Consider the following 56,218-nt stretch of genomic DNA (forward strand, 5'->3'; position numbering starts at 1 on the left):
GCGGCCCGGCGAACAGCAGTGCGGCGATGATGATGATGTCGGCCAGCACGAACTTGATCGCGAAGATCTCGGTGAGGCTGTAATCCCGTCCCCCGTCGTCGCTGCCCATATTCGTGTGTCCGTGTCGGCCGGAATAACTGTACGGGTACGACTGCGCTGAGTCGGAACGACGCTGTGCCGATCGACAATCCCACTGCGATGCGCCGGAACCCTACTGCAACACATCGAACAGCCACCGTGTACGTCGTCACCGAACAGTACGCAGGACGACCGATGGTATTTACCTGCCAGCGGCCCGAGCATCTCCCATGACACTCGAGGTCGACACGCCAGCACCGCCGACACTCGACTTCGTCGATCCGAACGAGTACGAGGATGCAACGATCAGCGCGAGTGGCACAGAAGAGATCGACTATCGCCGGGAAGAGCTACAGGAGTTCCTCGAAACCGGCGCGTGGGAGGAAGCCTTCGACGAGTGGCGGGCCGACACTGATCTCGACGAGCGTGAGTTCAGTATCGCTCGCGACCTCGATCTCTTCGCTGACTTTGACTTCTTCTGGGACGACTTCGCAGACCGCGTTGGGTATCACGCACCCGGAATCTCGGAGGACTGGCAGGAGCGCGAGTACCACCCCGAACTCGACACGTGGGGGACGGTCTCGGCGATCAACGCCGAACTGACGGAGTTTGGCCAGGTCGTCTCGGTCATTCTAAAAGAGGAGTACATCGACTGGGAAGCGGAGTACGAACCGCCGGAGGATCTGCCGGATTTCGACTAAAAGTAGAGGAGTCGGCACAAACTGACTTAGCCTGCCCACTCACCTGCCACGTCGTCGCTGATATTCTCGCGCCAGAACTCGAACTCCGCTTCGCAGGTCGCGCTCTCGTGGATGTGGTCGACGAACCCAGCGCCAGGAGAGGCGAGTTCGTCGCCGCAGAACGGACACGCAATGGGATCGGTCCAATCGGCCGTGGTCACTGCCATGTGTGTCACCAAATATAATGAACTTTCATATAAAACCTGCCTGCTAGGGCACCAAACTGGTCGCAAGAATACTAGTCCCTTATACGGATTTCTCAAACTCGGTCCCGCTCGCTGCCGCGACCGGTGCATTCTCGTCACCAGCCGAACCTACAGCGAGTACACACTGTATGTCGGTCACGAAGCGGGTCCAGCAGTTCGCACACTTCGACGTGCTTCTGGTGACCGCCGGGATCTGGTTTCTGGCGAAGTTCCTTCGCTATGTCTTTCCACCTCTCTTTGGCTCGTTTCAGGAAACCTACGCGGTCTCGAACGCCGCCCTCGGCGCTGCGTTCACCGGCTTCATGCTCGTCTACGCCGCGATGCAGTTCCCCTCCGGCATGCTCGCCGACCGCCTCGGCTCGGTCACCGTTATCATAGCGGGCGTCACCATCGCCGCCGTCGCCGCGTTCGCACTCGTCGTCGACTCGCCCTTTGCGATACTCGTGGTTGCCATGCTCGTCATGGGCGCGGGGACCGGCGCGCACAAGACCGTCGCAGTCCGGCTGCTTGCTCACGCCTATCCTGCACGAACAGGGCGGGCACTCGGTATTCTCGACACCTTCGGGACCTTCGGCGGCGTCGTCGCCCCCTGGGCCGTCGTGCTCGCGGCGGGAATCCCGTTCGCACTCGGTGCGAGCTGGCGCGTGATCTTCCTCGCCGCCGGTGTCGTCGGCCTCGCACTCGCTGTCCTGTTCTGGGTTCGCGTGCCACAACGAGTCCCAACCGAGACGGAGGGCGACGGAACTAGCGGCGTCGAAGTAAACGAACTCCGCCGGTACGCCGCACTCTTTCGTGACTGGCGATTTTCGGCGTTCGCGCTTCTGACTGTCCTGTTCGCGTTCACCTACAACGGACTCGTCGCGTTCGCGCCGCTGTACCTCACCGACGAGGCTGGGCTCACGGCGGCGACCGCCAGCGTGCTCTACAGCGGACTCTTCCTCGCGAGTCTGGTTCAACTGGTCACCGGCGACCTGAGCGACCGGGTCGGTCGACTCCCCATCATCACCGCGACGCTCGGCCTCGCAGCCCTCTCGCTCGGTGCGTTCGTCGCGCTGACCGATGTCGCTGGCCCGGTCGTGCTCGGCATCGCCCTCATCGCGGCCGGCATCGGCTCCCACGGCTTCCGTCCCGTCAGGGGCGCATACCTCATGTCCGCGATCCCCAACGACCTGGCCGCCGGCGGGCTCGGCGTCGTTCGAACGCTCCTGATGGGTGCGGGGGCAATCGCACCCGCGATCATCGGCGCGATGTCCGAAACCGTCGGCTTCCGTCCCGCGTTCTGGCTGCTCACCGCCGCCGTGTTCGGTGCAACGCTCCTCGCAACCATCCTCTGGGTTACCGACGAAGACGGAGCGTGATCGCCATCACCATATCGTGGCAAGAGGTAACACACATACACACACCGATTCGTAGGCCAGCCATGGAACTCGCCGAACCACTCGAGTACGTGTGCGTCCAGTGTCGTCGTCACGAGGCGGTCGACGACGCGCTTGTGAGTACCTGCCGGCAGTGCGGGGACGAGATGCGAAACGTCGACTTAGTGACCGACTGATCCCGCGTGGCGGCGGTACTCGTCGGATTGTATGCGGACGGGAAGCGATTGCTGTCACGGCCGCCAGTGGACAGCCTTCGGTAGCCGACATCGATACCCAGCGATCAAAACCGATACGAGGGACAGCCAATGGCATCGCCGGCCACAGCTTTTTGCGCGCAATCGTTGGACACCCTCGCATGTCGCTGTACTCGCTGGCCGACCTCGACTCGATCGAGCCGCGAGAGATCGAAAGCATCGCGCCGACACTGCTCCCGATCGGACCCGCACTCGAGTCCGAACAGTTGCGTCCGAGCGTCTGGCACTACGAGCGCGGCGAGGAGAACACGTACCACCGCCAGGACCAACAGGAGGAGTTCTACCTCGTTCTCGAGGGCACCGTCGACGTGACCGTCGAGCGCGACGACGAACGCGACGTCGTCACGCTCACGAGACACGAGTGTATGGTCGTACCACCGGAATCCTGGCGACAGATCGAGGCGGTCGAGGAGAGTCGCGTGCTCGTCGTCGGCGCGCCGAACGTCGCGGACGACGCCGTGCTGAAGGATGCGTCAGAGCAGCGGAGTTGAGCGGCGTTGAGCGGCGTTGTTGCGCTGTTGCGTTGATCCGTCTGTGTGTTAGCGGGTGAGCGCCACCGCCGCGCCAACCAGCACGAGGCCGAGTACCGCGATCACCGCGCCGATCGTTCCTGCGCCGGCAACTGAGAGGGCGACGGTCGCACCCGCGACGATGCCGGCACCGCCACCGCCGGCGAGCAACGGACCAAGAAGAGTGGCCGACGAGCGGCCCGTTTCTTCATCTTGCCCGCCAGTCTCAGTCGTTTCGTCAGCTGTTTTCAGCTCTTCAGTTACGTCGGCAACCTCGTCTACCTCACGCTGCAGTTCCGACCGCAGCGACTCCAACTCGTCCGCCGTCACCAGCGGCTCCAGTTCTTCCTGGGTCACCCCACTCCCACCCTGCTCGCCCTCGAGTTCCGCAACCCGCTCCGCCAGCTGTTCGTGGTCGGGCTCGAGTACAGTCTGCTCAGACGCAACGGAAGTCACGCGCTCGTCGAGTTCGTCGAGGCGCTGGTCAAGGTTCGCAACTGCCTCGGACTCCGCGAGGTTGTCGATCCGCTCCGAAAGCGAGTCGACCTCCGCAGCCAGCGACGAGACAGTTTCGTCGTCCGGCACGTCTTCGGAGTCCGGCACATCTTCGAGGGCATCGGAGAGGGACTCGAGTTCGGTGTCGAGCCTGTCTACCTCGTCCGAGACGCTCGCTGTGTCGTCGGCGAGCGCCTCGATTTCTGCTGCCTGTTCGTTGATCGTCGCTGCCTGCTCGTCGATGGTTGCCGCCTGCTCGTCGACGGTCGCCGTCTGCTCGTCGATCGTCGACTCCTGTGCAGTGAGGCGCGTCTCGAGTTCGGCCGTGGTGTCGTCGACTGCAGTGACATCGGATTCGACGCTTGTGAGCGTGTCCTCGAGTTCGTCTACGTCAGCACTCGTCGTCTCAGCAGTTTCCTCGACATCCGCAGTGTGGCTCTCGACGGCGGTAACGTCGGCAGCGACGGCATCCAGTCGGTCGCCAGCGTCACCGATCTGGTCGTCGAGCGCGTCGATGCTGGCACGCAGGTCGTCACTCTCGTTCTCGAGTGTCGCCTCGGTTTCGTCGAGTTGCTCCTCGAGCGACGTTTCTGTTTCAGCGAGCTGTTCTTCCAGTCCCGTTTCTGCCTCCTCGAGTTGTGTTTCGAGATCAGACTCTACAGAGCCGATCTGCGTTTCGAGCTCCGCTTCCGTTGACTGGAGCTGCGTTTCGAACTCCGATTCCGCCGACTCAATCCGCGAGCCGAGGTTCGACTCCGTTTCATCGAGCCGGCTCTCGAGTGCATCGACGTCCTCGGCCTGCGTCGACACGGCTGCCTCCGTTTCGTCGAGTCGTGACGCGAGTGCCTCCTCGGTCGACTCGAGTGCATCCTCGATCGAGTTGACTGTCTCGGCGATCTCCGCAGCGTGTGCATCGAGATCAGCTTCCACGTCCGCGACGGCTGACTCGGCAGATCCGACGCGCTCGCTGACCGACTCGAGTTCGTCGTCGATCGTCTCGTCGACGGCATCGACGCGGGACTCGAGTGCGTCCACTTCGGCCGTCGTCGCGGACTCGTCTGCCAGGTCGGCGACGGTGTCCTCGAGATCCGCAAGTGTTTCCCGGTCGGTCTCGAGTTCGGCCACCGTCTCGTCGAGGTCGGATGCGAGGTCCTCGAGCGTCGTCCCGAGCTCCGACATCTCGTCGTCGACCTCGTCGAATCGGGCGGTCGTGTGTGTCGAGTGTTCCTCGAGTCGGCCTGCAAGTCCGTCGAGTCGAGTGGCTTGCGTCTCGAGTTGGGGTTCGAGTTCGTCGACTCGTGCGTCGGTCTCCGCAACAGTGGTCATCGCGTCCGCGCGGGCCGAAACCGTCTCCGAAAGGTCGGCAAGCCTGGCTTCGGCCTGCTCGAGTTCCTGTGCTACGCTCGCGAGGTCGTCCGTCCGAGCGGTCTCCTCGCGGACCGTGTCGAGGGCGGACTCGAGTGCGTCGAGGTCGTCGGCGAGCGCCTGAATTTCCTCGTCGCGGTTGGCGAGGCGGTCGAACAGGTGGTCGATGGCGTCGTTCGCACGGTCGTCCGTGGTTGGCTGTATCTGTGCGTCGAGGTCGGCGGCGATGGCTGCGGCACTGTCACCGCCATCGTTGCCACTCGGACTGCTGGCGTCGCCGGTCGCTGGCTTCGATGCCGTCGCCGAACCACCGTCGAGGTCGCCGTCGAACGAAAGCGTGTCCACGTCTTCGCTGCCCGTGCCTGACACAGTGGTTCCCCAGACGATCTCGTCGTAAGCATCGACATCGTCTTCGGAAGCAGCGAGCGCGCCTCTCGCGGCGCTCGCTTCCGGATCCGCTGCGAGTCGAACACCCCGAATCGAGATGGGGAGTCCCGCCGAATCGAATCGGCCGCCAAGGAGGTACTCGAGTCCCTCGACTGCGCCCGAACCAGCGACGGCGATCGGGACGGCGACGCCGCGCTGGAGGTCGGCGGCCGCGGCCTGGTCGCCGAGGGCGTCGGCCAGTTCGGCGACGAGGTCGTCGTACGCTGCAGCGAGGGCGCGTTCGATCGGTCCCGTTGCGGCATCGGGGTCGAGTTCGAAGTCTGCGAGAACGTTTCGGACCTGTGTGTGCTCGTGGCCGGTCTCGCCGGCCGCCTGGGCGACGATCCAGTCGGTGCCGCGGGTGATGGAAAACGCAAGAACCGGGACGCCGTAGTAGGCGAGCGCAACGCTCGTGGTCTGTGCGCCGAGGCAGATTCCGACGCCGGTGTAGTTGTCGCCGGCGAACTGATCGTAAATGACGGCGAAGCCCTGGCTGACTGGTGTTGGGGATTGCGAGTCGCCATCGTCGGTTTTTCCGGCAGCCGTCAACTCGTCGAGCACCGAGGCAACCGTCTCGCGATGTGCGCCAGTCGGCGCGTCGGCGTCGACCACCGTCCCAGGCGTCGTGTAGGAGAGCGCCGTCGGCGAAACGTCGTCAGGGAGGACGAGGTCGACGAGCGCCGAAAACACTGCCTCGTCGTATTCTGCGGCGTCGAAGACGCCCTGCTGAAACGGCGTCTCGTGTTCGGAGACAGTCACGTCGTCACCGACCTCCGCTGCGATGGTCGTCGCTTCTGGACCGACGAGCAGCATCTCATCGTCAGTCTCGACGAGCGCGACCGCATCGGTGTCGGCCGCAGTGATCGCGTCCTCGAGTGCATCGTTCGTTGCACTCGCTTCGTTCTCAGTGTCTGTCTCCGTCTCCCCTGCTGTCGACACCGAGACAACCCGCGTCGGTGTCGAACGAAGCGCGACCTCCCCCGAGCGGTCGCTCGCGAGCCGAATCGCATTCGCCCCAATATCGAGACCGTATGCCATGCCGAGGAGAACCGAGAGCCACCCCTTGGTACTTCGCCCGTGAGTACCAGATGTGAAAATTACCGGGGTGGAGGCTGTGCTGCTGTGCCGGTGTGCCGCTGTGACGGTGTACCGGTGTGCCGATGCACCAATGTGCCGCTGTGACGGTGTACCGGTGTGCCGATGCACCAATGTGCCGCTGTGTCGGTGTACCGGTGTGCCGATGCACCAATGTGCCGCTGTGTCGGTGTGACGGTGTGCCGGTGTGCCGCTGTGTCGGTGTACCGGTGTGACGGTGTGCCGGTGTGACGGTGTGCCGGTGTGCCGCTGTACCGGTGTGCCGATGCACCAATGTGCCGATGTGCCGGTGATCTCCCTGCCTACTGTGCGAGTTCGTACGCCTCGCCGACCGAAACTGCCGCTCCCGCCTCGAGCGTCTCGCCCCACGACGACTTGGGGACCTTCGTATTCACCATCAGGCGGAAGTAGTGGTCGAACCATGCCTCACTGGCCCACTCCGGAAGCGTCCGTTCACGTTGCTCGACGAACGTCTCTTGAAAGCCGTCGGTCTCCTCACCAGTGTCCGGATCGCGCGTCGGCACGACACAGCGCTGACACGGATTGATCCCCGACAGCGCTATTGTGCCGATGTCGAACGCGACGGCGTGGCCCGGCCGCTCGTAGAGACGGTCCTCCCAGAACGCGGGCGCATCGCTGAGCACGAGATTCGGACGAAGCCGCCGACACATCTCGACCGCGTCGATCTCGGGGTACCAGTCGGCGACGGACTCGAGTGTCGCCTGTGAGATGACGGTCGGCCCGGAGGCGTCGGTGTCGTCCGGGAAGCCGCCAGCGTCGTTGCGCACGAGTTCGACGGGGTAGCCGAAGTACTCGGAGAGCCACTCAGAGAGGTGCTCGCGGTCGAGTTCGAGGTGGAAGGTCTGACCGTCGGTGGTCGAGTCGGTTTCAGACTGGTCGGATTGGAGTGAGCCAGACCCGTTGTGCTGGGCTGAGCCGGTATCGCTGAGCGTCACGGTTTCGCGTTCGAGATCGTAGGTTGCGCGTAACTGGTAAATCGCGGGTTCTCGTTTGCCGTTGACGTAGCTGCCGACTGTTTCTGGCGTCCCGTGTGGCCGACCTGTGGCGTTCGTACTGGCTGTGTCAGCCCCGTCGGCCCCATCACTCGACGACGCAGCCGTTCCTTCGACGATCGCGTACCGACGATCCCAGGAGAGACCACCGTTCCGTTCGATCGCCGCCGTCTGTACCGCCGTCGCGTCGAGAGATTTGATCGGGTGAACGAGGATACGATCCAGCGAGACCATCGATATTTCCGACGTGGTGCTGGTGCTTATGTGTGCTTATTCGACACATGACACGAGTACGAACAACGGCGAGTGTTGCCCTTCGAGTTAGAATTATTTCTGATGTGAGTACCCATCACGACATATGTGATTTCAGATATATTCGTGACGGAGAAAGATATCGTTACGAATTGGGAGTAGAGACGTATGAACTGCCAAACATGAGGTTCGGGTTGGGGATGTCATGACACACACAGAGCAAAATCCTCCAGGTTTATACATCAGGATGATGGTGGGTTATGTATATGTCCGAAACCGGGACGGAGCCCCGTCCGCTGGTCCGACAGCTTCCCGACCCAGTGACAGCGTCGAACGTTCGGCACAACCCCTCACTCGAGGAACTTCGCGAACTCGCGGCCCACGAGGAGACCACGACTGAGTTCGGATCTCCCTCCTACGTTAGCGAGTACCGCTCGCGGAGTTCGGACCGGACGAAGAACAACATCGATGACGAGTTCGACGCAGACGACCACGCGCTCGTCGACGAGGCAATCGACCTCGCGGGCGAGCGCGAACTGCTCTGTGTCGACCGGCTGATGGGCCGTCATCCGGAAGCGACGTTCTGCTGCCGGCTGTTCGTCCCCGTCGAACACGCCCGCATCGCACTCGCCTGGGCGAACCTGTTCGAGCCGTCCGACGGTCGCGAGCCGGACCTCTACACGGTTCAGCTTCCCGACTACGACGAGACGGCGATTCGCATCCTGCCTGAGGAGGGCTTCACCGCCGCCCTCGGCAGCGACTACACCGGCGAGGCCAAGAAGTCGTTCCTCCGGCTGTTCATGTTCCGCACCAAGCAACAGGGCGGTCTCGGCCTCCACGCGGGCAGCAAGCGCGTCCGCGTCGAAGACGAGGACGGCGACCTGAACACCGTCGGCCAGGTGTTCATGGGCCTCTCCGCGACTGGCAAGTCCACGCTGACCTCCCACGGCTGCTGGCTTGAGGAGCCCGAAGACGCCTCGATGCGCCAGGACGACGTCTGTGCGCTCCTGCCGGACGGCTCCGTCGCCGGCAGCGAGGGGAAGGGGCTGTACATCAAGACCATCGGTCTCGACGAGGAAGAACAGCCCGGCCTCTACCACGCCGCAACCGATGAGACGGCCATCCTCGAAAACGTCGACGTCGCCGAGGACGGCACCGTCGACTTCGACTCCGACCGCTACACCGCCAACTCGCGCGCGATCATCCGCCGGGACGAACTCGAGAGCGCCGACGACGAGATCGACCTGAACGAGATCGACCAGGTATTCTTCATCACGCGCAACCCGCTGATGCCGCCGGTTGCAAAGCTTCGCGACGAGCAAGCTGCCGCCGCGTTTATGCTCGGCGAATCGATCGAGACCAGCGCGGGCGATCCCTCGCGCGCTGGCGAGTCGATCCGCGTCGTCGGGACGAACCCGTTCATCGTCGGCTCCGAGGGCGAGGAAGGCAACATCTTCTACGACCTGATGGGTGCACTCGACGTCGACTGTTACGTCATCAACACCGGCTATCTCGGCGAAAAATCGAAGGATATCGGTGTGACGGAGTCCGTGACGATCCTCACCGAAGCCGCTCGTGGGACGATCGAGTGGACCGACGACGACCAGACCGGACTGACGATTCCCGAGTCGATCCCTGAACTCGACATCGAGGAGTATTACGTTCCGGACCACGTCGAGGACTACGACGAAGCCGTCGCGGAGCTTCGCGCAGAACGACGGGAGTATCTGGAACAGTTCGAGGATCTCCGCGAGGAAATCATCGACGCCGTCTACTGAGACGGTCCGTTGTCGTTCGGTACCGGTGATCGCTCCGACGGTGATCGCTCCGACGGGGACGGCGATCAGCGGTAACACGCTAGAATAATCCGTCTGAACCGGCGACTGACGCTGTCACACGTTTTCGTCGCTGCTTTCGTGCCGTTCCCGCGCTCTTCACGCACTGTTCTCACGCGATTGCGATTCTCGCGCTCCTCTCGCTGCTGTCTTCAAGACTGAATATTCAAGACCGAAGACCGAACGCTCGGGTGAACGACTACAGTTGTTCACACTGAGCACTCGTCGCTACAGATTCATCACCCAGACCGCAGCGATAGTCCTCCCTACCGTCACGAAAAATGAAACTTGCACGAATTAATCAGTCACTATCGGACGAATGTCAGTGGCAGAGCTTGCCGGACACGAGTACTGTTATATGCGTCCAGTTCTCACCAGTGAGCAATGAGCGCACAGTTGCGAAAACCAACCGCGCGAGTATGCGAATCGTGCGGGCGTGCTGAGCACTGGGACGACGACCTCGAAGCCTGGCAGATTGCACGCACAGATGGCACAAAACAGGTCGGTAGCCCACACTGCCTCCACGAGTGGGACATCAACGGAAACTTCAACCCGGTTGCGATGGACGACTAACGCCAGCACGACGCGCGTTTTTATTCGGTCTGACTGGCCTACAGCTCCGCATCTCGTACTCCGTGCCTCGTTCCCCGTTTCCTTCGCCCCGTAACTCGTATCCTGGATCTGGTACCCCGTATCCCGTATCCTGTCCCCCGTATCCCGTACGCTCTTTGCTGCTCCGTCGGTTATCATCCGACACCAATGCCAACCGTCTACATCACCGCCCCACCAGACGCAGCCGACTCGCTCGCCGAAACCCTCGTCGACAAGCGACTCGCCGCCTGCGTCAACCGGCTCTCGACCACCTCGACGTACCGCTGGGACGGCGAGATTCACCACGATGATGAGGCCGTCCTGCTCGCGAAGACGACCGACGACGCCTACGACGACCTCGTCGACTGCGTCAAGCGGGAACACCCCTACGATGTCCCCTGTATCGAACGGTTCGACGAAGCCGACGTACTCGAGTCCTTCGCGGAGTGGCGTGCGGAGAGCGTCGAGTAGTGGCTGCTCGAGCACGGTAGCACGGCGACGACAGCTGACCCCGCCCGCCACAGTACGTCAGTGCGTCACAGACGCCACTACGCGAAAAAGCAACCCTTAAAACTCGCGCACGGGTTGTGACGGGTATGGCTGGAACCATCGAAGTGCTCGTTCCGGGTGGCCAGGCCAACCCTGGCCCACCGCTCGGTCCCGAGCTCGGACCGACCCCCGTCGACGTGCAGGCGGTCGTACAGCAGATCAACGATCAGACGGAAGCCTTCGACGGCACGGAAGTGCCCGTCACCGTCGACTACGACGACGACGGCTCGTTCGAGATCGACGTCGGTGTCCCACCGACGGCGGCACTCGTCAAGGACGAGGCTGGCTTCGAGACCGGCAGCGGCGAGCCCCAGGAGGACTTCGTCGCTGACCTCTCGGTCGAACAGGTCAAGACCATTGCAGAGCAGAAACACCCTGACCTGCTCGCCTACGATACGAAGAACGCCGCGAAGGAAGTCGTCGGCACCTGCGCCTCGATGGGCGTTACCATCGAAGGTGACGATGCCCGCGAGTTCAAGGCGAAGGTCGACGACGGCGAGTACGACGACGTACTCGCGTAAGCGTAAGCGGAAGCGGAAGCGTACTCGTCGACTCGACTTCACTACGTTTATCGGCGTTTTCTGCGACTGCATTTGCAATCGCAACCACGACCACAACCGCAACCGCAGCCGCACGCGCCGACGTACGACCAACTGACCGTCACGAACGGTCCACCAGTTCTGTCGGACCATCCGATCCGTCACACTTTCACCCCCACCGAGCGCCGCCAGCGGTTGTAGCGCTCAACTCGTTACGACTGGCCACTCACCGTCGGCCCACAACGAGCGAGCACGTCCAGATTGTGCGCGACGAATCCAAACATCCCGGACTCGAGTGCCGTTCGTCGTTGATCGTGCCACTGTTCCTGTTCGGCGGTCGAAAACGGTGTCATCACAGCGGGGACAGCCGTGAGGGCGTCGTCGATCGTGTGCAGAATGTGTTCGAGGACGAGTTGTTCGGATGCTGGGTAGTGGGTAGTGTGGCTTCCGGGGCTTCCGGGGCTGCCGGCCTCGTCGGCCCCACTGTGATCGCCACATGCTGGGCGGACGACCCAGTTTGACCCACCGGTAGCGAGCGTCTCCCAGTCCCGGCGGCGCAGTGTCGTCAGTAGTTCGCGACCCGCGCGGCTGCTGCCGCCGTCCCGAATCTCGTCCATGTGGTGGTGATAGCAGCGCTCTATGTCGCGGTCGAGCGGATCTGTTGGGACGAAGCCAGTCCCGCCATCGAAAGTAATCGGCGCGTAGAGCACTCCGCCCGGTTCGAGTAGCGTCTCGATGGACTCGAGTGCAGCCGGCACGTCGATGAGATCCAGAAAGGCAGCTGCGATGACGGCGTCGGCCTGTGCCTCGATTTCGAACGCGTCGGCGGTGGTGAAGGTGATGGTGAGAGTGGTGGGGGTGGTGGTGGCGCTGGCGCTGGCAGTGGCGCTAGTGGTCGCAGTAGCCGGAACGGCGTCGGTGTACTCGAGTGGCCCCGGCGTCTCGTCTCGCTCACGACAATTGCCCCCAGTGAATTCACCAGTTGAGTCACGCGTTGCCACGAGCGTAGCGGACTCGGCGGCCCGATCGTCACGCCAGCGGACAGTGTACCCCGCGTTCTCGAGTTCGTCGGGAACGAGGTCGCGTGCGCGAGTAATGCTCTCCGCGTCGCGGTCGACGAGCCGATAGCTGACGCGTTCGGGAAGACAACCCCACGTCGCGAGTCTGACGAGCATCGTCCCAACGCCGGCACCGAGTTCGACGACGCTGACCGGGCCGTTGCGGGCTGTGAGCGCGGCCACGAACTGGTCGAGCACGCGCCGATTCAGTGCACGGTCGTCGACAGTTCGCTTTGCTTCCAGATAGGCTTGCATAGACGGACCGGTCACGGCTGCTCACCACCCGCAGATGGGGACGACTCGTCGCCGTCCGGGTCCGAAATCTCGAGGAGAAACGCTCGCAGTTTCTCGAACGTTGTCTCCCACGATGGATGCGCGTCGGCTGTCCGGAGCGCAGCCGTCGCGAGCGATGCCAGCCGCTCGCGGTCGTGTGCGAGGTCAGAGACGATGGTTGCGATCCGCTCGGTGTCCTCCGGATCGACGACGAACCCGTTGGTGCCATCACTGACGAACTCGCTCGCACCCCCAACACTGCTCGCGATCGGGACGACACCAGCCTCCATCGCTTCCAGATACACCATCCCGAAGCTCTCGTAGCGGGATGGAACCACGAGCACGTGCGAGCACGCGAGGATGGACTCGAGTACGTCGTCCGTGACAGGGCCGGAGAACGAGACGCGGTCGGCGAGCCCTGTTGTGGTTCGTTGGTCACGGATTTGACGGGTGTAGTCGGGTTTGGCCGCATCGTCGCCGACAATAGTCAGCGTCCAGTCGACTGTGCGGTCGATGTGCGAGAGGGCGTCGAGAAGTGTCTCGACGTTCTTGCGCGGAATGACGTTCCCGACGAAGACGAGTCGAAGCGATCCCGTTCTGGCTCGCTGGACGACATCGTCGGGTGACGGTGGCGGTGTCGGTTGCCGGCCGGCCGGCGGCGCGACGTGCGTCGGGAGGTCGGTGGTGACGATAGTAGACACCTGCTCGCGCGTGAACTCGCTGGTGCAGACCGCTGCGTCGACCGACTCGAGATAGCGTCGGTCGCGTTTGCGCTCGTGGTCGTGATCGCGTTTGCGCTCGTGGTTGCGCTCGTGCTTCTGGTCGGCGGAACTCCTGAAGGCAGGGTGTTTGAGAAGGTGCACCAGCGCGACGATCGCCCCGGGTTTCTCGAGTGCGGCGTTGCGATCGACGAGCGTCGGAGAGCAGAGTTCGTCCTGCAAGAGCACGTCGAATGGCTGATTCAGAGTTGGCTCCCCATCGGAGAGCGAGCAGACAGTGACGTCGTCGCCACGGGACTCGAGAGAGGAGACGAGTTTGCGATCGTACCGGTAGCCGCCAGAACACTGGTCGAGGTCGCCGGGAACGACGAGGCCAATGTTCATCGGTCAGAGCGTCCGCTCGTGTGCAACACGTGCCACGTCATCTTCCTGAATCTCGACTCTGAGTTCGGTAACTGGGTCCGGAAGCGAGAGGGACTCGAGTAGTCGGTCACCGAAGACACGGGCGAATCGTTCGACGCTTGGGTTTGCGCCCTCGAACGCGGGGAGATCGTTGAGTACCCGGTCGCTGTAGAACGCAGCGGTGCGGTCCATCGCGGCGACGAGGTCGTCGATGTCGACGAGGTACTCGTGTGCGTCGAGTTCGGAACCCCGAAGCGTTGCCTCGATGGTGAAGTTGTGAGAGTGCAGTTCGCCCTCCGGACCGGGGTCCGGCACCGTCAGAGCGTGCTGGGCGATCACCGACCGGGAGACCGAGACGGCGTACATGCGAGAGCCTATCACGAACGGTGATAAATTTCCTCGCCCGAGTTGCACGCGACTGGACGCAGTAGGAGCAGTGAGCAGTGGAACTGGAGAAACGGGATGGTGGCAGGGGTAGTGTGAGTCGGGCTGGAGTAGGTGTAGAGGTGGTCGTAGGAGTCGGGCTACTCGTAGGTAAACAACACCTGCACAACACCGTCGGCACGCTCCTCGAGTAACTCGTAGGCTGTGCCCGCGTCCTCGAGTGGGAACTCGTGCGTAAACAGCCGCTCGAGGTCGAGTCGGCGGAGCCAGGACCAGGTGAGTTCGTGACGGCGCTCGCGCGACCAGCGCCCGGAGAGGCGAGGGTCGATGGTGCTCACCTGGGTGCTTCGGATGTCGATCCGGTCGCGGTGAAATCGACCGCCGAGATTCGCCGTGGCCGGTTTGTCCCCGTACCAGGAACCGACGAGAAGGCGGCCGTCGAACCCCGTTACGGCGAGCGCGTCGTCGAGCGCGTTGGGGTTCCCGGAGAGTTCGTAGGAGAGGTCCGCACGCGGGGATTCATCCCCGGTGCCGGCAACGGTAGCGGCGTCCGCGAACGCCTCCTCGACCGCACATGCCGTCGGATCGAACGTGTGATCCGCACCGAAGGCGTCGGCGTGCTGACGGCGGTCACCGTCGGGATCGAACGTCACCAGCGTCTCGATCGGTGTCCGGGCGAGCAACGCCGTCGTCAACAGCCCGACGACACCCTGCCCAAAGACGGCAACGTGCTCGCCGACCAACGGCTCGCCGTCGAGCAGGAAGGTGACGGCCGTCTCGAGATTAGCGAAGAGGGCAGCCTCGCGCGGGGTAACCTCCTCCGGAACCGGGAGCAGGTCGTCCGGCGTCGCGAGAAAGTGGCTCTCGTGGGCGTTGTACGCGAAGACCGCCCGCCCGAGCCAGTCGTCGTCAACCTCGCTCCCGACCGCGTCCACCTCACCGACCGCCGCGTAGCCGTAGGTGAGCGGGAAAGAGAGGTCGCCCTCGAGTGCATCGAGTTCGCTATCGGCGGGGAGGTCGGCGGGTGCCTCGCCGCGGTAGATCAGGCCTTCGGTGCCGGCGCTGACGGCCGAGACACGCGTTCGAACGCGTACGTCTGTCGGACCGGGGTCTGGGATCGGCCGAGAGCAAACCTCCACGGTCCGCGGGCCGGTGAACGAGAGGGTGCGGGCGGTCACACTGTACGGGGGTTCTACGGGACCCCACTTGGGAGTTTGTACGGAAGGAGGTGCCTACCATGGGTCAGGTCGCACGTCAGTGACGTGGGGATGGGGCGGAGATGGGGATAAAAATAGAGATAGAGATGGAAATGGTGTGTCTGTACTCGAGTACGGACCTACTACGTTGACTCGAGACGACCGGAGGCGACGAGCCAGTCACGGGCGAAATTCGCGAGAAACGGCACCGCGACGAGGAGCGCGAACGGACGAGAGAGCGCGGGGTCGACGAGCGGTACGAGTGCGACGAAAATCGCAACCATCGCGAGCGCTCCCAGTACGCGCCGACGGAGACTCGGCGACAACTCGGCGGTAGGGAGTCCGCGACGGTCGCGCCACCAGAGGCTGGCGACGAAGACGTACCGCGCGACCGCGACCGCGAGAAAGACAAGCGGGAGCACCCCGGTGAGCACACCGACGGTTGTGCCGACGAGGACGACGAGGCCGTCCATCTCGAGATCGAGGCGTGCGCCGAGGTCGGTGACGCTGTCAGTCCGTCTGGCGAGCCAGCCGTCGACGGCGTCGAGGAGGGCTGCGACGGCGAATAGAACCGCCGGTGCCCACCTGAGGCTGGCGCTGGCGTCGGCACCGGTGACTGTCGCCGAGGCGGGAAACTCGAATCCGCCCGTAGCCGCGGCTGCGAGTCCCGCGAATCCACCGAGTCCGGCGACTGCTGCACCGCGTGCCACGGTCACCCACGTCGCGGATGTAAACGGCGGCGCTGTCACCGCAGCGTGCCGGTCAACGACATAATAGATTATTGTGGATGTGAGCGAGAAGACGAGGAACGCCCCCGCGAGAAACGCAACCGGAACAAATCCCGACCACAGTGGCACGAACGCGATGACGAGCAGGCTGCTCAGTGCGCCAAGTCCGAGCGTCGCGCGACCCCACTGGGTGTATGGGCGGAGTGGACTCGAGTACTCCGGGCGATGATCGTCAGTCACGGCGAGCGAGGAGGATGAGAAGGAGTGCGATCAACAGGGTCTGTGCGATTTTGTCGACGGTTTCGGCTGCTGAGAGATCGGCGAGTGCAGTGGGTTCGTTGACGATGTACCAGAGGACGATCTGTCCGGCGGTGAACGGAATTCCCAGGAGGTAGACGAGTCGTCGCCGATAGTTCCGGATGACGAGCGCGATACCGAGGAGAAAACCGGCGGTCGCGGCGAGGAACGCGACGCCCATCCAGTGTGGGAGAAACGAAACGCCAAGGATGAGGTGGACGAGCGCGCTGACGGCTGCGAGGGCGATAGCTAGCCAGTGGACTGGCGAGAGGGAACTGGCAGAGCGAGCCACGATATGGGCACCTCAACGAGTGGGTAAAAACAGCTTTCGCCGAACTGGGGTGTGGGGTATGGGGTGTGAAATGTGAAGTGTGCGCGTGTGGTGTATGTGATCCTGGCAGGAGAGACGAGAGAAACCAGTACACCTCTCAAATCTTGTTCGCAGGCGGAACCGTGCGCTCGTCCGGCGCTGTCGTGGAGCCAGCGTGCAACAGCACGCGGACGAACGCGCCAATCCCGAGCGACGCAGCCAGTGAGACGACCAGTACGGTGAGTGGGAGCGAAACCCCCACGAGGCCACAGAGAAGGCTGCCTGCCAGGATTCCAGAGCCGAGCCCGTCACGACCGAGTCGTGCTGCGAGCGCGCGTCCGACGGCGACGAATCCGAGCGCGACGAGTGGGAAGAGAACCGTTGTGCCGATCATAACGAGCGGCAGACCGAAGAACGTCCCGACGCCGCGTCCGATCAGCACGTAGCCCGTGCTCGTCAACCCGCTGACGATCAAGAGCCCCGGGAACCCGATACAGATCGAAATGATCGGGCTCCGCCGTGCGGTCGTCACCGTGCGTGAGCCGTGACCCTGAAGCAACCCAAGGACGACGAGGCCGAGCAGTAACGTCACCCCGAACTGCACGCCGACGCGTCCGAGCGGTTCGAGTGCGTGGTAGGCTTCGAGCGCCCCGCTCGCGGCGAGGCTCTCGAGTACCTCGTACCCGGTGGCGCCGTTTCCAGTATATAATTCTGCTGGCCGCATAGCGCAATAGACGCGAGGATGGACACATAGTGTTTCTGATTAGTCACGGAATTCGAACGGAAGACTGTGCATCCGCGTGGCCGTGTAACGGTGTGGCCGTGTGATCGTGTGACTGTGTCACCCGTCATCGCGCTTCGAGACGCTCCTGCAGGTAGTTCGACGGGTTTAAGTTCGGCATGGCACTTCTCTTAACAGAGACAGGCGTAGCCTGTTTCACTGACCCGTAGGAGCACTCCTGCGTACTACGGAGGTGAACGATGGCAGATTCGGATATCGAAACCGCAGTGGCTCGCGCACTCGAGGACGCACCCGATCGGAACTTCACCGAGACGGTCGACCTTGCGATTAACTTGCGCGACCTTGACCTGAACGAACCGTCGAATCGTGTTGACGAGTCCGTCGTCCTCCCGTCCGGCACCGGACAGGAGACGCGCATCGTCGTCATTGCCGAAGGAGAGACTGGAGTCCGCGCCGAAGAGGCAGCGGATGAGGTCCTTTCGGTTGACGATGTCGCAGATCTGGACGATGACGACGCCAAAGATATGGCGGACGAGACGGACTTCTTCATCGCCGAAGAGGCGATGATGCAAGATATCGCCCGGCACCTGGGTACCATTCTCGGTCCCCGCGGGAAAATGCCGGACCCGCTCGCGCCCGACGACGACGTCGTCGAGACCGTCAACAGACTCAAGAATACCGTGCAGCTTCGCTCCGGCGACCGACGAACGTTCCACACGCTCGTCGGCTCCGAAGAGATGGACGCCGAAGATGTCGCCGACAACATCGACGTCATCCTGCGACGCCTGCACGCTGACCTCGAGAAGGGCCCCCAGAACATCGACGCCGTCTTCGTAAAGACGACGATGGGCCCATCCGTGGAGGTGGCCTAAGATGAGCGCACAGGCAGACCGCAAGACCGAGAACCTTCCACAGTGGAAGCAAGAGGAAGTCGACGAGCTCAAAGCACTCATCGAGAGCTACGAGAGCGTCGGCATCGTCGGCATCGCCGGCATTCCCTCGAAGCAGCTGCAGGACATGCGGCGTGACCTGCACGGCACCGCCGAACTGCGTGTCAGCCGCAACACACTGCAGGTTCGTGCGCTCGAGTCCGCTGGCCTCGACGATCTCGTCGAAGAGATCGAAGGCCAGGTCGGCCTGATCGGCACGAACGACAACCCGTTCGCACTCTACAAGGAGCTCGAGGCCTCGAAGACGCCCGCCCCGATCAACGAGGGCGAGGTCGCCCCGAACGACATCGTCATCCCCGAGGGTGACACTGGTGTCGATCCAGGGCCGTTCGTCGGCGAACTCCAGAGTATCGGCGCGAACGCACGCATCGAGGACGGTTCGATCCAGGTTATGGAGGACTCGACGGTCCTTTCGGCCGGCGAAGAAGTCTCTGCGGACCTGGCGAACGTGCTCAACGAACTCGGCATCGAGCCCAAGGAAGTCGGGCTCGACCTTCGCGCAGTCGTCGCCGAGGGTGTGCTCTTCGACCCAGAGGACCTCGATATCGACATCGAGGCCTACGAGAGCGACGTGCAGACGGCCGCCGCTCGCGCTCGGAACCTCTCGCTCAACGCACCGTTCCCGACCGCGACGACGGCACCGACGCTCATCGCCAAGGCCACGGGCGAGGCCAAGAGCCTCGGCCTGCAGGCCGCCATCGAGGACGAAGAACTCATGCCCGACCTCGTCTCCAAGGCCGACGCACAGCTGCGTGCGCTCGCGGCTCAGATCGACGACGAGGAAGCCCTGCCCGAGGAACTGCAGGGTGTCGAGGCGCCCGCTGCTGAGGCGGCCGCCGACGAGGGCGAAGACGAATCGGAAGCCGACCAGGACACAGAGTCCGACGCTGACGACGACACCGACGACGATGACGAAGACGACGGTGACGGCGCAGAAGGACTCGGCGCAATGTTCGGCTAACTAACACTACTGGAGGATACAACAATGGAATACGTTTACGCTGCACTCATCCTGAACGAATCGGACGAAGAGATCAACGAAGACAACCTCACCGACGTGCTCGACGCCGCTGGCGTCGACGTCGAGGAGTCCCGTGTCAAGGCGCTCGTCGCCGCACTCGAGGACGTCGACATCGACGAGGCCGTCTCCGAGGCCGCAGCCGTCCCAGCCGCCGGAGCCGCCGCAGGCGGCGCTGCCGCAGCTGACGAGGCTGCTGACGACGGTGGCGACGAGGAAGAGACCAGCGACGTTCCGGACACGACGGACGAGGACGACGACGAGGACGACGAGGCAGACGGCGAAGGCCTCGGCGAACTCTTCGGCTAAGTCCCGAGTCGCTTCGCAACTCGCACTCGCGGACACACGCGACTGCGACCACGACGACACAGCCAATTTTGCTTTCTTCGGCGCTCACCACCGACAGTTACTTCTCCGTTCTCCATGCCTTTCCGTTCATGACAACTGCAGTGTACTTCGATCTCGACGGAACGCTCTGTACGTACGACGAACCCTTCGAGGCGATGTTTCAACGAACTGTCTCCCCCTACGGCACGCCGACTAACGGGGCGTACGACGCCTACGTCGAGCACCTGTTGGACGCGGTCGATCGCTGCGAACCCAACCCGTATCGCCGCGCGTTCGAAACGATCGTGACAGAACACAATTTCGAGGTCGATGCGACGCCAGCCACACTCGCCGCCGACTACTGCGACCGCGAGGTCGACGCGACAATCACGACGGCCGGCGCGACGGAGGTACTCGAGTCCGTCGCCGCCACGAACCCGACTGGCATCATCACTAACGGCGACGGCGAACAGCAGCGTGCGAAACTCGAGTGCCACGGACTCGACGGACGGGTCGACGAGGTGCTCGTCTCGAACGAAGTGGGGGTTCGAAAGCCCGACCGGGAGCTGTTCGCGACCGCGAAAGATCGCTTGCCGGCGGACGACTACGTCTACGTCGGCGACAGCTACGAGGAGGACATCGTCGGGGCTCGCGACGCCGGCTTTCAGACGGTGTACGTCACCGGTGCTGGCGGATCTGCTGTCGAAGAGCCTGCTGCTGCGGACGCCGTCGTCGAGGGGGTCGGCAAGTTACGTGACCCCGGTTCGGTTCCGGGCTCGCTTCCAGGGGTACTCGAGGATGTGTTCGTATCGTAGCCGGATCGTGATTGGATCGTGATCGAAGCGTAGTGGGTACCGGTGGACGCGAGAGCCTTGCCGGACCTCGTCGCCAGAGCCGACGAGTACGAGTCCACCCCACGGGCGCGAGTTTAAATCCGAAGCCGCGGCCAGAGGGAGCGATGGCCGTCGCCCCGGTCGAGTTCGTCACCGATCCAGCACTGACGCTCCAACTGCTGGCCTGGACACTAGCTGGTGCGTCGCTGGGGAGTCTGAGTGGGCTCGTGCCCGGTCTCCACGCGAACAACTTCGCGCTCTTGCTCGCCGGCATCGCGGCGTCGGTTCCGGGTCCGCCGCTGTTTGTCGGCTGTGCGATGCTCGCCGCGGGTGTCGTCCACACCTTTCTCAACGCCGTACCGGCGATGGCACTCGGCGTTCCCGACGCAGAGATGGCAGTAACCGCGCTACCGGGCCACCGGCTGGTACTCGATGGCCGGGGCTACGAGGCGATCCGACTCTCGGCGCTGGGCAGCATCCTCGCCGTGCTCGTCGCGATCCCACTGGCAATCCCCGTAACCCGCGCCGTGACGGCGTTCTACCCGACGATTCGGGCACACCTGCCGCTCGTGTTGGCGATGGTCGTCGTTGCACTCGTCGCCTCCGAGTACACGTGGCGCGCCCGATTTGGTGGGGTGCTCTCCTTCACACTCGCGGCCGCGCTCGGTGTGCTGACGCTCGACCTCTCGCCGGACGCACCACTCGAGGCCGGCGGGATGCTCGCGCCGCTGTTCGCCGGCCTGTTCGGCGCGCCCGTGTTGATCGACGCGGTTTTCGGGTCGGGAATCCCGCCACAGCGCGATGGGACAATCGAACTCCCGCGCTGGCTCGTCGGTGCAACGGCACTCGCCGGCGCGCTTGCGGGCGCGGTCGTCGGCTATATTCCTGGCATTTCGGCCGCGATTGCAGCCGTCGCGGTGCTCGTGCTGGTTCCGGGAAACGCCGGCGACCGCGGCTACATCGTCGCGACGAGCGGGGTCGATACGGCGAATACGATTTTCGCGCTGTTCGCGCTCGTCGCGATCGGCCAACCCAGAACCGGCGTGATGGTCGCCTTCGAGAACGTGAACGCGCCGCTCGAACTTCCGATCCTGCTCGGTGCCGTGCTCCTCGCGGGCGTCTGCGGCTTCGTCCTCGTGATCGTTGTCGGCGAGCGCTACCTCGAACTGGTCGGCCGCATGGCGTACTGGAAGATTTCGACCGCCGTCCTGGGACTGTTACTCGTCCTCTCGTACCTGTTCACCGGCCCGCTCGGTATCGTCGTCTTCGTCGTCGCTGCCGCAATCGGCATGGTGCCGGTCCGCCTGCGGGCACGGCGAGTCCACCTGATGGGCGTGCTGATCGGTCCCCTAATTCTCAGTGGGTGACGCAGCGTGGTGAGGAACCGACACCACAGCGTGGGCCACGAATACGATTCGTAACCGGTGTTGAAGAACAGACATAAATCAGTTAATTTAATCATCCAACGTCAGAGTGTGCACTATGCTCAACATTCACCTCTGTCTCGTCGGCATACACATCTCTCTGGTCGGCAGCGTTCTGCTCATCGAATCCGGATAGCTGGGCACAGTCCTGGCCCGATCTCCTGGCTGATGCTCATCGGTGGATTGGTTCTTACACTCTTTTCAGTCCTCAACCAGTTGTTCCCCGTCCCAACTGGTAGCGACACGTAGCTACTCGTCGCAGTTGGGCAGGTCGCGCAGTGCTCAGGTATCACTCGAGTACGCGCGCTGCGCTGCCGTCACAACGGACTCCACCCGACTCGAGTCGACCGGGTTCGTGGTTGCACCATCCTCCTTGAGTGCCGTCCCGACGATAGCGCCGTCAGCACCGGCAGCGAAGCAGTTTCCGACCGTGTCTGCGGTGACGCCGCTGCCGACGAACACCGGTGCCTGAATCTCGTGAGCGGAACGCTCAGCGGCGACGCGCTCGACGTCCTCGAGTGCAGTCTCGTTCCCTGTCCCACTCCCGGAGACGATCACGCCGTCCGCCTTCCCGCGCTCGACTGTCTCGAGTGCGGCCTGCTCGATGGCCGTCTCGCCGACTGGCGTGGCGTGCTTGACGTGCACGTCCGCGAGAATCGCCACGTCGGGTGCGATCCGCTCTCGGAGACGGACCGTCTCGTAGGCCCGGCCCTCGAGTACCCCCTGATCAGTCGCGGCCGTGCCCACGTGGACGTTGGTGCGGATGAAATCGGCGTCGACAGCGGCCGCGATCGAGAGCGCTGCCTCGGCGTCGTTTCTGAGGACGTTGATCCCGATCGGCACGTCGACGGCGTCTGCGACGGTGCTGGCGATGGCGGTCATATCGGCGACGACGTGGGCGGGGACGGTCTCGGGGTAGAACGGCGCGTCGCCGAAGTTCTCGAGCATGATCGCGTCGATGCCACCGAACTCGAGTCGGGTTGCATCCTCGTGCGCCCGCTCGTGGAGAGCGGCGCGGTCGCCGCCGAACTCGGGTGCGCCGGGAAGCGCAGGGAGGTGAACCATGCCGATGAGCGGCCGCTCGCGGTCGAATCGGTCGAGGAGTGAGTCCTGCTGTGCTGTGGTCATACGTTGTGTGACGGCGAGCGGCGGTAAGTGCGGTTCCATCGCATCGGCCAGGACCGTGTATTTGCAACAGTCCGTTCCACCGTGCGCCATGCCGACGTACTCGTTAGTCGGCAAGCGCGTCGCCGTCCACGGGCGTTTTTGCTCCGCCGTCACTAGTCCAACCGATGGCAGACACCGACCTGTTCTCGCCGCTCACGCTGCGAGAGCTCGAAATTCCAAACCGGATCGCCGTCTCGCCGATGTGCCAGTACTCCTGTGACACCGACGGCCTGCCGACCGAGTGGCACCGCGTCCACCTCGGCAGCCGCGCCGTCGGCGGTGCCGGCATCGTCATGACCGAGGCCACCGCCGTCGAACCGCGCGGGCGGATCACGCCCCACGATTTGGGCATCTGGACCGACGAGCAAGCGACTGCACTCGAGCCGATCACTGCGTTCATCCGCGAACAGGGCTCGGTGCCGGCGATCCAGTTGGCCCACGCGGGTCACAAGGCGAGCAAGCGAAAGCCCTGGGAGGGGAACGATCCGATTGCGCCCGAGGAGGGCGGCTGGGAGGTTCTCTCGCCATCGCCCGAGGCGTATCCGCCGTTCGACGGCGAGCGCCCAGAGATGCAAGCGGCGACGGTGGATGACATTCAGGACGTTGTCGACGCCTACCGCGCTGCGGCCGAGCGATCGCTTTCGGCCGGCTTCGAAATCGCGGAGGTTCACGCGGCCCACGGCTACCTGCTTCACGAATTCCTCTCGCCGGTGACGAATCAACGTGAAGACGATTACGGCGGAAGCTTCGAAGATCGGACGCGGTTCGTCCGCGAAGTGACGGCAGCCGTTCGTGAGGTCTGGCCCGACGACAAGCCCGTGTTCGTCCGCATTTCGGGCACCGACTGGCTGGACGACGAGCCCGAATCGTGGGATGTCGAACAGTCTGCACGGCTTGCAGCCGACCTCGCCGAAGTTGGTGCCGACCTGATCGACGTCAGTTCCGGTGGACTCCACCCCGACCAGGACGCCACAGGGGGCCCGAATTTCCAGGTTCCGCTGGCTGAGCGCGTCGACGAGGGAGGGGATCTCGCTGTGGGTGCTGTGGGGGGCGTTACCGAACCCAAGCAGGCCGATGCACTCGTGCGAAACGACCGCGCGGACCTCGTGTTGGTCGGCCGTGAGTTCCTGCGCGATCCGTACTTTGGGCTGCGTGCTGCGGACGAACTCGCGGGTGAGGAGGCCCCAGAAAAGTGGCCGATTCAGTACCGACGAGGAGTTCGGTAAACGACTGGTTCGGCGGGCAGAGAGACAGGGTAATGCGAACTTATTCGCGCGAATATGTTCGCCACACTCCCACCTGTTGGGAACAACTACCTGTTTTCAACTCCTGTAAGTGCCAAGCGAAGAGTGACGACAACGATGACCGACCGAACCCACACTCGACGAACCGTCCTGCAGGCCGCAGGCGCGACGTCCGTCGTCGCCCTCGCTGCCGGTTGTTTGAGCGACGATGAGGAGGAGAACGGTGGCGGAAACGGCGGCGGAAACGGTGGCGACGACGACATCGACCCATCGGAGTGGGAAGACGTCGATACGATCGAACTCGACGGCGTGACCGCCGGCTGGGAAGGCGTTGCTCCCGACATGATCGCAGGCGAGACGAACCCGACAATTGTCCTCTTCGAGGGCCAGGAATACGACTTTACCTGGTACAACGAAGACAGCGGGACCCACAACATCGAGATCTGGGACGAGGACGAAACGGTCGTCGAGGACTACCAGACCGACGAGGTCAACGATGACGAGCAGACGCTCTCCGGCGTTGTCGCTTCCGAGGAGATGGCCTACTACCGCTGTGCTCCACACAGCCAGATGCAGGCCCCAATTCAGGTCGAAAGCGAGTGAGCAGACGGTTTCGCCAGTCGTCCACTACTGCCGATGCCGTCCCCCTGGAGTCGTGCTGAGGTCCACAGGGCAGTAACTGCGGTGTGATAGCGACGAGAGCGCGGTTCCATAGGCACCCAACACTCACATTCACATCACAAACCGCACCACCTGCACTTGCACCCACACCACCTGCACCTGCACCCACACCACCGCACCCACACCCACACCACCGCACCCACCCAACACTACCCACCCACCCGCGCATCTCGCACCCGCTATCCGGCCCTGTGTGCATACCCTGCACCCGCAACACACCTTTCTGCACCGTTTCCAGACCGACACTGCACAGACGGCTCTCACTGCACAGATAGCGCTCTCTTCTGTATAGCCGCTACTCACGCGGTATCGAACACTGACATCGAACACTGACACCGAACAAACCGTACACACCGTACACACCGTACACACCGTACACCACACACCCTCTCGAACACCCCTACGTCTCCGCCCACTTGATCGAACAGCCACGCGACGGCTCCCACTCGAGTGCAACGTCCTCACCTGCAAGCACTGACTCGATGGCCTCCCGGATGTGGAAGCGAGTCGGCTCCTCGTCAGGGTTGAGGGCGTCGTCGAGACGGCCCTGGTAGGCGAGGGCGAACTCGTCCGCGCCATCGTCATCCGCAGCCGTTCCGTCGCCGTCTCGCCGAAACAGGAACGGATCCGGTGTACAGGTCGCGCCGTAGGCCTCGGCGACATCCTGCGATGCATCACGGAGGTAGGCGTCGTACTGGATCGTCCCGTCGTCGACGAGTTCTTGCATTCGCTCGAAGGAATCGTCTGGATACTCCTCGGCGTCGTTGGGGTTGATCCCGACGACAGCAACGTCGTCGTACTCGGCCGCGAGGTCGTTCAACAGGTCGAACTTTGCCTTCGCGTACGGGCAGTGGTTGCACGTAAAGACCAGCAGCAGTGCCTCGTTGTCAGCGAACGACTCGAGTGTGTAGGTTTCGCCGTCGGTGCCCTCGAGTTCGAACGCCGGTGCCGTGTCACCTGCCGCAAGCTCGGTCTCGGATTCTTTGGCCATACGAACCGTTTTGTTGGGTGTCATCATATACCTCCCGCTCGCGTCATCTATTTTCAGATCCAGAGCACCACGAGAGAAGGATGATCGGCGGACGACTCGATCGTCGTGACAGTTCGACGAGCGAGTGTCACACGACGGCCTACATATTTGTACCCCCCGGCATATCGATGTGGTATGAAGACGCTCGAGGTCACCGACGAACAGTACGAGTTCATCCAGCGCCTACGCGAAGAAATTTCACGGGACGTCGTCGGCCGCTACGGCTTCGTCCGCGAGCAGGATGCCCTCCAGTTCCTGATCGACAACATCGACGAGGAGGTCGCAAATGCGATCGATCTCGACGCCGAGTTCTCCGCGACCGACGACGTGGCAGCCTCCGTCGGCGCGGCGATCGAGGGCGAGAAAGACCCACACGCACTCGAGGAGATTACCTACGACGAAGTCGGCGATGTAGAGGGCGCGATAGACGAGGCGGCGAGCGATTCGGGCGCTGGATCGAGCCTCGATGAATCAGCGGACGACTCGTCGGACGGAACGGTCGATGAGGAAGTCAATGAGGAAGTCGATGCGGATGACAGCGACGGTGGTGAGGCGACCGGCGACAGCGACGGTAGCGATGGCAGCGATGACAGCGACACCACCAGCGGCGAAGCCGACGATGACGACATGCTCGACGAGATGATGAGTCTCCTCGAAACCCACGACGACAAGTGGGAAGAATCCTCCTCGGCGGACTACCGTTACACCGTCACCCTCCCTGATGGCTCGACCGAAGACGTCCAGACCAAAGACGACGTGCGCGCGCTGCTGTTCAAAAATTACCGCTAGCACCCGTCTCTCCCACGCCACCATCTGTCACGAAAAACAACAAAGAACAACGTTTTTACACGCCGTCGCGCTTCGAAGAGATATGAGCGAACGCGAGGTGCTCGAGTTGCTTCGTGAGAACGCGCGCTATTCGACGGCCGATATCGCGCGAATGACCGACCTCGACGAGAGCGAGGTCGCCACCGCAATCGACGACCTCGAGGCGGCGGGCGTGGTACAGGGCTACCAGGCCGTCGTCGACTGGGACGAACTCGAGGAGGAACGCGTCCGCGCCGAGGTCGAGTTGAACGTCCGACTCGATCGCGAAACCGGTTACGACGATATCGCAGAGCGCCTCGCCCGATTTCCGGAGGTGACAGCCCTCCGGCTGGTCAGCGGCGACTACGACTTCGATATGGAGGTCGAGGGTGACTCGATCCGCGAAGTCTCGCAGTTCATCAGCGAGAAGGTCGCACCGGTGCCAGAGATCACACAGACGGTTACCCACTACGTGATGACCTCCTACAAGGAGAACGGCATCGAGTTCGGTGACGGCGAGGAAGACGACCGCCTCTCGTTTTCACCCTAAGAGCGTGATCTGATCGATGCCACTCGACCTCTCAGACCGCGTGCAGACGGTCCCGCCGTCCGGTATCAGACGCTTCTTCGAAATCGCAGAGGAGCGCGACGACGTCATCTCGCTCGGTGTCGGTGAACCAGACTTCGCGACGCCGTGGGCGGCCCGCGACGCCGCCATCGCCTCGCTCGAGGTGGGAAAGACCTCCTACACGGCGAACCGAGGAAAGCGCGAACTCCGCGAGCGGATCGCCGACTACGTCGCGGACGGCTTCGATCTGGAGTACGATCCAGCGGACGAGATCATCGTCACCGCGGGGGCAAGCGAGGCCGTCGACCTGGCCTTCCGCGCGCTCGTCGATCCCGGCGACACCGTCGCGATCGCCCAGCCGTCGTACATCTCCTACGAACCCGGTGTGATCTTCGCCGGCGGCGAGGTCTGCTCCGTTCCGACCAGCAAGGCGGACGAGTTCACACTCACCGTCGAGGCACTCGAGTCAGCCGGCGCAGACGAGGCCGATTTGCTCGTCCTCTGTTACCCCAACAACCCGACCGGCGCGGTGATGAGCGAGGCCGAACTCGAGCCGATCGCCGAGTTCGCCCGCGAGCACGATCTGACGGTGCTCTCGGACGAGATTTACGCCGAACTGACCTACAATGGGTCACATACCTCGATCGCGACACTCGAGGGGATGCGCGAACGGACCATCGTCTTCAACGGTTTCTCGAAGGCCCACGCGATGACCGGACTCCGACTCGGCTACGCGCTCGGTCCTCCGAAGGCGATCAATGCGATGAACAAGATCCACCAGTACACGATGCTCTCAGCGCCGACGACGGCCCAGCACGCGGCGATCGAGGCGCTCGACTCGTGCGACGAAGAGGTCCGCGAGATGGTCGCCCAGTACGACCGGCGACGGCAGTTCGTCCTCTCGCGGTTCCGCGAAATCGGGCTGGACGTCTTCGAGGCCAAGGGGGCGTTCTACTGCTTCCCGGAGGTTCCAGACGGCTGGACCGCAGAGGAGTTTGCGGAGGGTGTGCTCCGTGAGGAAGGCGTCGCGGTTGTCCCCGGCGACGTCTTCGGCGCGGGCGGCGAGGGTCACCTCCGTGTATCCTACGCGACTGGACTGAACGACCTCCGCGAGGCACTCGACCGGATCGAAACGTTCGTCGAAGAGCACGTCTGAGCCGAGACCACAGTTCAGGAACGTTCTTTTCCTCACCCCGACTTTCACCCCGTATGGTCGACTATCGCCCGCTTCGCGACGGCGAAGCCTTTCACGAGTTCCGGCAGTACGCGTTCGGGCCTTCCACCGGCATCGAACCGTACGATCCGGACGAACACGAGACCCCGCGGGATCGTCGCGGTAGCCGCCGCGCCATCTACGAGGACGAGTCGGCTACCGACTCGGACGCCCGCAGCATCTGTCGACACTACTGGCTCGAAACACACGTCCGCGGGGATACCCACCCGACCGCCGGCCTCGCCTCCGTCGCGACACCGCCCGAATTCCGCCGACAGGGCTACGTCCGCGACCTCCTCGCCCACTCGCTCGACGAATACCGTGAACGCGGCTGTCGGTTCTCCGTCCTGTGGTCCTTCTCCTACGGCTTCTACAACACCTACGGCTGGGACACGAGTAACCAACTCGCCCACCACGCCTTCGACCCCGACCTGCTCTCGTTCGCGAGCGCAGCCATCGACGCGAGTGACGCTACCTACTCGTACCAGCCACTCGAGTCCGACGCGTTCGCGCGACTCCAGTCGGTCTACGAAACCCACACCGAGCGGTACGCGCTCGCGATCGACCGCGGCGAGTGGTGGTGGCGTCATCGAGTTTTCGAAGGTCACGACGTGGATCCATACGTCTACGCCGCAGAGCGCGACGGCGACACGGTTGGCTACCTCGTCTACGGCTTCGACAGCCACGGCGACAGCGAACTCGGCGAGCGAACGATGGTCGTCTCCGAACTGGTGGGCGAGGATCACGAGGCGTTCCTCGCGCTGCTCGCGTTCTGTCATCGTCACGCCTCGCAGGTCGAGGAGGTGGTACTCGAGTTACCCCCTGAAGCGCCGTTCCGGGAGACGGTTCACGCACCGGACGAGGTCGAGACGACGATCGAGACCGGGCCGATGGTTCGGGTGGTCGACGTTGCGGAGACGCTCTCGGCGCTGTCCTATTCGCAGGATGTGGAGACAACGTGTTCGCTGTCGGTGACGGATCCGCTTGCCGAGTGGAACAATGGAACGTTCGAGCTCTCGGTTCGGGACGGAAGCGCCGTGTGTGAGCGTGTTCGGGACGCAGGCGACGAGCGCGATTCTATTGCCGACGCGTGCCTCGATAGTGCCGCACTCTCCCAGCTCGTTGTCGGCGCTCGCAGTGCCCGGAAACTTGCGCGAACGAATCGACTCGAGGCGGCAGACGAGGTCGTCTCGGAACTCGCCCGACTCTTTCCGGAGACTGGCGTCTACTTCGGCGACCACTTCTGAGACGGGACCAGTTATCGCCGCCGTAACCACGGATGGTCGCGGTTGCAGTCGAGTTGGCACTCGGACCAGAGCGGGATGACTGAGCAAGCGCTGGAATCGACAGTAGGAGAGCGTCCAGTACAAGTAAATTTCAGGCATCCAATAGTATTTCCGTATTAACTACGATGGTTCAACCGATGCGACGGCGAAAATACCTCACTGGGATTTCATCAATTGCGACCGCCGGAATCGCAGGCTGTGCGGGACACACCCCGACGGACGACGATCAGTCAGCACCCGGCATCGGCGGGCGCAGCGATACTGACATCGATGTCGATATCGTTGCCGAAACGCAGTTCGAGGACGATCTGACGCCGCTTTGCGGAGCCGGCGAACCGCTCCCAGCGAGCGTCGACGGTGCGAACGCGGCCTTCGTGACCCATCACGAGTTCGTCCACGATCACGAGCGCGGGCACTACGGCGTTCGTGGCCGAATTGAGCCGGGAGATTCCGAAGAATCCGGAGCTGACGGAGCGCCCAGATTACGCGGAAACGTTCCCAGCGTCCGGGTAACGTTTTCCGACGGTTCGACCGCTTCGGAGCGCATCTACGGTCTCGAGTCGGACGAATCGTACGCGTTCACGGTTGTAACAGCAGCAGGTGACCTCGACGACATCGAGTCGTACGAGCTCACCGTTCCCGATGGTGAAACTGCTGACATCGGACACGTCCCGGCGGCATACGCGACAATCGACGACGAGCAGTGGGGACAGATCGGAATCCACGACAGCGACGCCGTCTACGGCTGCGTCGCATCCGTGAGGAACGACCATAACCGGCCCGTGGAACTGTATCCGCGATACAAGGCGTTTTTCGACGAGGCGACGGTCGCAGCCAGCGGCACAGCCATCGGGTCGAGCCTCGTTCTCGATCCGAATGAGACGCAGACGGTCTCATTCCCGTACCGACGGTGCAATCCGGGTGCAGTCGTCTCCGTCGACACCTGGCTCGAATGGTCGACGATGCTGTATCCGTGACTGGCCAGCGCCCGAGGCGTCGCGAGTTGGCCCCAACTCGAGTCCCGCCCCAGCGACACCAATGACTCACCGCTCGCCGGTCGCCCGATCCGGTATCGGAGTTCGACGACCTCGCTTTCGCGCGTCGTCGTCTCGAGCCACGAGAGGCCCCGCTCAGACCACGTTCCGCTCCGTGCGCTCGGCGGCCGCTCCATCACCGTCGTCCTGATCGAAACGGGTACTCGAGAGCGACTCGATATCGAGCAGTGAGGGCTCGCCCTCGAGGGCTAGTTCGGCGACGAGTTGACCGAGTGCGGGCGCGTGTTGGAAGCCGTGTCCGGAGAAGCCAGCGGCCGTAATGAAGCCCGGAATCGTCTCCTCGACGATGGCGTTATCGTCGGGCGTGACGGCGTACAGGCCGGCCCAACCACGCTTGATGGCGGATTCGGGGCCGAAGTAGCTGGTCCAGTCGGCAGCAGCCTCGAGGGCGTCGATCGCCCACTCGAAGTCCATCGAACGGGTGTAGCCATCGGGATCGCGGGCGGGGTCCGTCTCGGCGAAGTGGCCGCCGACGAGTGCGTCGCCGTTACGCTCTGGACGGAAGTACGACCCTTGATCGAGGTCGATGGTGAGCGGGTCTGTCTCCGGAACCTGTGTCTCCGGCTCGGCAATGGCAATCTGGCGACGTTTCGGCGTGATTGGCAAGACGACGTCCGCCATCGCAGCGGCCTCGCGCGCCCACGGGCCAGCGGCGTTGACGACGGCGTCAGCCTCGAGCCGTTCGTCAGGCGTTTCGACACCTATCACGCGCGGTTCACCGCCCGAGTCGTCACGGAGCACGTCGACGACGGGTGTCTTCGTTCGTACGTCAGCGCCCGCCTCTGCAGCGGCCTGCGAGTATGCCTGCAGTGCGAGATGGGGGTCGGCGAAGCCGTCGGTCGGCGAGTACGTCGCGGCGACAAATTTGTCTGCGTCGATACCCGGACAGTGCTCCTGTGCGTCCTCGGGGTCCAGAATCTCGCTCGGCACGCCGCAGTCGTTCTGCATCGCGACGGTGTCCTCGAAGGCTGCTGCGGTCTCCTCGCTGCGCGCGAGAAAGAGGTAGCCGTTCTTCCGGTAGTCAATCTCCGTTCCGAAGCGTTCGTCGAACTCGTCCCAGACGCGCATGCTCTCGCGGGAGAGTTCGACGTTGATCGGCGTCGAGAACTGCGCACGGATACCCCCCGCGGCGCGCTCCGTGCTTCCAGAACCGATTGACCCCTTCTCGCAAACGGTCACGTCAGCGCCACGCTCTGCCAGTTCGTAGGCACTTGCGAGACCGACGATCCCACCACCGATAACGACGACGTTCATGTGGTGTCCAAACACACCACGACGAATAAGGATTCGCTCCCCCGGCTGGCACTGCAGGGCGATGAGTCGCCAGCGGACACTGCTCGCCCACCGACGGTGACGCGCTCCGGGCTGGATGAGAAACGCACTCATCACGCGCCGGCAGCGAGTCCGGTCAGAACCGATCTGGACCGACCTGCTCTCGATGCTCGCTATCCAACCCGCCAGCAACCGCGTCGGCAACGAGGTCGGCCACCGCCGGCGCGAGCGTGATCCCAAGTCCCGTCAGCCCACAGGCGACGACGAAGCCAGACACGTCCGTCTCGCCGACGATCGGCCGGCCGTCCGGCGTTACTGTTCGGTAGCCAACCCACTCCTCAGTGATTGTCGCGTCGTCAAACCCCGACACGAGGCTGGCGGTACCGGGTGCACCGTTTCGAAACGAATCGGAAAGATCGCGCTTGTGTAACTCGAGTACACTCCCCTCAGCGTACCCGGTGTTGAACTCGCCGACGACGGCGCGACGCGGTGCTTTCGAGCCGTTTGCAGCGCCGGGTCTAACGTAGCGCTTTGACTCGAGGATGGTGAACGGGGTGGCGTTGGAGTTGGAGTTTGTGTTGGACTGGGTGGAATCGGCGCGCTGGGACGCGGCGGCGGGGCACTCGAGTTCGGCCATCGGGCCGACGGTGTGGGCGAGTGGAAGCGAGACGCCGACCGTGTTGTTCAGCTGTGGTGCCCAGGGGCCGGCGGCGTTGATGACAGTGTCGGCGTCGATCCGGCCGGTGTCGGTCTCGACAGCACGAACAGTTCCGTTTCGCGTTCGAATAGCAGTGACTTCGACACCGGTTCGAACGTCGACACCGGCCTCACGGGCACAGTCTGCGAACCAGGATGCGACGGCGGCCGGATTGCATCGCCTGTCCGCCGTAGTGTGTAGCCCGCCAGCGAACGCACCAGGATCTCGACTGTCGTCGAAATTCGACGTGTCAATGCCGTACTCGGCGAGTTCGTCGGGCGTTCGGAACGTGGCATCGACACCGTGGTCGGCGAGCGTCGCCGCGGAGCGCTCGAGACGTTCAGCGTACGCCGCCGTTTCGGCGAGATAGAGTGTTCCGATCCGTTCAGCCTCGAGGCCACTCTCTTCGAACAGTCGCTGGTAAGCCGCCCAGGCGCGGTTCCGGAGCGCCACGTCGAACGGTGTCGGCTCGACCGCAGCGCGCATGAGCATTCCCGCAGAGGCAGCCGTCGTGTCGGTTCCGATCTCGTCGCGCTCGACGAGCGTGACGTCGTGGTCCGTCTGGCCAAGCCGCGCGGCGGTCGCGGTACCGATAATGCCGCCGCCGACGATGACGAGTTTCATGGGGAACTATACCACGGCATTGGTGAAACGCGCTTCTATTCCGGTGAACTCGTCGAGCGTGTGGGCGCGACGGGGTGACCCCATCGGTCCGACATACACTGAAGTAGTCACCGAACAATGCACCGGTATACCATGGTTCGTGTTCTCTCTGCCGACGACGTGGAAGCGGTCCTCGAAATCGACGACCTCCTGCCGGTCATCGCCGAAGCGTTCGAAAAGCAACACGCTGGCGCAGTTGAACGACCCGACCGTCCGCACTACCCGATCGGCACCGGTCTCGACGCCGACGCGCCCAAGGAGCCAACCGGCACAGGGCTCTGCATGCCCGCCTACATCCACGGCGCGAACTACGCCGCGACGAAACTCGTCGCCGTCTGCGAGGACAACGCCGACCGGGACCTGCCGACGGTCACCGCACAGCTCTCGCTAACCGATGCCGAAACCGGTCAGCCCGTTGGCTACCTCTCCGCCAACCGAATTACCAGCGCCCGCACCGGCTGTATCGGCGGCCTCGCCGCACGCGAACTCGCCGCCGACGGCCCCATCGACCTCGGCGTCATCGGTGCCGGCACGCAGGCCCGCTGGCAAACCCGGGCCATTGCCGCCGCAACGGGCGACGCACTCGAGTCCATTCGCGTCTACTCGCCGAGTGAGTCGCGGGTCGCCTGTGCGAACGACCTCGAGGCGGAGTTGGGCGTTCCCGCGGAACCGGTCTCGAGTCCGCGCGAGGCGGTGTCGGACGCGTCGGTGGTCGTGACGGGGACGACGAGCACGGAGCCAGTGTTCCCGGGTGACGAACTCGGGCCGGGGACGCTCGTGATCGCCGTTGGGGCGTACACACCGGAGATGCGGGAGTTGGACGACGAGACGGTCGAGAGTGCGGATCGGATCATCGGTGACGTACCCGACGAGGCGGCAGCAACAGGTGATCTGCGTGGGCATCCGGATCGGGAAATTGAACCGTTCGGGGCCGTCCTTGCAGGAGAGACTGGCCGACAGCACGACGACGAGCGACTCGTCATGAAGAGTGTGGGATCGGCGGTGCTCGACGCCGCGAGCGCCGAGATGATCTTCGAACAGGCGGCTTCGGAGGAGGTTGGGACGACGGTCCCGTTGTAGATTGTCTGGTGGCTGACGGCTGATCGGCGCTGAACTGACACTGAACCGACACTGAACCGACACTGATCGAGATGCAAACACAGAACCGGGAGGACTCGAAATCATGACAGCAACAACGAGTTCAAACGAATGAACACTCGGCGTACGACGTACCAGACGGTGGTCCGCGGCCGCGACACTGAAATAGGGGCTTCGATAACTACTGCTAGAGTTGTTGAGAATGGGTAGGACGTGTGTTGATTCCTTGGGAAGGGAATCGTGGTGGTCGTGGTCGTGGTCGTGGTCGTGGTCGTGGCCGTGCTGGTCGTGGAAGTCGGTAGCCACTCTGGAACGGCTGATCAATCAAGGTGAGTGGACGTGACACTTCGCTCCGTTCCGGTCGTCGACCGGATTACGGACGCCTTCTTCGCGCTCGATACGGACTTTCGGTTTACGTACCTCAACGACCGCGCGGAGACGCTTCTCGAGCGCTCCCGTACGGACCTGATCGGCCGTGTCATGTGGGACGAGTTTCCACAGACCGTCGAAACGCAGTTCCCCGACGGCTTTCACCGTGCAATGGAGAAACAGGTCTCCGTCTCGTTCGACATCTACCACGCTCGACTCGAGACGTGGTTCGAAACGACGGCCTACCCCTCCGAAGGCGGACTCTCGGTGTACATGCGAGACGTCACCGAACGCAAGGAACAGGAGCGCGTGATCGCACAGCATGCCGCCGTTGTAGAGGCCATCTCCGATGCCATCATCACGCTCAATCGCAACCGCGAAATTGTCTCGGTCAACGAGGCCATGGAGTCGTTCCTCGGCGTCGACCGCACGGAACTGATCGGCGAACACGTCGAAATCGTTCCCGAACTGGCCGAAATCGGCGACGAACACGCAGTCGAGATGGGCCGCGCCATCACTGACGTTGACATCGGAACCGCCGACACGCGCCACGTCGAGGTCCCGTTCACCGATGCCCAGGGAACGGACCGAATGGGCGAATTCCGTTTCGTCCCAATCGAAGACAACAACGCGACCGTCGCCGGCGTCATGCGCGACATCACCGATCAGTACGAGTACGAACGGATCGCTGCCTCACTGCACGAGATTACGCGCTGGCTACTCGAGTCCGACGATCCCGAGGAGATCTGTTCGATTGCGGTCCACGCCGGCAGCGACCTGCTCAATCTGCCGATCAGCGGAATCTGGCTGCTGGACGAGGAGCAAGGGTATCTCGACCCTGTCGCCGGAACGGCTGGTGCGTACGAGGAGTTCGGCGGCCTCCCGCGATTCAACCCGCCACAGGGGCTCATCTGGGATGTCTTCGAGGCTGGCGAAGTCGAACGCTTCGATGACCTGAGTGAAGTCGATGGGCTGTACAACGACGAGACGCCGTTGCAGTCAGAAGTCATCGCGCCCATCGGTACTCACGGCGTCCTGATGACCGGCTCGCTACAGCCGGATCGATTCGACGAAACTGACGTCGAACTGCTCTCGACGCTGGTCGAAAACACCCGGGCGGCGCTCGACCGCGCCGACCGCGAGCAACTCCTGCGCGAGCGCACGAGCGACCTCGAGCGCCAGACCGAACGCCTCGAAGGAATCGCGGACGTGCTCTCGACAGATCTCAAACGACAGCTCGATGCTGTCGCCGACGCACTCGAGGACGAACGTGCACAGACAGGGGTTGGGAGCAGTACTGAGGGAGAGGCTACCACTAGCATCAATATCGACACCAAACCCGACACCGACACCGACACCAACACCAACACCAACAGCGGCAACAACGACGATGTCTGGGAGTTTCCACTCGCCGAAGACTCCGTCACAACCATGCTCGACCGGACGGAGCGACTCGTCGACGACGTGCGAGAATTCGCCCGGAACGCGACCGCCGTCGGCCCGCGAAACCGGATCCTTCTCGAGCAGGCAGTCAACACGGCAGCAGCGACATCGCGACTCGACGCAGACGCAGTGAAACTCGAACAGCCGGCCGTGCTTCGTGCGGACGCCGAACGCTTCACTCGGCTTCTCGAAACCGCGTTCGACGATATTGCTGATCGCATCGACGAACAGGAGACAGCCGCCTCCAACGAGACCGTCGTCCAAATCGACTTGCTCGGCGTTTCGCCGGACGAACAGTCGACACACGACCAGCAACAGGCGGTTATCGGAACCGAATCGACCGACCGATCGCGTGGGTTTGCACTGGTCGACACCGCCGCGTTGGCACCGACCGATCCGGCAGATCGGATCTTCGACACCGAATCAGACCCCACGGAGTCCGAAACAGTCGATGGACTGGGCCTCGCGCTCGTCCGCGCGATTGCGAACGCACACGATTGGACGCTCTCGATCGACTCTGCCGAGAACGGCACTCGCATCGAGATTCAGGACGTAACGACACTCGAACCACTGTAGTTGGCTTCTCGTTTTGACCCGCAGCGTCGACAGTACCAGAAACAGCGGAAAGAGCAGACTAGGTGTCGGTCGGCTCCGCAGCTTCGCTCGACCGATCATCGGTCACCGATCCGTCGTCACCACTATCCTCAGTCATCACTTCGTCACCAACATTGCCCTCAGTCGTCGTTCCATCATCAACACCGCCCTCAGTCGTCGTTCCATCACCAACATCTCCCCCAGTCGCTGCGTTCAACTCCCGAGACAGCGCCCCATCATCGTCCGCCTCGAGTTCGTTCGCTTCGATCGCATCCGCAACCACGTCCGACAGCTGCACCCGTGACCCCGCCAGTCGATCCTCGAGCCTCGCATACTCCTCGCTCTCGACGAGTTCTGCGGTCGCTTTCTCGGTATCGAGTAACGCCTTCTTCTCTGCGAGCGTACAGAACTCACGAAGCTCCTCGTCGTACGTTGTCCGAACCTCGAGTCGCTCGACTGCCTGCAACAACTCGTCCTTCGACACCGGCTTGACGAGATAATCGTCGAATCCCATGTCGACAATATCGAAATCCGGCTCGACCGCAGTCACCATCGCAACACGACAGTCCACCTCGCGCTCGCCGATCGTCTCCAGCACGGCATCACCCGAGAGTTCGGGCATCCGCCGATCGAGCAACACGACATCGACCGACTCGTCGATCAACTCGAGTGCCTCGGAGCCGTTCGAGGCCGTCTTCGTGTCGTACTCGTCGCCGAGCCAGACGGTGTAGAGATTTGCAAGATCGGGTTCATCCTCAACGATCAGAATGGTCGGGGTGTCGGTAGCCATGAAGCGAAATCCTCCAATGTGTCGTCAGGGAACGACAGGGTTCGTCATGGCAGTTGAACTGAGAATATATCAACATACCGGGAGCAGATTCGAGTCAGGACAGGAATCGGCGACACGGTCCGATCGCAGCGACACACGACGCTGCGTGTCGCCTTACGCGAGTTCGTCCTCGATCGTCGCGCGCAGGTCGCGAATCTCGGTTGCATCGGTCGTGATCGTCTCGTCCCCGACGGTCAGCGAGAGCGTGCCGTCGTCAGTGGTCGAACCGAGGGAGACGACCGGCGCAACGTCGTCGAACGCGTCGCGGACGGCCTCGGGCGAGTCGGTCTGGATCAGTGCACGTCCGGGCTGTTCGTGGAACAGCGCACCCGCAAGATCGCTCACGTCGGGAACCGAGACATCGAGACCCGCGTCGTCGGAGACCATTTCCGCGAGCGCAACCACGAGGCCACCGTGGCTCACGTCGTGTACTGCGAGCGTCGTCTCGTCGTCCGCGACAGACGCGAGCGTGCCGACCAGGTCAGCCGCTTGCTCGTCCGACGGGAGTGCGGGGAACTGATCGCTGCCGTCAAACTGTGCGAGATACTCCGACCCACCGAGTGCGAACTCGTCCGACTCGAGTGCGAGGTCGCCGACGAGGAGGAGTTCACTGTCACCCTCCGCTGTGGGTTGGACCTCGAGCGGTGGCGCCTCGTAGCCTGTCTTCGTACCGACCATCGCGAGCGTCGGCGTCGGCGGGATCGGGCCGGCAACGGAGTCGTTGTACAGCGAGACGTTGCCGCCGACGACGGGTGTCGAGAGCGTCTCGCACATATCCGCGAGGCCGTCGACGATTCCCGTGAAGCCGCCGTAGACGTCCGGCTTCTCCGGGTTGCCACCGTTGAGGCAGTCGACTGCCGCGAGGGGTGTCGCGCCCTTGGCCGCGATGTTCGTCGCGTTCTCGAGTGCGATCGCGCGCGCACCGTCGTACGGTGCGGTGGTCGTCCAGTTCGGGGCCGCGCCGGAGGAGATGGCGAGTCCGGTGTTGGCCTCTCGAACGGCGATAATAGCTGCGTCGTCGCCCGGCCCAACACTCGTCCGCACGCCGACTTCGTGGTCGTACTGGCGGTAGACCCAGCGTTTGGACGCGGTGTTCGGGCTGGAGACGACCGCATCGAAGGCCGCAGAAAGGTCGGCGTCCGGCAGATCCGTGTCGGGTTCCGCAGGTTCCTCGCTGGGCAGGTCGTTCATCGGCGCGCCCTCACCCAGGAAGTACGCGTCGACGTCGACGACGGTCTCGCCCTCGAAGGTGCAGGTGTAGTTTTCCTCGGTGACTTCGCCGATGACCGAGCAGCCCAGATCGAAGCGGGCTGCGATTTCTGCGACGCGGTCGACGTTCTCGGGGTCGACCTCGTAGCACATCCGCTCCTGGGATTCCGCGAGCAGAATCTCGAGTGCCGACATATTCGGCTCACGCTGGTGGACGCGTTCCAGTTCGATCGCTGCGCCGAGGCCGCCCTTGGCGACGAGTTCGCTAGAGGCACCACCCAGTCCAGCGGCCCCGAGGTCGCGGGCGGACTCGATCAGGCCTTCGTCGACAAGTTGCTCGTTGGCCTCGATGAGCAACTTCTCGGCGTAGGGGTCGCCGACCTGGACGGCGGGTCGGTCTTCAGTTTCGGCGTCCTCGGCCAGGTCCTCGCTGGCGAAGCTCGCGCCGCCGAGACCGTCACGACCGGTCGCGTTCCCGACGAGGACGAGTTTGTTGCCGGGCTCCTGGGCTTCGGCAGTGACGAGTCGCTCCTCGTTCGTCAGGCCGACACAGGCGACGTTCACCAGCGGGTTGCCCTCGTAATCGGGGTGGAAGTCGACGCTGCCTGCGACCGTCGGAACGCCGATACAGTTGCCGTAGTGGCTAATTCCTTCCACGACGCCCTCGAACAGGTACTTCGAGTGTTCGCGGTCGAACTCGCCGAAGTACAGCGAGTCCGCGAGTGCGATGGGGTAGGCACCCATCGAGAGGGTGTCCCGGACGATGCCGCCGACGCCGGTTGCAGCGCCGTCGAACGGGTCGACGTAGGAGGGGTGGTTGTGGCTCTCGATCCCCATCGTGATGTACGTCTGTGAGTCGTCTCCGTTCGTGTCCGCGTTCGTGTCTGCGTCCACGTCCGTCCCCTCGTCTTCGCTCTCGGGCAACGCGACGACTGCCGCGTCGTCGCCTGGCCCGATGACGACCTGTTCGCCTTCGCTCTCGAACGCCGACAGCAACGGTCTCGAGGAGCGGTACGCGCAGTGTTCGCTCCAGAGGTTCTCGAACAGCGCCGCCTCCGCCGGGGTCGGCTCTCGACCCAGTTCCTCGACGACGAGTTCGTGATCCGAATCGGCAAGGCTCATTCATCTAGGTGATGAAAGTGAGGGTGTAAAGGGGTTTCTATAACCACGTTCGTGTATACACGTCCAGCGAGAAGTCACACTCAAGACGGGTCCTGGACCGAGGCGCTTTTGATCAATCGCCGTGAATAGAGAGGCGTGCTGTCGGTCGAACTCCACGCTCACTCGGCGCTCTCATACGACGGCCGTGACCCGGTCGAACTCATCTTAGAACAGGCCGACGCCGTCGGACTCGACGCCATCGCCGTGACGGACCACGACGAGATCGACGCGAGTCTCGAGGCCGCCGAGCGCGCGCCCGACTACGGACTGATCGGCATCCCCGCCATGGAAATCTCGAGCAAAGCCGGCCACATCCTCGGCTTTGGACTCGAGGAAGCCGTCCCGCCCGGACTCTCCTACGAAACGACGCTCCAGGAGATCCGCGACCAGGGCGGTCTCGCCGTGATCCCCCACCCTTTCCAGGAATCACGCCACGGTGTCATGGCTCGTATTTCACGCGAGGAACTCGCGATGGGTGACGCCATCGAGGTCTACAACTCCCGGCTGCTGACCGGCCGCGCCAACCGTCAGGCTGAACGGTACGCTGAAGCTCGAAACCTCCCGATGACCGCGGGCAGCGACGCCCACATCAGCGAGATGGTCGGGCAGGCCGTCACCCGCGTCGACGCCGACGAACGCTCCGCCGACGCCATCCTGCAGGCGATCCGGGAGGGTCGAACTACCGTCGAAGGCAAACGAACACCCTGGCACATCAGCTTCCGCCAGGCCGCCGGCGGCGTCTCGCGGCGGGTTCGAAACGGTGTCATGGGGATCTTTCAATGACACGAGACGAGTCTGTGTCCTCAGCCGCCCCCGTATCACCACCCCCACTCCGCGGAACCGACCTCGACACAGTCCGGGCCGCACTCGAGTCCCGCGAGCCACTGCCCGGCACGCCCGGCTTCGCTGGTGTCGTCGAAATTGACGGCCAGGATCACCTCGTTCGCGACGTTCTGGGCCGCGTGCCACTGTTCGTCGAACGCGATCAGCCTCCGACCCCGAACCCAACACCGGCCGACGCGTGGGCGTACACCCCCGAAGAACTCGACGCACCACTCCCGTTTCCCGCTGGTGCCGTCGCCACCCCTGACGACAGCGCACCGCAACAGCGGTGGACACTCCCCGAGCCCGACCCGATCGAGGACTCCGACACAGCGCGGGCTGTACTCGAGTCCGCCATCGAGACGGCGACGACCGAGGCCGCTGCAACTGACGCAGAGATCGCGGTTGCCTTCTCGGGTGGCGTCGACTCCGCGCTCGTCGCCGAACTCCTCGACGCGCCGCTGTACGTCGTCGGCTTCCCGGACAGCCACGACGTCGAGGCAGCCCGCAGTGCCGCCGCAGCGATGGGCCGCGAACTAACCGTGGTCGAACTCGAGCCGGCCGACCTCGAGCGCGCCGTTCCCGAAATCGCGCGCGCGACCGGGCGCACGAACGCGATGGATATTCAGATCGCGCTGCCGCTGTACCTGGTCGGCGAACGCGTCGCCGCCGACGGGTTCGACGCGCTCGCGGTTGGACAGGGTGCGGACGAACTGTTCGGCGGCTACGAGAAGGTAGTCCGACTCGACCACCGCGTCGAGGCCGAGACGACCCGTGGAGCCGTCCGCGAGCAGATTCGAAGCCTTCCCGAGCAGCTCCCACGGGACGTACGCGCCATCGAAGCTGCCGGCCTCGAGCCGGTCGCGCCGCTGTTACACGATGACGTTGTTAGTGCGGCGCTTCGGCTACCCGACGACCTGCTCGCCGACGAGGAGACGCGAAAACGCGGCTTCCGGCAAGTCGCGGCCGAGCACCTGCCGGAGACAGTCGCGATGCGGGACAAAAAGGCCGTGCAGTACGGCAGTCTCGTCGCGCGCGAACTCGACCGGCTGGCCCGCCAGGCGGGCTACAAGCGCCGGATGGACGACCACGTGACGAAGTACGTGGAATCGCTACTCGAGAACTAACCTCAGGACGGCAACGGACACAGACTCGCCGTAAAGACCACCGTCTCGTCGGTCTCGTTTTTCGCTCCGTGGGCGACACCCCGCTCGTGGAGCACAGTTCCCGGCGCGTCGATCTGTTCGTGCTCGCCGTCCTGAATCACCGTCACCGTCCCCTCGAGAACGTGGAAGAAGTTCGTGCTGTCGCCGTGTTCGTGTGCCTCGAGTTCTGCGCCGGGGCCGAGCGCGAACGCCTTCACCAGCACGTCGTCGGTGACGACGAGTTCGGTGGACTCGAGTTCCCCTTCGCCTGGATCGAGCGCTGCCAGTGCGTCGTCGTAGCGATCGAGTGATTCCGTAGCCATAGCTATCTGGTAGCTGATTCGTACTGTGAGCAAATAAAACAAGACGACGGCCTGGCCCTGCCGGCAGCGCCAGTACGTCAGTCCTCGAGTTCCGTCGGCAACTTGTCGGCTGGGTCGTCGGACGTGTTCGCGTCGACAGTTCGGCGGTTCGTCTCGCCGATTCGGTCTGCGATGTTGGCGACGACCTCTTCGACGGCCTCCTGTACCGGGCTGTCGTCGTCCTTGACGAGTGCGCCCTCGCTTCCCTCTGCACCGAAGTCAGGGTGGATCGGAATCTGGCCGATCATCGGCACGTCGTACTTGTCGACGATGGACTCCGCGCCGTCGGTGCCGAACAGGCCGTGCTGGTCGTCACAGCTTGGACAGACGAACGAGCTCATGTTCTCGACGACGCCCAGCACCGGCGTGTCGTGCTTGTTGAACATCTGGATGCCCTTACGGGTGTCCTCGAGTGCCATCTCCTGTGGTGTCGTGACGACGACGGAGCCCGTGACGGGCATCGACTGCAGCAGGTTCAGCGTCGCGTCACCGGTGCCCGGCGGCAGGTCGACGATGAGGTAGTCCAGACGGCCCCACTCGACGCCCTCCAGGAATTTCAGCATGAACTTGTTGACCATCGGACCGCGGAGAATCGCCGGGTCGTCTTCCTCTTCCATCATGAAGCCCATACTGATGACGCGGACGCCGTCAGACCGGGGCGGAACGATGTCTTCGCTCGGCGTCACGCCGGGTTCGCTCTCGACCGGCAGAATCTTCGGGATGTTCGGCCCGTGAATGTCGGCGTCGAGCAACCCGACCATCGCGCCACGCTTCTCGAGTCCGGCTGCGAGGTTCGCGGCGACCGTCGTCTTCCCGACACCGCCCTTCCCGGAGGCAACGGCGATGACGTTACGAACGCGGGGCAGGACCTCGTCGTCGAAGCCGTGTTCCGCGCCAGCGTGCGCGCGCAGGTCGGCCTCGAGTCCGGCTTCGTCACAGACCTCTCGAATGCGGTTGCCAAGCTCCATCTCGGAGGGTGCGTACGGCGTGTTAAACGCGAGCGAGATGCGAGCGGTTTCGTCTTCGATGGTGACGTCGTTGACGAGTCCGAGCGAGATGATGTCCTCGCCGATGTCTGGGTCCTCGATCCCCTCGAGCTTGATCTTGAGTTCGTGTTCTGTAATGCTCATACTGAGTCTGTGTGTTACCTATAGTACGGTTGCGAAGCGGGATACGTGTGATGGTTCGCCTGTAAAAGGTGCGTGCAGCAAGTGCCCCTGTGGACGGTGCATATAGTACAGCAAGTGTCCCTGTGGACGTCGCGTATATGACGTGCCGCTTGACTGTAACTAGCAGCAAACTGATCGTCGAACCCCGCTCCCGCTGGAACGGGTGGAACCGCAGTGACCCACAAAGACAGCGGTCTCGCTGTCAGCTGTGGTGTCGTCAAGAAATGGTGTGTCTCAGATGCCGGTCGTGAGTTGTGTGAACCGGACCGGCACTCGAGTGGTCCTTACGGACCAGGTCCCGCGAATGGTTCCGGCAGGCCGCCGTAGAAGACGACGCCGATGATGATGGTCAGGATGAACATCCCGATCCACATCTGGGCCGTGATCCCGACGAGGTAGGAGACGCCGAGCAGGCCAGTTTTGGTATCGCGGGGTTGACCGATGAACCAGGCGGCGACCATCACGTAGACGGGGACGAGGATGACCCCGAAGATGAGGTAGGTCCCGATGTTCGGGAAGCCCGTCACACCCTCGGTCCCCTCGTAGCCGTGGTAGAGGATGAACGAGAGCGCAGTGGTGAGCGCTGGAATCATGCTTCAACCTCCGGTTGCTCTGCACTTTCCTCTACCGGTTCGTGTTCGTGATCGTGACCGTGGTCCCCACGAAGGTGTTCGACCGCGTGGAGCTCGACCACGGGGACGACCTTCGACAGCACGAGGAAGAACAGCGTCACCATACCGATCGTTCCGGCGATCGACAGCAGTTCGATCACGCTGGGGAAGTATTCTCCCGGTGAGCCGTCGTAGATGCTGAACGATGGGTACCAGAAGCCAGAGAGGACGAAGTACGTCTTCTCGACCAGCGTCGCGGTCAGCACGAGCAGGCCAGCGGCGATCGCGCGGCCCTTACTGAACAGCGCCGGGCGGATCGTCTGTGCGAAGATGTACACCAGCACGCCGAGCACCATCAGCATCGGGACGACGTACATCGGGTGCGAGAGCTTCGACGCAGTTGCGTCTGCGTGGTCCGTCGTCGGGTGGAAGCTGCCCGTGGCGAGCTGCTGGAGCTGCAGCCAGAGGAACAGCAGGCAGAAGAACCCGAGCCACAGGAGTAGCCCGCGGAAGATGTCGTCAGTGATGATGTGGTCCCAGTCGTACGCGCGACGGAAGGCGTAGGACAGCAGGATCACGCCACTGATAGCCGACGTGAGTGCGATCGTCAGGAACTGTGGTCCCTGAATGCCACCGAACCAGCTTGGGTAGTTCGGAAGGACGGCGAACAGCCACGGAATGACACCGCCGTGAAGCAGGAGCGGTGCCATGATGATGATCGCGAGTGCGACCCACCAGACCATCCGGTCGATGACCTTGTCTTCGGCCTTGGTGTAGCCGAGGGTCAGCACGTTGTAGACTGGTGCGAGAAGGTCTGGAAGCTGTTTTCCGCCCACATTGGGCGCGAACGACGGCAGCTGATCACGCAGTCGCACGATGTCGTACCGGAGCGTGAGTCCGAGGTACGTCGCCGTCAGGACGAAGTAGGCCGTAATGACAGTCACGTCCCACACCAGTGGCGAGTTGTTGACCGTAATATGGTAGTGACCGATGACACTCGTGACCATGCGGTCCGGGCGGCCCATGTGCACTATAATGTAGAATCCTGCCGCAGAGAGGCCGGCGAGCGTCAGCATTTCTGCGAGGCGGGCAACCGGCATGTATCGATCCATGCCGAGCAGTCGGACCGCAGCGGAGAGGATGATGCCGCCGTGTGCGATCCCGACCCACCAGATGAACGCGCCGATGTACAGTCCCCAGGTGACACCGCCGCCGGTCCCCCAGTCGGAGAGTCCGGTAACGGCCATCCCCTGATCGAGCTGGTACAGCCACCCGACGAGGAACGCGCCGAGGGCCAGTGCCGAGATGACGAACAGGATCACGTACTTCTTCGTGAACGTGTGCATCGGCCGCAGGATGTCTTCCTCGGATGGCGTCTTGGTGCTCATAGGGACACCCCAGCGTCACCGGCCGTCATCTCGTCGAGGACCTCCTTGCGGTTGTCAACGAGGCTGACTTCGGAGCCGTCTGCACGCTCGAAGTCGACATCCTCGTAGGCAACTGGTCCGTCGATCTGCTCTGCCTGCGGACCTGGCTCGTTGCCGAGGTAGATGATGTTCGGGTTAGTACCCATGTTCTCGAGCAGTTGGAAGTTCGAGTCCGGTTCTCCGGCATCGTTCACGAGGACGGTCTGTGCCGCGCTCTCGTCTGGACCGTCGAACTCCTCGTCCTCGTCCGGTTCGTCGGCGAGGTCGAGCCCAACGAGGACCTCCTCGCTGTCGAGGTCGAGGCCGTGTGCTTCGAGTGCATCGAAGGCTTCGACGATGTTCTGCTCGTATTCAGTGTGGCTGGCGTCGCCCTCACCGAAGTCGTCAGTGACGATTTCGATCGCCTTCATGATCTGGAGCGTCTCCTGATCGAGGTCTTCGGACGCTTCCAGAACGGACTCCAGGTCGTCGTCCGCACCGTCGAGGTCGTCCTCGAGTGCGGCCGGCGATGGAACGCTCGTGTTGATGTCGGCAAGTGCGCGACCACGGGCCGGATTGTCGGCGTAGGCCTGTGGGTCGCTGCTATCGTCGAACATGTTTCCGAACTGAATCGCGTCCGGCGGACAGGATTCCTCGCAGGCGGTCGTCGCCACTCTGTCCTCGCCCATGGCACCGTCCTGGCGAGTCGGACACATCGTACACTTGCTCATGACGCCACGCGGTGCACGACTGTCGACCCAACGACCGCGCTGGTCGGTCATGTGGTCGTGTGGCATGTCGTCGTCGTGATCGTGGTCGCCCATCATTTCCTGGGCCTGTTCCTCGATGTCTTCCGTGGTGATGTCCGGTTCGTCCCACTGGAAGTAGTTGACACCGTACGGACAGGCAACCTGACAGTATCGGCAGCCGATACAGACGTCGTAGTCGGTCAGGACGAGGCCGTCGTTGTCACGGGTGTGACGCGCGGTCGTCGGACAGACCTTCTCACACGGTGCGTCGGTACAGTGTTGGCACGGTCGAACGAGTCGGTTGCGACTCGTGTCGACGCCGTTGTCCTCGTAGTCGAGGACGTACATCCAGTTGACACCGCGGTCCAGGTTGTTTTCTTCTGCACAGGCCTCGACACAGGAGAGACAGCCGTCACAGCGTTCGAGGTCGATCGCCATGCCCCACTGAACATCCTGCTCAGTGTTGTCGCCTTCCTGGGCGGCGGCAGCGACGTTCGGCTCGCTCTCGCTGCCACCTTCCGAGGCACCGAAGGCACCGAGACCGACGAAGGCGGCACCGGCACCCATCTTCTTCATCATGCCGCGGCGACTCTCTTCGCCGTCGCTGTCGACATTTTTCAGCATCTCGGCGAAGCCGCCAGCGTTCTTCTTGGCCTCTTCGTAGGCCTCCTCGGTTGGACGGTCGTCGACGCCGAACTCCTCCATCACGTCGTCGTGATACTTCTCGTGGAAGTCGGCTTCGGAGAGTTCGCCCTTCGTGACGCGCATGGCGTCTTCGGCCATCTGCATACCGAGGTCGCTGTCGTACTCGGTATCGTCGAGCATCGTCTCGAGTTCATTCTCCCACTCTTGACCGAGCGGATGGAACGATTCATCTTCCGTACTCATCGAGTTAGAACACCTCTTGACATGCGGATCCAGTCACAACGTGAGTACGCAACGGCACCCACTTGAATACGTTCATTTGCGGTTCCTCTAGACCGCACTCACAACTAGAGGTCGAAGAAAGACGCAGTCGATTTCCACACGGTGGGAATGGGTGCGAACAAGTTCGCCCCTATAACAGAGGGCGAGTAAACATTAGCTACGAGCGAGTTGCTCCTCGAGTGCTGTCTCGGAATCAGCATCGGGAACGCGGTCGACGAACCGCTTGATAATCGCTTCCTCAGCCCGGTGAAGCGTCTCGCTACACGTCGATTTGGCAATACCCAGATGCTCTGCGAGTTCGGTCAGAGAGCTTCGGCGCGGCGTATCGTAGTAGCCCTGTTCGACTGCAGCAACGAGGACCTCGTACTGGCGATCCGAGAGCAGTTGGCTCTCGTGTAACTGTTCCGTGACGGTTTCGATGCGATACTGCAGCCCAAGCCGTTCGAACTGCGCTGCAAGTTCGCCCAGCCGCTCCCGCGAGCCGGTCACCTCGACCGTCGCGGTTCCGTCCTGGATCATGACCGGAAGCTCGATCGGCATGCCGGCGTCTCGCGAGGAGAACAACAGCAACGGCTTCGTCGTCTCGAAGTGCACCGTCGCCTCGCCGTCGGTTCGCTGTGTGAGGGTCACCTCCGTCAGCTGGGGATGGTCTTCCATCGTCTCGAGGACCTGCTCGACGTTCGACCCGGTGATCTGGACCAGCGCGAAGCCGGTGTCTGCACCGGGAACCGCAGCGAGCACCCGGAACGTTGCGTCCGGGTTCGACGTCGATACCTGTTGAATCCAGACGTGGTCGGGCAGCGTGATTGTGAGGGTCGCCTGCGCCATGGCAATCGTTCACTCGACAGTTCGGACCGGACACACAATAGACTCAATCCCATTCCTACCGCGTGGGAATGACCGAGACGGCTGTTCGAGAGTGCCCCATAGTGCCAACACAGGTTTCGAATGGGCGCGGTCACCGCGGGAAGTGTGTCAGTAACTCCTCGGTGACCACCGCTGACTTCTCGTGTTGGACCCAATGGCTCGCCCCCGAAACCTGCACAAAACGCCGGTTTTCACACCGTGCGGCACTTTTGCGCGCGAGTTCGCTGACGAGCGCAAAATCACCATCGCCCCAGATGAGAAGCGTTGGCGTCTCCAGTAGGGGCTCGTCGGCGGTCGACCCCGACTGGAGTCGAACTGGTGGGTACCGGCCACTCGCTCGATACCAGTTGAGCATCCCCGTGAGTGCACCCTGCTGGTCCCAGGCGCGACGGTACAGCGAGAGCGCTGCCGGCGAAAAGGTACCTGACGGTGCGGTTCCGGTCATCGCCCGCTCGAGTCGGGTGTAGTCGCCCGCACCAAGCAGCCGTTCGGGAAGCCAGGGGAGCTGGAACGTGTACGCATACCAGCTTCGCACCACTTGCTCGAGATTCGAGCGAAGAACACGCTGAAACACCGTTGGATGCGGCGCGTTGATAACCGCCAGCCGGTCGACCACGTCGGGATAGCGGGTGGCGAGATCCCACGCGACGATGCCGCCCCAATCGTGACCGACGATATGTGCGCGTTCTCGGCCCTCCGCATCGATCAGGTCGACGATATCCCGCGTCAGGTATCGCAGTCGGTACGAACCGACGCCATCCGGCTTCTCACTGCGGTTGTAGCCGCGCTGATCCGGCACGACGACGCGGTAGCCGGCCTCGATCAGCGGCTCGAGTTGGTGTCGCCAACCGTACCAGAACTCGGGAAACCCGTGAAGCAAGACGACCAGTGGCCCTGACTCGTCGCCGCCGGTAACCACGTGGAGACGAACATTCGAAAGCTCGCGAGTACTCGAGTCCACCGCGATAGCTGGGAGCGCCGATGCGCCGGGACCGGGCGTCATCTCAGCGGCTGTCATTGGTGGGCCTTCCAGACGAACGGGTGTAAATGCGACCCGTGTGGACTTGCAGTCAACGCAGCACGTGAGACACTACGTCCAGACGCGCAAACACTCACTCGAGCAGAAGTGCAGATCGATCTTCTCCCCGTCGGTGCCGGCGTCGTGGGTCGTCAGCGTGTACGCGATAGTCGACGTCTGGCAGTTATCGCACTCGAGTGCGTTCTCGCGCTCGGGCACAGCAGTCATACCTGGCCCGACTGGACAAACAGGCTTGAGTATGCACTCATTAGTCCGCGTTCTCGGATCCGTGAATCGTCCGGCCACAGCGACGGCCTGCAGTAAATCCCGTATTGAACGGAACGCAGTTGCCGGTCTCGTGTACTACGCCGGCGCACCGCCCTCAGCCTCGAGCAGTTCGTGATACCGGTTGCGGATCGTCACTTCGGAGATGCTCGCGACCTCGCTGACGTCGTTCTGGGTCACCTTCTCGTTCGTGAGGAGTGCGCCGGCATACACCGCCGCCGCTGCGAGCCCGACCGGCGACTTGCCGCTGTGGATGCCCGATTCCTTGGCCGTCTCGAGGAGCTGTCGCGCGCGGCGTTCGGTCTCGTCGGAGAGGTCGAGATCGCTGGCAAAGCGCGGGACGTAGCTCACCGGGTCCGCCGGCTGCACTTCGAGGCCGAGCTCACGGATCACGTACCGATACGTGCGCGCGATTTCGTCTTTCTCGACGCGGCTGACGCCCGCGATTTCGTCGAGACTGCGCGGCGTGCCGGCCTGTCGAGCCGACGCGTACAGCGAGGCGGTCGAAACACCCTCGATGGACCGACCTGGGAGCAGGTCCTCCTCGAGTGCCCGTCGGTAGATGACGCTCGCGGTCTCGCGGACGTTGTCCGGGAGGCCGAGCGCGCTTGCCATGCGGTCGATTTCGCCGAGTGCCTGCTTCAGGTTTCGTTCCTTTGAGTCACGAGTGCGGAAGCGCTCGTTCCAGGTTCGAAGCCGTTGCATCTTCTGGCGCTGGCGACTCGAGAGCGACCGGCCGTAGGCGTCTTTGTCCTGCCAGCCGATGTTGGTCGAGAGCCCCTGGTCGTGCATCATGTTGGTCGTCGGGGCACCGACGCGGCTCTTTTCGTCCTTTTCGGCGGCGTCGAACGCGCGCCACTCGGGGCCGCGGTCGATTTCGCCTTCCTGGACGACGAGGCCGCAGTCCGCACAGACGGTTTCGGCGTGTTCTGTGTCGGACATGAGGCGGCCGTCACACTCTGGGCACTGTTCGTGTTCCTGTGTTTGCTCTTGTTCTTGTTCTCGTTCTCGTTCTCGCTCTCGCTCTCGTGATCGTGCTCGTCCGTGCTCGTCCGTCCGCTCGCTGGACTCCGCCCGCTCAGTCGTGCGTCGCTCGTCACTGTGCGTTCGAATACTGGAGTCAGTCATTGGTGGTGATACCGATCGAACCGTCGCTGAAAACGCCCTGTCAGTCACAGTATAACGCGCTGTCCTGACTTAAACACTGTGATCGTACGAATATTTGAACGCGTGCCTACGAAAGTAACCACTGCTTCAGCTCGCCGTTTCGTACGGATCGGTGGCGCGTTTCACCAGTAATCGCTTCGACGAGTCAGCAGTTGCCAGTAGAACGACAACAGACCGTCTCAGTCGGTTTGTCCCACGCGCTGAGCCACCACCACACATCTGCCGGCTGTCGTCGTATCGAAACGCTTACTCCCAACAGGGCGATTCGAACACGTATGAGCGACGACGCCGTCAATCCCGAGGCAGTCCGCCACGTTGCGGAGTTGGCCCGCGTCGACCTCGACGACGAGGAGGTCGACGCGTTCACCGGCCAGTTCGCGGACATACTCGAGTACTTCGAAACCTTAGACGAAGTGCCGGAGGTCGAGCGCGAGGCCGAACTCACGAACGTGATGCGTCCCGACGAGGAACGCGGCTCGCTGGACCGGGAGGAAGCACTTCGCAACGCGCCGGAAACCGAGGACGGCTACTTCAAGGGGCCAAACGTCTCCTGAGTCTGATTCCACATGGCTGACAACATATTCATTTCGGACGAGCGAATCGAGGGCGACAGCGATGCGGATGGGCCGCTCGCGGGCCGCACGGTCGCCGTCAAGGACAACATCTCGACGAAGGGCGTCGCAACGACCTGCGGGTCGGCGATGCTCGAAGACTACGTGCCGCCCTACGACGCGACGGTGATCTCGCGGCTCAAAGCGGCGGGCGCAACGATCGTCGGCAAGGCCAACATGGACGAGTTCGGTATGGGTTCGACCACCGAAACCTCGGCGTTCGGCCCAACGGACAACCCCGCTGCACCGGGCCACGTCCCAGGTGGCTCCTCCGGTGGCTCGGCCGCTGCCGTCGCCGCCGGCAAGGCTGACCTCGCGCTCGGCTCGGACACGGGCGGCTCGATCCGCTGTCCGGCCGCCTTCTGTGGCGTCGTCGGCATCAAGCCAACCTACGGCCTCGTCTCGCGCTACGGACTGGTCGCCTACGGCAACAGCCTCGAACAGATCGGCCCGTTCGGCGAGACCGTCGAGGATGCGGCCGCGTTGCTCGATGTCATCGCCGGCAGCGACGAACGCGATGCAACCACTCGGGACGAAGGAGACAACACGAACTACACCGACGCCGCAACCGGCGACGTCGACGGCCTCACGATCGGTGTCCCAACCGAACTCCTCGAGGGAGCCGACGAGGACGTCGTCGACACCTTCTGGGACGCCATCGCCGACCTCGAAGACCAGGGCGCGGAGTACCACGAGGTCTCCCTGCCGTCCGTCGAGCACGCCGTCGAGGCCTACTACGTGATCGCGATGTCCGAAGCCTCCTCGAATCTCGCCCGGTTCGACGGCGTCCGCTACGGTCCCGAGACCGAGGGCGAAGGCGATGGCGATTCCGGGGGCAACTGGAACGAAACCTTCTCCCAGGTCCGCAAGGACGGCTTCGGCGACGAGGTCAAGCGCCGCATTCTCCTCGGCACCTACGCACTCTCTGCAGGCTACCACGACAAGTACTACAAGAAAGCTCAGGACGCCCGCGCCTGGGTCAAGCAGGACTTCGACGAGGCACTCTCGGAAGCCGACGTGCTCGCCTCGCCGACGATGCCAGTCACGCCGTTCGAGCAGGGTGAGAGTCTCGAAGACCCGCTCCAGATGTACCTCGCGGACGCCAACACCGTCCCCGTGAACCTTGCAGATCTGCCCGCAATCTCGGTCCCGGCCGGCGAGAGCGACGCCGACGGCCTCCCCGTCGGCCTCCAGCTGGTTGGCCCCGCCTTCGGCGAGGAACGGCTGATTCGTGCGGCAAGTGCACTCGAGTAACGTCCAATTCCAACCCGGGTGTAGTCTACTTAGTTTGTGTCTCGGCCCCCCGATGGATCGGTAGCGACGACGACAAAATCTGTCTCACATCCTATTCCTGCCCTGAAACCAGTCGTTGAACCGATCATTGGTCTGTATACTTAAGCTCACAGCTGCTGACGGACGTGCTATGATTGGTGTTGGTTCGACGCAGGTCGTCGTCGCGTGCTTTGCGGGGACGATGATCGTCGTGAGTGCAATCGGGCTGTTAGAGCGGGCGTTCTCACTGGGTTCGGTTGCCGAGCGCTACGGGCCGGCGATCGTCGTCGCCGGCTGGGTACTGCTCGGAACGCTCGGAGTGGCGATGGCCGGACAGTTGCTGGCCGGCGAGACCGTCTCGGTCACCGTGGCGTTTACCGGGTTTGTGGCGACGCTCGCCTGGGTGTTCGTCGAACAGAGCGTGACGCAGTCGTCTGAGCAGCGGACGACGCCGCTCGGGCGCTGGCTACTGTCACGGCTCTCTGGACGTTCGAACGAGTGAGAAATCGGGCAGCTGCTTGCTGTGTTCGTCTGCGGTTCGGTTGCTGTTTCCCGCTCGCTACTCCTCGTAGGCGAGGTTCATAATCCACTGCGAGAAGGCGTCACTGTTCGGATCGACCTCCTCCTCACCGATGAACGGCGAGAGCATGTCGCCAGCCATCAGCAGCGTAAAGTCCAGATCGCGTGCAGTCGGCGTGATGTAGTAGGTGTTGTGTCCGTTGTACACCGTATCCTCGCGGTTGACGAGGTCGTACTCGACGAGCGACTCGACGATCCGACTCCCCTTGCGCGAGGAGACGTCGAGTTCCTTCCAGAAATCGCTCTGATGGATGCCGCCGGTCTCACGAACGAGTTCGAGACCGGCTCGTTCGTCCTCCGTGAGCTCCGATTCGGCCGCGGAGACGCTCACGGCGACCACCTCTCCGTGCTCATACTCGTCGCGACAGCCAGGTGTGCGTCCATGTGCGTATGAGAGGCAGGGAGCCGCTTAAATGTGCCCTTCGACGCCAGTGTCATTCGTTTCGACGAGTCCATTCTTCGAACGTGAACTCGGCACCGGTCGCGGATTCGGTCGGCCCGTCGGAGTCTGACTTGGGGGTGAACGTAAACTCGGACGCAGACCCGGAGTTGGAGTCCGAGTCGGCGTCGAACTGAGATGCGAGCGTAACCGGCTGAAACGCCGTCTCGCAGGGTTGACCGGGCGCGAACCAGTAGGTCGTGCCGGCAAGTCCGTCCATCTCGTCAGCATCCGCACCGAGCGCAAGTAGCGAGGACGACCGCGTGCCGTAGCCGTCGCCGTGGACGCAGACACCGAACTCGTGGTCACCGAGAACGTCGCCAGCGCGTGCGAGCCAGTCGGGAGCGGATTCGTCCGTCTCGGCCGCGAGTTCGGCGCGAACCGCTCGCGCGTTCTCGGCCTGTGCGCTCGCAACGTCGGTCCGGAACGACGGCAAATCCACGTCGTCGTCGACCGCGACGTTGACCACGACGTGAACGCCAGGGTCGAACTCCGTCACCGAGAGCTTGCCATCCCACTGGTAGCAGACCGCGTCGTCCGCGTCCGCAACCACGAGCGAGAAGCCATCGTACTCGTCAGCAGCCGTCGCGTCCTCGATGACCGCGGCAGCCTCGGCAACCGAAGGGGACTCGAGTACGTCCGCAACGAGCAACCCCCGCGAACGGTCACCGGCGAGGTCGGCGTCGGTCCACTTGTTCGTAATGCCGGCGAAGAGGCCGTGCTCGTTGAAGCCGATCCAGGTGCCGCCCGCTTCGGTGTCCTGCGGGGCGGCGACGAGTGGGTGCTCGCTGTAGATGGCGGGAGGATGTGAATCGCGGTCAGCGGCTTCGTCCCTGTTCGCGGCGACGACGACGGGTGCGTCGTCGAAGATCTGCCAGGCGAGCGTCAGTGTACACACGGCCCATGATAGGGGTCTAATCGACTTAAGTGGCTGTCCGTCGCTGGCGCTCGTAGTCGCGGATGGACAGACAACACAGTCGCGTGAACCCGCTACTCGACCGATTTCGCCCGGTTCTGGAAGTCGCCGCCGCACTCTTCACACTCTCCTGGATTCGTCTCAGCTTCGACTATTCGGCCGCACTGCAGACACTCGTATTCCGACGTTATTTCCGAGGTGTCGTCTTCGACATCTTGCCCGTGTGGCATACAGTGGCATTTGAGCTCAGGGCATAAATATTGACTGCGAGCTATCTACTCTGCCATCTCACAACGGCGGCCCCCGCCACCGGTTTGCGTACGGCTCCCGAAATCACTGGGATGTCGTCACGTCGACACCGACCGCGAGCAACCGCTCGCGGGCCGCTTCCCGATCGACCGTTCCCGAGTGGGTTCGCGGGAGTTCCTCGACCACGCCGATCGTCTTCGGACACTTGAATCCTGCCAGGTTGTCGGTGCAGTGAGCGCGGAGGGACTCGAGTATCTCCGCGTCAGAGTCCAAATCAGGACCCAATTCCGACCCGCTCGTGTCTGCAGGGACGACCAGCGCGCTCACACGCTCGCCCCAGTCCGGGTCTTCGAGGCCGACGACGGCGGCTGCCTCGACGGCTGGCTGGGCGCACAAGACATCGATCACTTCGCCGGGGTCGACGTTCTCGCCGCCGGTGACGATGCGGTCGCTGCGCCGGTTGAGAATCCACAGTCGGCCCGCCTCGTCCCGGTAGCCCACGTCGCCGGTCCGAAGGCCGCGGTCGCAGAACGCGTCTGCTGTGCGCGTCTCGTCGAGGTAGCCTGGCGTCACCGTCGGGCCGGAGACGACGGTTTCGCCCGCCTCGCCCGCTGGAACCGGTTCGCCGTCCACATCCACGATCGACACGTCGGTGACGACGAGCGGTTGGCCGACCGTCCCCTCGTGAGCGGCGGCCTGCGCCGGCGTCGCGGTCGTAATCTGGGAGGCCGTCTCTGTCATGCCGTAGGTCGGGTAGGCCGGCACACCAGCTTCACGACAGCGCGCCAGGAAGTCCGTCGAGGCGGGTGCCCCGCCCAGAAGAACGAATCGGAGCGAGTCGGTCGGCTCCCAGCCAGCATCGAGCAGGCGCTTGCACATCGTGGGGACCAGTGAAACACCCGAAATATCGTACTCGTCCAGCACGCAAGCCGTCTCGCGTTCGTCGAACGTTCGCTGGATCACCGCAGTCGTTCCGTACAGCGTCGACCGGATGACCGGCGCAACGCCGCCCATGTGATACATTGGGAGACAGCAGAGCCACCGATCCGAGGGCGCGACGCCCAGTCGGAACGCAGAGGCCGTCGCGCTCGCAACGAGGTTGCCGACCGTCACCTGGACGATCTTTGGTTCGCCAGAGGTCCCCGACGTAAACATGAGCAGTTGCACGTGGTCGGACTCGAGTGCGACTGGTTCGATGGACGGAGTGGTGTCGGTTGCTGCGTCTGGAGTGGCAGTTGTCTTGGTTGGGCCAGT

General features: G+C 63.2%; 57 protein-coding genes (2 of these 57 running past the window's edge). 27 read left to right on the forward strand and 30 right to left on the reverse strand.

The genetic code is table 11. From position 1 onward, the window contains the following. On the reverse strand, window positions 1-109 hold the 5' portion of the coding sequence (locus NMAG_RS16930) for an SHOCT domain-containing protein (RefSeq protein WP_004267761.1). Its footprint begins 302 nt before the window's first position; 109 of the gene's 411 nt are visible here — the first part of the coding sequence; the start codon lies at window positions 107-109; the stop codon falls past the left edge of the window. Between the two features lie 199 nt (window positions 110-308). Between NMAG_RS16930 and NMAG_RS16935 the strand changes: the two genes are divergently transcribed. Continuing rightward, window positions 309-779 (forward strand): hypothetical protein, encoded by a 471-nt coding sequence (locus tag NMAG_RS16935; protein WP_004267760.1) that lies wholly within the window; start codon window positions 309-311, stop codon window positions 777-779. 26 nt (window positions 780-805) lie between these two features. Here the strand turns inward: NMAG_RS16935 and NMAG_RS16940 are convergent, their stop codons facing one another. Next, window positions 806-985, reverse strand: coding sequence for a DUF7501 family protein (locus NMAG_RS16940; RefSeq protein WP_004267759.1), 180 nt, complete (start codon window positions 983-985; stop codon window positions 806-808). Between the two features lie 167 nt (window positions 986-1,152). Here NMAG_RS16940 and NMAG_RS16945 point away from each other — a divergent pair, with 167 nt between their 5' ends. The 3 genes from NMAG_RS16945 to NMAG_RS16950 all read left to right on the forward strand — a co-directional run bounded on the left by NMAG_RS16945 (window position 1,153) and on the right by NMAG_RS16950 (window position 3,145). Continuing rightward, on the forward strand, window positions 1,153-2,382 hold the full coding sequence (locus NMAG_RS16945) for an MFS transporter (RefSeq protein WP_004267758.1): 1,230 nt from the start codon (window positions 1,153-1,155) through the stop codon (window positions 2,380-2,382). Window positions 2,383-2,444: 62 nt separating this feature from the next. After that, entirely contained in the window at window positions 2,445-2,576 is a 132-nt protein-coding gene (locus tag NMAG_RS21760; RefSeq protein ID WP_004267757.1) for a rubrerythrin-like domain-containing protein, read from the forward strand. 179 nt (window positions 2,577-2,755) lie between these two features. Further along, a complete protein-coding gene (locus NMAG_RS16950) occupies window positions 2,756-3,145 on the forward strand; it encodes a cupin domain-containing protein (RefSeq protein WP_004267756.1) in 390 nt (129 codons plus the stop codon). Window positions 3,146-3,193: 48 nt separating this feature from the next. Here NMAG_RS16950 and NMAG_RS16955 read toward each other — a convergent pair whose 3' ends face one another. Then, entirely contained in the window at window positions 3,194-6,487 is a 3,294-nt protein-coding gene (locus NMAG_RS16955; RefSeq protein ID WP_004267755.1) for a disk-shape morphogenesis protein volactin, read from the reverse strand. A 359-nt stretch (window positions 6,488-6,846) separates the two neighbouring features. Beyond that, window positions 6,847-7,791 carry an MOSC domain-containing protein gene (locus tag NMAG_RS16960; protein WP_004267754.1) on the reverse strand — a complete coding sequence of 315 codons (945 nt, stop codon included), beginning with the start codon at window positions 7,789-7,791 and terminating at the stop codon, window positions 6,847-6,849. A 284-nt stretch (window positions 7,792-8,075) separates the two neighbouring features. On the opposite strand from NMAG_RS16960, the gene NMAG_RS16965 reads away from it, so the two are divergent. The 4 genes from NMAG_RS16965 (at window position 8,076) to NMAG_RS16980 (ending at window position 11,305) form a co-directional block, all read left to right on the forward strand. Beyond that, window positions 8,076-9,587 (forward strand): phosphoenolpyruvate carboxykinase (ATP), encoded by a 1,512-nt coding sequence (locus NMAG_RS16965; protein ID WP_004267753.1) that lies wholly within the window; start codon window positions 8,076-8,078, stop codon window positions 9,585-9,587. 441 nt (window positions 9,588-10,028) lie between these two features. Further along, on the forward strand, window positions 10,029-10,217 hold the full coding sequence (locus NMAG_RS16970; protein ID WP_004267752.1) for an HEWD family protein: 189 nt from the start codon (window positions 10,029-10,031) through the stop codon (window positions 10,215-10,217). Window positions 10,218-10,403: 186 nt separating this feature from the next. After that, window positions 10,404-10,706, forward strand: coding sequence for a divalent-cation tolerance protein CutA (gene cutA / locus NMAG_RS16975; protein ID WP_004267751.1), 303 nt, complete (start codon window positions 10,404-10,406; stop codon window positions 10,704-10,706). 125 nt (window positions 10,707-10,831) lie between these two features. After that, a complete protein-coding gene (locus NMAG_RS16980; protein ID WP_004267750.1) occupies window positions 10,832-11,305 on the forward strand; it encodes a 50S ribosomal protein L11 in 474 nt (157 codons plus the stop codon). Window positions 11,306-11,535: 230 nt separating this feature from the next. Here the strand turns inward: NMAG_RS16980 and NMAG_RS16985 are convergent, their stop codons facing one another. The 7 genes from NMAG_RS16985 to NMAG_RS17015 form a co-directional block, all read right to left on the reverse strand. Next, window positions 11,536-12,636 carry a methyltransferase domain-containing protein gene (locus NMAG_RS16985; RefSeq protein ID WP_004267749.1) on the reverse strand — a complete coding sequence of 367 codons (1,101 nt, stop codon included), beginning with the start codon at window positions 12,634-12,636 and terminating at the stop codon, window positions 11,536-11,538. 11 nt (window positions 12,637-12,647) lie between these two features. Then, the gene (locus tag NMAG_RS16990; RefSeq protein ID WP_004267748.1) at window positions 12,648-13,757 is read right to left on the reverse strand and encodes a glycosyltransferase family 4 protein; all 1,110 of its coding nucleotides are present in this window, start codon (window positions 13,755-13,757) and stop codon (window positions 12,648-12,650) included. A gap of 3 nt (window positions 13,758-13,760) precedes the next feature. Continuing rightward, window positions 13,761-14,141, reverse strand: a complete 381-nt coding sequence (locus NMAG_RS16995; protein ID WP_004267747.1) for a 6-pyruvoyl trahydropterin synthase family protein — start codon at window positions 14,139-14,141, stop codon at window positions 13,761-13,763. Window positions 14,142-14,299: 158 nt separating this feature from the next. Further along, window positions 14,300-15,337 (reverse strand): zinc-binding dehydrogenase, encoded by a 1,038-nt coding sequence (locus NMAG_RS17000; RefSeq protein ID WP_004267746.1) that lies wholly within the window; start codon window positions 15,335-15,337, stop codon window positions 14,300-14,302. 161 nt (window positions 15,338-15,498) lie between these two features. Beyond that, complete coding sequence (locus tag NMAG_RS17005) at window positions 15,499-16,323, reverse strand: CDP-alcohol phosphatidyltransferase family protein (RefSeq protein ID WP_004267745.1); 825 nt, start codon at window positions 16,321-16,323, stop codon at window positions 15,499-15,501. Then, entirely contained in the window at window positions 16,316-16,672 is a 357-nt protein-coding gene (locus tag NMAG_RS17010) for a DUF7475 family protein (protein WP_012996845.1), read from the reverse strand. The genes NMAG_RS17005 and NMAG_RS17010 overlap by 8 nt, the downstream gene beginning before the upstream one ends. A 136-nt stretch (window positions 16,673-16,808) precedes the next feature. Next, complete coding sequence (locus tag NMAG_RS17015; protein WP_004267743.1) at window positions 16,809-17,414, reverse strand: hypothetical protein; 606 nt, start codon at window positions 17,412-17,414, stop codon at window positions 16,809-16,811. A gap of 257 nt (window positions 17,415-17,671) precedes the next feature. On the opposite strand from NMAG_RS17015, the gene NMAG_RS17020 reads away from it, so the two are divergent. The 5 genes from NMAG_RS17020 to NMAG_RS17040 all read left to right on the forward strand — a co-directional run bounded on the left by NMAG_RS17020 (window position 17,672) and on the right by NMAG_RS17040 (window position 21,927). Next, entirely contained in the window at window positions 17,672-18,304 is a 633-nt protein-coding gene (locus tag NMAG_RS17020; RefSeq protein ID WP_004267742.1) for a 50S ribosomal protein L1, read from the forward strand. Window position 18,305: 1 nt separating this feature from the next. Further along, complete coding sequence (locus NMAG_RS17025) at window positions 18,306-19,343, forward strand: 50S ribosomal protein L10 (protein WP_004267741.1); 1,038 nt, start codon at window positions 18,306-18,308, stop codon at window positions 19,341-19,343. 24 nt (window positions 19,344-19,367) lie between these two features. Further along, window positions 19,368-19,709, forward strand: coding sequence for a 50S ribosomal protein P1 (gene rpl12p / locus NMAG_RS17030; protein WP_004267740.1), 342 nt, complete (start codon window positions 19,368-19,370; stop codon window positions 19,707-19,709). Between the two features lie 128 nt (window positions 19,710-19,837). Next, window positions 19,838-20,542: an HAD family hydrolase gene (locus NMAG_RS17035; protein WP_004267739.1), complete on the forward strand. Its 705-nt coding sequence runs from the start codon at window positions 19,838-19,840 to the stop codon at window positions 20,540-20,542. Between the two features lie 143 nt (window positions 20,543-20,685). Next, window positions 20,686-21,927 (forward strand): tripartite tricarboxylate transporter permease, encoded by a 1,242-nt coding sequence (locus tag NMAG_RS17040; RefSeq protein WP_004267738.1) that lies wholly within the window; start codon window positions 20,686-20,688, stop codon window positions 21,925-21,927. 339 nt (window positions 21,928-22,266) lie between these two features. On the opposite strand, the gene NMAG_RS17045 is transcribed toward NMAG_RS17040, so the two are convergent. Continuing rightward, a complete protein-coding gene (locus tag NMAG_RS17045) occupies window positions 22,267-23,112 on the reverse strand; it encodes a BtpA/SgcQ family protein (RefSeq protein ID WP_012996846.1) in 846 nt (281 codons plus the stop codon). A gap of 164 nt (window positions 23,113-23,276) precedes the next feature. Here NMAG_RS17045 and NMAG_RS17050 point away from each other — a divergent pair, with 164 nt between their 5' ends. Both NMAG_RS17050 and NMAG_RS17055 read left to right on the forward strand, forming a co-directional pair. Beyond that, the gene (locus tag NMAG_RS17050) at window positions 23,277-24,377 is read left to right on the forward strand and encodes an NADH:flavin oxidoreductase/NADH oxidase (protein ID WP_004267736.1); all 1,101 of its coding nucleotides are present in this window, start codon (window positions 23,277-23,279) and stop codon (window positions 24,375-24,377) included. Window positions 24,378-24,512: 135 nt separating this feature from the next. Next, window positions 24,513-24,998, forward strand: a complete 486-nt coding sequence (locus NMAG_RS17055) for a twin-arginine translocation signal domain-containing protein (RefSeq protein WP_004267735.1) — start codon at window positions 24,513-24,515, stop codon at window positions 24,996-24,998. A gap of 478 nt (window positions 24,999-25,476) precedes the next feature. On the opposite strand, the gene NMAG_RS17060 is transcribed toward NMAG_RS17055, so the two are convergent. Beyond that, entirely contained in the window at window positions 25,477-26,067 is a 591-nt protein-coding gene (locus NMAG_RS17060) for a thioredoxin family protein (RefSeq protein ID WP_004267734.1), read from the reverse strand. 174 nt (window positions 26,068-26,241) lie between these two features. Between NMAG_RS17060 and NMAG_RS17065 the strand changes: the two genes are divergently transcribed. From NMAG_RS17065 to NMAG_RS17085, 5 genes are all read left to right on the forward strand, one after another. Further along, window positions 26,242-26,895 carry a hypothetical protein gene (locus NMAG_RS17065; protein WP_004267733.1) on the forward strand — a complete coding sequence of 218 codons (654 nt, stop codon included), beginning with the start codon at window positions 26,242-26,244 and terminating at the stop codon, window positions 26,893-26,895. A gap of 82 nt (window positions 26,896-26,977) precedes the next feature. Further along, the gene (locus NMAG_RS17070; protein WP_004267732.1) at window positions 26,978-27,463 is read left to right on the forward strand and encodes an Lrp/AsnC family transcriptional regulator; all 486 of its coding nucleotides are present in this window, start codon (window positions 26,978-26,980) and stop codon (window positions 27,461-27,463) included. A gap of 16 nt (window positions 27,464-27,479) precedes the next feature. Then, window positions 27,480-28,637: a pyridoxal phosphate-dependent aminotransferase gene (locus tag NMAG_RS17075; RefSeq protein WP_004267731.1), complete on the forward strand. Its 1,158-nt coding sequence runs from the start codon at window positions 27,480-27,482 to the stop codon at window positions 28,635-28,637. A 53-nt stretch (window positions 28,638-28,690) separates the two neighbouring features. After that, window positions 28,691-29,941, forward strand: coding sequence for a GNAT family N-acetyltransferase (locus NMAG_RS17080; protein WP_004267730.1), 1,251 nt, complete (start codon window positions 28,691-28,693; stop codon window positions 29,939-29,941). A gap of 176 nt (window positions 29,942-30,117) precedes the next feature. Further along, window positions 30,118-30,957, forward strand: a complete 840-nt coding sequence (locus NMAG_RS17085; RefSeq protein ID WP_012996847.1) for a hypothetical protein — start codon at window positions 30,118-30,120, stop codon at window positions 30,955-30,957. A gap of 153 nt (window positions 30,958-31,110) precedes the next feature. Here NMAG_RS17085 and NMAG_RS17090 read toward each other — a convergent pair whose 3' ends face one another. Beyond that, window positions 31,111-32,289, reverse strand: coding sequence for an NAD(P)/FAD-dependent oxidoreductase (locus NMAG_RS17090; RefSeq protein WP_004267728.1), 1,179 nt, complete (start codon window positions 32,287-32,289; stop codon window positions 31,111-31,113). A gap of 154 nt (window positions 32,290-32,443) precedes the next feature. Continuing rightward, window positions 32,444-33,628 (reverse strand): NAD(P)/FAD-dependent oxidoreductase, encoded by a 1,185-nt coding sequence (locus tag NMAG_RS17095; RefSeq protein ID WP_004267727.1) that lies wholly within the window; start codon window positions 33,626-33,628, stop codon window positions 32,444-32,446. A gap of 132 nt (window positions 33,629-33,760) precedes the next feature. Between NMAG_RS17095 and NMAG_RS17100 the strand changes: the two genes are divergently transcribed. After that, window positions 33,761-34,747 carry an ornithine cyclodeaminase family protein gene (locus NMAG_RS17100; RefSeq protein WP_004267726.1) on the forward strand — a complete coding sequence of 329 codons (987 nt, stop codon included), beginning with the start codon at window positions 33,761-33,763 and terminating at the stop codon, window positions 34,745-34,747. Between the two features lie 357 nt (window positions 34,748-35,104). Continuing rightward, on the forward strand, window positions 35,105-37,153 hold the full coding sequence (locus NMAG_RS17105) for a PAS domain-containing protein (RefSeq protein ID WP_191219364.1): 2,049 nt from the start codon (window positions 35,105-35,107) through the stop codon (window positions 37,151-37,153). A 58-nt stretch (window positions 37,154-37,211) separates the two neighbouring features. Here NMAG_RS17105 and NMAG_RS17110 read toward each other — a convergent pair whose 3' ends face one another. Further along, window positions 37,212-37,961, reverse strand: coding sequence for a response regulator (locus tag NMAG_RS17110; protein WP_004267724.1), 750 nt, complete (start codon window positions 37,959-37,961; stop codon window positions 37,212-37,214). A gap of 153 nt (window positions 37,962-38,114) precedes the next feature. Next, a complete protein-coding gene (purL, locus tag NMAG_RS17115; protein ID WP_004267723.1) occupies window positions 38,115-40,331 on the reverse strand; it encodes a phosphoribosylformylglycinamidine synthase subunit PurL in 2,217 nt (738 codons plus the stop codon). A gap of 135 nt (window positions 40,332-40,466) precedes the next feature. Here purL and NMAG_RS17120 point away from each other — a divergent pair, with 135 nt between their 5' ends. Together NMAG_RS17120 and NMAG_RS17125 are read left to right on the forward strand one after the other, a co-directional pair. Further along, window positions 40,467-41,153 (forward strand): PHP domain-containing protein, encoded by a 687-nt coding sequence (locus NMAG_RS17120; RefSeq protein ID WP_004267722.1) that lies wholly within the window; start codon window positions 40,467-40,469, stop codon window positions 41,151-41,153. After that, window positions 41,150-42,319 (forward strand): asparagine synthase C-terminal domain-containing protein, encoded by a 1,170-nt coding sequence (locus NMAG_RS17125; protein WP_004267721.1) that lies wholly within the window; start codon window positions 41,150-41,152, stop codon window positions 42,317-42,319. Before NMAG_RS17120 ends, NMAG_RS17125 begins: the two co-directional genes overlap by 4 nt. Window positions 42,320-42,321: 2 nt before the next feature. Here NMAG_RS17125 and NMAG_RS17130 read toward each other — a convergent pair whose 3' ends face one another. The 9 genes from NMAG_RS17130 to NMAG_RS17165 all read right to left on the reverse strand — a co-directional run bounded on the left by NMAG_RS17130 (window position 42,322) and on the right by NMAG_RS17165 (window position 50,859). Continuing rightward, on the reverse strand, window positions 42,322-42,660 hold the full coding sequence (locus NMAG_RS17130) for a cupin domain-containing protein (protein WP_004267720.1): 339 nt from the start codon (window positions 42,658-42,660) through the stop codon (window positions 42,322-42,324). 77 nt (window positions 42,661-42,737) lie between these two features. Beyond that, the gene (locus NMAG_RS17135; protein WP_004267719.1) at window positions 42,738-43,829 is read right to left on the reverse strand and encodes an Mrp/NBP35 family ATP-binding protein; all 1,092 of its coding nucleotides are present in this window, start codon (window positions 43,827-43,829) and stop codon (window positions 42,738-42,740) included. A 323-nt stretch (window positions 43,830-44,152) separates the two neighbouring features. Beyond that, the gene (locus tag NMAG_RS17140; protein WP_004267718.1) at window positions 44,153-44,461 is read right to left on the reverse strand and encodes a hypothetical protein; all 309 of its coding nucleotides are present in this window, start codon (window positions 44,459-44,461) and stop codon (window positions 44,153-44,155) included. After that, on the reverse strand, window positions 44,458-45,867 hold the full coding sequence (nrfD, locus tag NMAG_RS17145) for an NrfD/PsrC family molybdoenzyme membrane anchor subunit (RefSeq protein WP_004267717.1): 1,410 nt from the start codon (window positions 45,865-45,867) through the stop codon (window positions 44,458-44,460). The genes NMAG_RS17140 and nrfD overlap by 4 nt, the downstream gene beginning before the upstream one ends. Then, window positions 45,864-47,522, reverse strand: a complete 1,659-nt coding sequence (locus NMAG_RS17150; RefSeq protein ID WP_004267716.1) for a 4Fe-4S ferredoxin N-terminal domain-containing protein — start codon at window positions 47,520-47,522, stop codon at window positions 45,864-45,866. Before NMAG_RS17150 ends, nrfD begins: the two co-directional genes overlap by 4 nt. A 192-nt stretch (window positions 47,523-47,714) precedes the next feature. Next, window positions 47,715-48,389 (reverse strand): helix-turn-helix domain-containing protein, encoded by a 675-nt coding sequence (locus NMAG_RS17155; protein WP_004267715.1) that lies wholly within the window; start codon window positions 48,387-48,389, stop codon window positions 47,715-47,717. 130 nt (window positions 48,390-48,519) lie between these two features. Next, window positions 48,520-49,446 (reverse strand): alpha/beta fold hydrolase, encoded by a 927-nt coding sequence (locus NMAG_RS17160; protein WP_012996848.1) that lies wholly within the window; start codon window positions 49,444-49,446, stop codon window positions 48,520-48,522. A gap of 72 nt (window positions 49,447-49,518) precedes the next feature. Continuing rightward, window positions 49,519-49,674, reverse strand: coding sequence for a hypothetical protein (locus NMAG_RS22230; protein WP_004267713.1), 156 nt, complete (start codon window positions 49,672-49,674; stop codon window positions 49,519-49,521). Window positions 49,675-49,809: 135 nt separating this feature from the next. Next, entirely contained in the window at window positions 49,810-50,859 is a 1,050-nt protein-coding gene (locus NMAG_RS17165; RefSeq protein ID WP_004267712.1) for a transcription initiation factor IIB, read from the reverse strand. Window positions 50,860-51,173: 314 nt separating this feature from the next. Between NMAG_RS17165 and gatC the strand changes: the two genes are divergently transcribed. The 3 genes from gatC (at window position 51,174) to NMAG_RS17180 (ending at window position 53,283) form a co-directional block, all read left to right on the forward strand. Continuing rightward, window positions 51,174-51,452, forward strand: a complete 279-nt coding sequence (gene gatC, locus NMAG_RS17170; protein ID WP_004267711.1) for an Asp-tRNA(Asn)/Glu-tRNA(Gln) amidotransferase subunit GatC — start codon at window positions 51,174-51,176, stop codon at window positions 51,450-51,452. Between the two features lie 12 nt (window positions 51,453-51,464). Continuing rightward, on the forward strand, window positions 51,465-52,763 hold the full coding sequence (gene gatA, locus NMAG_RS17175) for an Asp-tRNA(Asn)/Glu-tRNA(Gln) amidotransferase subunit GatA (RefSeq protein WP_004267710.1): 1,299 nt from the start codon (window positions 51,465-51,467) through the stop codon (window positions 52,761-52,763). 169 nt (window positions 52,764-52,932) lie between these two features. Continuing rightward, entirely contained in the window at window positions 52,933-53,283 is a 351-nt protein-coding gene (locus NMAG_RS17180; protein WP_004267709.1) for a hypothetical protein, read from the forward strand. Window positions 53,284-53,340: 57 nt separating this feature from the next. Here NMAG_RS17180 and NMAG_RS17185 read toward each other — a convergent pair whose 3' ends face one another. The 4 genes from NMAG_RS17185 to NMAG_RS17195 form a co-directional block, all read right to left on the reverse strand. Continuing rightward, a complete protein-coding gene (locus NMAG_RS17185; protein ID WP_004267708.1) occupies window positions 53,341-53,691 on the reverse strand; it encodes a helix-turn-helix transcriptional regulator in 351 nt (116 codons plus the stop codon). A gap of 103 nt (window positions 53,692-53,794) precedes the next feature. Further along, the gene (locus tag NMAG_RS17190; protein WP_004267707.1) at window positions 53,795-54,697 is read right to left on the reverse strand and encodes an NRDE family protein; all 903 of its coding nucleotides are present in this window, start codon (window positions 54,695-54,697) and stop codon (window positions 53,795-53,797) included. 92 nt (window positions 54,698-54,789) lie between these two features. After that, window positions 54,790-54,945 carry a rubrerythrin-like domain-containing protein gene (locus NMAG_RS21765; RefSeq protein WP_004267706.1) on the reverse strand — a complete coding sequence of 52 codons (156 nt, stop codon included), beginning with the start codon at window positions 54,943-54,945 and terminating at the stop codon, window positions 54,790-54,792. A gap of 103 nt (window positions 54,946-55,048) precedes the next feature. Continuing rightward, window positions 55,049-56,218, reverse strand: partial view of a class I adenylate-forming enzyme family protein gene (locus NMAG_RS17195; protein WP_004267705.1) — the 3' portion only. Its footprint extends 516 nt past the window's final position; only the last 1,170 of its 1,686 coding nucleotides appear in the window; its start codon lies beyond the right edge, outside the window; the stop codon is at window positions 55,049-55,051.

Source organism: Natrialba magadii ATCC 43099 (assembly GCF_000025625.1).
Lineage (GTDB): Archaea > Halobacteriota > Halobacteria > Halobacteriales > Natrialbaceae > Natrialba > Natrialba magadii.

Excerpts from the sequence above, each read along its gene's own strand:
- NMAG_RS17140 (WP_004267718.1), bottom strand. The coding sequence starts at position 44,461 with ATGATTCCAGCGCTCACCACTGCGCTCTCGTTCATCCTCTACCACGGC.
- NMAG_RS17055 (WP_004267735.1), top strand. The coding sequence starts at position 24,513 with ATGACCGACCGAACCCACACTCGACGAACCGTCCTGCAGGCCGCAGGC.
- NMAG_RS17020 (WP_004267742.1), top strand. The coding sequence starts at position 17,672 with ATGGCAGATTCGGATATCGAAACCGCAGTGGCTCGCGCACTCGAGGAC.
- NMAG_RS17155 (WP_004267715.1), bottom strand. The coding sequence starts at position 48,389 with ATGGCGCAGGCGACCCTCACAATCACGCTGCCCGACCACGTCTGGATT.
- NMAG_RS17100 (WP_004267726.1), top strand. The coding sequence starts at position 33,761 with ATGGTTCGTGTTCTCTCTGCCGACGACGTGGAAGCGGTCCTCGAAATC.
- NMAG_RS17095 (WP_004267727.1), bottom strand. The coding sequence starts at position 33,628 with ATGAAACTCGTCATCGTCGGCGGCGGCATTATCGGTACCGCGACCGCC.
- NMAG_RS16950 (WP_004267756.1), top strand. The coding sequence starts at position 2,756 with ATGTCGCTGTACTCGCTGGCCGACCTCGACTCGATCGAGCCGCGAGAG.
- NMAG_RS17045 (WP_012996846.1), bottom strand. The coding sequence starts at position 23,112 with ATGACCACAGCACAGCAGGACTCACTCCTCGACCGATTCGACCGCGAG.
- NMAG_RS17130 (WP_004267720.1), bottom strand. The coding sequence starts at position 42,660 with ATGGCTACGGAATCACTCGATCGCTACGACGACGCACTGGCAGCGCTC.
- nrfD (WP_004267717.1), bottom strand. The coding sequence starts at position 45,867 with ATGAGCACCAAGACGCCATCCGAGGAAGACATCCTGCGGCCGATGCAC.
- cutA (WP_004267751.1), top strand. The coding sequence starts at position 10,404 with ATGCCAACCGTCTACATCACCGCCCCACCAGACGCAGCCGACTCGCTC.
- NMAG_RS16940 (WP_004267759.1), bottom strand. The coding sequence starts at position 985 with ATGGCAGTGACCACGGCCGATTGGACCGATCCCATTGCGTGTCCGTTC.
- NMAG_RS16955 (WP_004267755.1), bottom strand. The coding sequence starts at position 6,487 with ATGGCATACGGTCTCGATATTGGGGCGAATGCGATTCGGCTCGCGAGC.
- purL (WP_004267723.1), bottom strand. The coding sequence starts at position 40,331 with ATGAGCCTTGCCGATTCGGATCACGAACTCGTCGTCGAGGAACTGGGT.
- NMAG_RS22230 (WP_004267713.1), bottom strand. The coding sequence starts at position 49,674 with ATGACTGCTGTGCCCGAGCGCGAGAACGCACTCGAGTGCGATAACTGC.
- gatA (WP_004267710.1), top strand. The coding sequence starts at position 51,465 with ATGGCTGACAACATATTCATTTCGGACGAGCGAATCGAGGGCGACAGC.
- NMAG_RS16995 (WP_004267747.1), bottom strand. The coding sequence starts at position 14,141 with ATGTACGCCGTCTCGGTCTCCCGGTCGGTGATCGCCCAGCACGCTCTG.
- NMAG_RS17150 (WP_004267716.1), bottom strand. The coding sequence starts at position 47,522 with ATGAGTACGGAAGATGAATCGTTCCATCCGCTCGGTCAAGAGTGGGAG.
- NMAG_RS17080 (WP_004267730.1), top strand. The coding sequence starts at position 28,691 with ATGGTCGACTATCGCCCGCTTCGCGACGGCGAAGCCTTTCACGAGTTC.
- NMAG_RS17065 (WP_004267733.1), top strand. The coding sequence starts at position 26,242 with ATGAAGACGCTCGAGGTCACCGACGAACAGTACGAGTTCATCCAGCGC.
- NMAG_RS17015 (WP_004267743.1), bottom strand. The coding sequence starts at position 17,414 with ATGCGGCCAGCAGAATTATATACTGGAAACGGCGCCACCGGGTACGAG.
- NMAG_RS17070 (WP_004267732.1), top strand. The coding sequence starts at position 26,978 with ATGAGCGAACGCGAGGTGCTCGAGTTGCTTCGTGAGAACGCGCGCTAT.
- NMAG_RS17060 (WP_004267734.1), bottom strand. The coding sequence starts at position 26,067 with ATGGCCAAAGAATCCGAGACCGAGCTTGCGGCAGGTGACACGGCACCG.
- NMAG_RS16960 (WP_004267754.1), bottom strand. The coding sequence starts at position 7,791 with ATGGTCTCGCTGGATCGTATCCTCGTTCACCCGATCAAATCTCTCGAC.
- NMAG_RS17135 (WP_004267719.1), bottom strand. The coding sequence starts at position 43,829 with ATGAGCATTACAGAACACGAACTCAAGATCAAGCTCGAGGGGATCGAG.
- NMAG_RS21765 (WP_004267706.1), bottom strand. The coding sequence starts at position 54,945 with ATGCCACACGGGCAAGATGTCGAAGACGACACCTCGGAAATAACGTCG.
- NMAG_RS16970 (WP_004267752.1), top strand. The coding sequence starts at position 10,029 with ATGAGCGCACAGTTGCGAAAACCAACCGCGCGAGTATGCGAATCGTGC.
- NMAG_RS16990 (WP_004267748.1), bottom strand. The coding sequence starts at position 13,757 with ATGAACATTGGCCTCGTCGTTCCCGGCGACCTCGACCAGTGTTCTGGC.
- NMAG_RS16945 (WP_004267758.1), top strand. The coding sequence starts at position 1,153 with ATGTCGGTCACGAAGCGGGTCCAGCAGTTCGCACACTTCGACGTGCTT.
- NMAG_RS17035 (WP_004267739.1), top strand. The coding sequence starts at position 19,838 with ATGACAACTGCAGTGTACTTCGATCTCGACGGAACGCTCTGTACGTAC.
- rpl12p (WP_004267740.1), top strand. The coding sequence starts at position 19,368 with ATGGAATACGTTTACGCTGCACTCATCCTGAACGAATCGGACGAAGAG.
- NMAG_RS17125 (WP_004267721.1), top strand. The coding sequence starts at position 41,150 with ATGACACGAGACGAGTCTGTGTCCTCAGCCGCCCCCGTATCACCACCC.
- NMAG_RS16965 (WP_004267753.1), top strand. The coding sequence starts at position 8,076 with ATGTCCGAAACCGGGACGGAGCCCCGTCCGCTGGTCCGACAGCTTCCC.
- NMAG_RS17090 (WP_004267728.1), bottom strand. The coding sequence starts at position 32,289 with ATGAACGTCGTCGTTATCGGTGGTGGGATCGTCGGTCTCGCAAGTGCC.
- gatC (WP_004267711.1), top strand. The coding sequence starts at position 51,174 with ATGAGCGACGACGCCGTCAATCCCGAGGCAGTCCGCCACGTTGCGGAG.
- NMAG_RS17180 (WP_004267709.1), top strand. The coding sequence starts at position 52,933 with ATGATTGGTGTTGGTTCGACGCAGGTCGTCGTCGCGTGCTTTGCGGGG.
- NMAG_RS17075 (WP_004267731.1), top strand. The coding sequence starts at position 27,480 with ATGCCACTCGACCTCTCAGACCGCGTGCAGACGGTCCCGCCGTCCGGT.
- NMAG_RS16980 (WP_004267750.1), top strand. The coding sequence starts at position 10,832 with ATGGCTGGAACCATCGAAGTGCTCGTTCCGGGTGGCCAGGCCAACCCT.
- NMAG_RS17085 (WP_012996847.1), top strand. The coding sequence starts at position 30,118 with ATGCGACGGCGAAAATACCTCACTGGGATTTCATCAATTGCGACCGCC.
- NMAG_RS17110 (WP_004267724.1), bottom strand. The coding sequence starts at position 37,961 with ATGGCTACCGACACCCCGACCATTCTGATCGTTGAGGATGAACCCGAT.
- NMAG_RS17025 (WP_004267741.1), top strand. The coding sequence starts at position 18,306 with ATGAGCGCACAGGCAGACCGCAAGACCGAGAACCTTCCACAGTGGAAG.
- NMAG_RS17160 (WP_012996848.1), bottom strand. The coding sequence starts at position 49,446 with ATGACAGCCGCTGAGATGACGCCCGGTCCCGGCGCATCGGCGCTCCCA.
- NMAG_RS17040 (WP_004267738.1), top strand. The coding sequence starts at position 20,686 with ATGGCCGTCGCCCCGGTCGAGTTCGTCACCGATCCAGCACTGACGCTC.
- NMAG_RS16985 (WP_004267749.1), bottom strand. The coding sequence starts at position 12,636 with ATGCAAGCCTATCTGGAAGCAAAGCGAACTGTCGACGACCGTGCACTG.
- NMAG_RS21760 (WP_004267757.1), top strand. The coding sequence starts at position 2,445 with ATGGAACTCGCCGAACCACTCGAGTACGTGTGCGTCCAGTGTCGTCGT.
- NMAG_RS16935 (WP_004267760.1), top strand. The coding sequence starts at position 309 with ATGACACTCGAGGTCGACACGCCAGCACCGCCGACACTCGACTTCGTC.
- NMAG_RS17050 (WP_004267736.1), top strand. The coding sequence starts at position 23,277 with ATGGCAGACACCGACCTGTTCTCGCCGCTCACGCTGCGAGAGCTCGAA.
- NMAG_RS17165 (WP_004267712.1), bottom strand. The coding sequence starts at position 50,859 with ATGACTGACTCCAGTATTCGAACGCACAGTGACGAGCGACGCACGACT.